Below are 54974 nucleotides of genomic sequence, written 5' to 3'. Positions count from 1 at the left end.
AATAGGCGGCATAGGCCGACAGCAGCGCCGCCGGGATGCCGAAGAATCCCGATTCCAGCGCCGATTTGCCGCCACCCTCCTGCACATAGAGCGCGACCAGTACCCAGACGCTGGTGACGCCCATGAAGTAGAGCGTCATGATCGTGATCCCGTGCAAATAGCTGCGGGTCGAGAAGATCTTGAGATCGACCATCGGGCTGAGGCCAAGGCGCAGATACCGCCGCTCCCACCAGACCCAGACCCAGACCAGCGCAAGGCCGACCGGGAGCAGCAGCCAGATCAGCGCGCTGCCGCTATTCTCGACGAACGGAAAGAGGATGGCCAGCACCGCCAGCGCCAGTAGCAGCGCACCGACCGGATCGAGCGAGCGCAGCCCGCTGCCGGTGCGCGGCAGGCGCAAGATAAGCGGGCGCGGAAACCACATCAGGCCCAGGATCAGCGCCGCGGCGCCGATGGGCACGTTGACCAAGAAGGTCAGCCGCCAGCCCAGCTCGGGCCCGCCCAGCTCGATCAGAAGGCCGCCCAGCACCGGCCCGATGGCGACCGACACGCCGACAGCCGTGCCGAAATAGCCAAAGGCCCGCCCACGCGCGTCGCCGCGAAAGTAATGCTGGATCATGCCAAGGCCTTGGGGGTTCAAGAGGCCCGAGCCGATCCCTTGCGCAAAGCGCGCGGCGTTCAGCCATTCGGCATTGGGCGCCAGTCCCGCCGCGACGGACGAGACGGTAAAGATACCCACCCCGATCAGGAACAGCCCGCCGCGCCCCATGATGTCCCCGGCGCGGCCTGCGCCCACCAGCACGACGCCGAAGGTCAGCGCATAGCCCGAGAGCACCCATTGCAGATCCGATTGCGACGCATCCAGCCCGATACGGATCGACGGCAGCGCCACGTTGACGATGCTGACACCCACGAGGGTCATGAAGATCGTTATGATCAGCACAAAGAGGATGCGCCAGCGCACCGGATCGGCTGTGGGGTCATCTTGCGGCGCGGGCGGCGGGGTCACATCGGTGTGCGAAGAATTCATTCTGACAAGCTTTCTGGTATTCCGGCGCGCGACGCTCAAAGCCGCGCGTACCGACAGCCAACGCACGGGTAGCGCGCCCGGTTCGATGGAGGTGTCTTTGCCTTCTACCGCCTCGGCGTGAGAGGGTCCACGGCGGCGGATTGGCAGAATGGTCACGCCGCTGCGGAATGGCCGACGCCGCGCATACCATGCGGCGCGCAAGGTCAGGCAGGGCCTTGGCGCGTCAGCCGCCGCGCAGCTCGATCAGCGGATAGTCGGAATTCGGCCGCAGCTTGGTCAAATCGAAGGGGTTGAAGCGAGATGTCCCGGCCTTCTCGAAGGGCATGATCTGCATCTTCAGCATCCAAGTGGGATAATCGCCATCCGCGTTGACCGACATACAGGTGTGGCTGGAATAGCCATCCATGTGGCGCCACGTCTTGGGGATGCCGCGATCGCCCATCCGCCGTGTGGCCTGATGCGCGGCGTCGGCTCACCTCTCCCAGGGCAGATCCCTGCATGTCCCAACCAGATGCTCGACCAGCAGGCGCAGCCGGGTCGACTGGAACCGGCTGGGCGGAAAGACCGCGAATATGTCGCGCTGAGGCGCCGTGGTGTATTCGGGTAGGATCGCGCGCAGGGCACCCGTTTCCAGATGTGCGGCGACATAGAAGATGGGAAGGATGGCAATCCCGACGCCGGCCAGGGCGGCGCTGCACAGCATATCGCCCGAGTCGGTGCGAAAGCTTGCGCGCAGGCTGATCTGCCCGGCACTGCCCGCCGCATCCAGATAGCGCCATTCATGCACCCCGCTATTGCCGGTGAAGGCCAAAACGTTGTGATCCGCCAGATCCTCAGGCCGCTCCGGCGTGCCATGTTCGGCCAGATATCCCGCACTCGCGCAAAGGACGAACGGACAGCCCGCCATGCGCCGCGCAATCAGCGACGTATCCGCCAGCGCGCCGATACGCACGGCCAGATCGACGCCCTCGCTGGCCATATCGACGAAGCGCTCGTTCAGGCTCACGTCCAGCTCGACCTCGGGATAGCGGGCGGCGAATTCGGCGATGGCCGTGCCGAGATACTTGATCCCGAAACTTTGCGGCAGGCTGATCCTCAGCGGCCCCTTGGGGCGCGATTTCAGCTCGTTGATCAGCTCTTCGGCCTCGCGCAGATCCTGCAGCGCCCGCGCCGCGCCGGCAAAGCCGCCCGCCTCGACCACGGCGACAAAGACCCCGATGCGTGAGATGTGATCCATGCCATTATCAACCTTATGGAAAGAATGATCTGCCGAAGTGCCGTATTATCAATACATTACCCAAGGTGCGATATGGGTGCCAGAGCGAACACATTCGGAGGCAAGACAATGACACATTCCGCAAACCTCGCTTACGGCGCCACCATCACCCGCATTTCTCTGGGCAGCGTCCTGCTGGCCTACGGGTTTCTCAAGCTGCTGGTCTTTACCGTGCCCGGCATGGTCGCCTATTTCGGCAGCCTCGGCCTGCCCGCCATCGCCGCCTATCTGACCATCTTTGCCGAACTGGCCGGCGGCACCGCCATCCTCCTCGGCCTCTACACCCGCCTCGCCGCCCTTCTGTCGCTCCCGCTGCTGCTGGGTGCGGTCTGGGCGCATGTCGGCAATGGCTGGGTCTTCAACGCCGAAGGCGGCGGCTGGGAATTCCCGCTGCTTCTGGTGGCGCTTGCCGTGGCGGTCGCCGTGCAGGGCGGTGGTGCCTATGCGCTGCGCCGCCTGCCGGTGATCGACGGCTTCGTGCCTCAGGCGCTCAGGGCCTGAGATACGGCCCCCTGCCCGCGTTCCTGAATGCGGGCAACGGGCGGCAATCGCGCTAGGCTATCTTGGCATCGACCATGAAACGCAAAGGATCAAGCGACATGACACGCATTCTGGGAATATCCGGCAGCTTGCGCGCGGCCTCGTTCAACACCGCGCTCCTGCGCACCGCGCAGGGCCTCATGTCCGAGGGTGCCACCCTTGAGGAAGGCACCATTCGGGGCATCCCCCTCTATGACGCGGACGAAGAGGCGCAGGCGGGCATCCCTCCGGCGGTCGAGCGTCTGAAAGAGCAGATGGCGTGCTGCTCTTCACGCCCGAATACAACAATTCGATCCCCGGCGTTTTCAAGAACGCGATCGACTGGACCAGCCGCCCCGCCAGCGATATCGCCCGCATCTTTGGCGGCAAAAAGGTGGCCGTGCTGGGCGCCTCGCCCGGCGGGTTCGGCACGATCCTGTCGCAGGATGCGTGGCTGAGCGTGCTGCGCACCCTCGGCACGCGGCCTTGGCATCAGGGCCGGCTGATGGTGGCGCGGGCGGGCGGTACCTTTGACGACGGCGGGCACATGACGGACCAGGCGATGCGGGATCGGCTGACGGCCTTTCTCGCCGGGTTCACCGCCTTCGTCGCCGCGCGGGACATCTGACACCACCGGAACCTTTGGCCCTACGGGCCGTATCCCCACCTCGCGGCACCTCGGCTACGTCAAGTTTCACGCCGGATGCGCCCTTGGTGGGTCCGGCTCGTCCCACGCGGCCCAAACCGTGCGGACGACACCCAAATCTCAGGAGAACACCCATGCCAACACTTTACACGATGCCCGGAACCTGCTCGCTTGCGCCCAATATCGCGGTGGCGTGGCTGGATGCGCCGGTCGAGGTCAAGACGATGGCGTATGGCGATCACAAGATGGCCGACTATCTGGCGATCAACCCCAAGGGCAAGGTGCCAAGCGTCCAGTTCGAGGATGGCGATGTGCTGACCGAGGCGGCGGCGATCCTCCAATGGCTGGGCGCCGCGTATGGCAAAAGCAACTATGGGCGCGATACCGATATCGGCCGCAAGGAGGCCGAGGCGCTGTCCTACATGACGTCCGATGTGCATGCGGCCTATGGCGGCCATTTCGGCCCGCAGAACTTCGCCGAAAGCCAGGACGGGGTCGCGGAGGTCAAGCGCAAGACCTACGAGACGCTGGGCAATCATTACAAGCGTCTCAACGATGTGCTGAACGCGAATGGCCGCGAATGGTATCTGGGCAAGCGCAGCTTTGCCGATACGTTCTTCTATGTGCTGAGCCGCTGGATCGAGCAGACGCCGCTTTCGATGGGTGACTATCCCGCGCTCAAGGAGCATCGCAGCCGGATGGAAGCCGACAAGGGCGTGCAGACCGCGCTCGAACGTCAGAACATGGAGCCGATCGGGTGATGGCCTTCGCCAAGGGAGATAACTGGCCGTCTCTGCCCTGGTCAGACTGGGCAGAGACCTGCGCCGCGCTGCATCTGTGGACGCAGATGCTGGGCAAATACCGCGTGGCGCATACGCCGTGGGTCAACCATGCTTGGCATTCGGCGCTTTATGTCACGCCGCGCGGCATGACGACCGGGCCGGTGCATGAGACGGGCGGCTGCGTCAGCCTCACGCTCGATTTCACCGATCATCGCCTGGTCGCCGAAGCCGATGGCGGCGCGCGCGACGGTTTCGCGCTGGAGCCGATGAGCGTTGCGGAGTTCCACACCCGCCTCGAACGCGCCGTCGAGGCGGTCGGCGGCACGTTTGACATTCACGGCGCGCCGAATGAGCTGCCCGATGCGGTGCCCTTCGCCAAGGACACCGAGGCGCGCCCCTATGATGCCGAGGCCGCCGCGCGGTTTCACAAGGCGCTTTTGCATATCGTGCCGGTCTTCGAGCATTTCCGCACCGGGTTTCTGGGCAAGGTCTCGCCCGTGCATTTCTTCTGGGGCTCCTTCGATCTGGCGCTTACCCGCTTTTCGGGCAGCACCGCGCCGCTGCATCCCGCCGGCATCCCCAACATGCCCGATGCCATCGCGCAGGAGGCCTATAGCCACGAGGTGTCCTCCGCCGGATTCTGGCCGGGCGGCGGCGGCGTGGATGAGACGATGTTCTATTCCTATGCGTACCCCACGCCCAAGGGCTTTGCCGACTATCCCGTCGCGCCCGAGATTGCACGCTTTGACACCGATCTGGGCGAGTTCCTGCTGCCCTATGCCGATGTCATTGCCAGCGATGACCCCGAGGGGATGCTGATGGACTTCCTGCAATCGACCTATGCGGCCGCGGCCGATACGGCGATTGGAACCGGGATGCGCTGGAGTGCGAGATCGGCAAACCCGGCAAGCCACGCCCGCTAGAGCGGCCCGCCTAGACACCCGCCATCAGAACATCGACGGCGCGGGTGATCGCATCCTCCTGCCCCGCTGCGCAGCCGACGCGCCTCAGCGCGCTGCGCCGCACGCCCGCAATCAGGCGCGTGGCAAGGATCAGGCGCCGGCCCTCATGGGTGATGTCGGGGTTGAGCAGCGTGACTGCCGGATAATCCGGCAAGAGCGGGATCACCACGACCGACGCATCGGGCGGCAGAAGATCACTCTCGATGACCACCATCAGGACGCCGCCATATTCGGCGATGTCGTAGCGCGTCAGCTCTGCCAAGATGCCGCCCCCGGCGCGGTCAGGATCTGCGCTAGCGGGTGACCGTTCTGCGCGTGCCAATCCGATTGCGCCGCAAAGGCATCTGCGTTTTCAGCCAGCCATTCACGGCGCTGCGCCTCAGCGACGGCGCGGCGCAGGGCGCTGTCGGCGATGGCCGACACGTTGATGCCCAGATCGCGCGCGCGGTCCAGCGCTTCGGCATCGAGGCTGAGCGATGTCTTGCGCCGGGCGGCATGTGCCATGGCGTCCCCCCCCTGAAATATACCGCCTTTATATACCGTACCGGCGGAGGAGGCAAGCGCCATCACGCAAGGCGGGCAGCCCCCTGCCCCGCCTAGCCCTTATCGAGTTCAGCGAAAAACGCGGCCACGGCGGCCTGCAAGCGCTGCTGGTCGTCGGTGGAGAAATCCCGGTCACAGATCAGCTCAACCCGGCCATTGCGCGCGGCGCAGCGAACCGTCCCCGCGGGGACAGTGCAGCGAAAGCTGGTCTTGGCCGCGTCCGGCGCCCCTGCCCTGCTCTGCGGCTTGGAGGGCTCGGAGGGCTTGGCGGCGGCCTGCGCACGCAGGATCTCCAGCTCGGCCTCGGGCGTGCTGGCCTGACCCGCGCCAAGCGCGGCACGGATGCGCGCGGCGGCACCGTCCTCGCCGGATATGCGCTTTTCCAGTTCCAGCCCCAGCGCGCGGGGGATCGCCTCGGGGAATTTCAGGCGGCTGCCGATGGTCTCGAGAACAGTCGCAAAATGCCTTATATAGACACGCTTTTGCCGGTTCGCCGACGCATAGAGCACCGCCACTGCCTGCTCCACATCCTCGGCCTCGGTCGCGTCATCGCGGGCATAGCGCAGCGCCAGCGCGGCCATCTCGGCAAAGGAGATATCGCGGCGCACGAGGTTTTCATCGACCATGCGGCGGTAAAGCCCCTCGATGCTCTCGCCATGGGCAAGGATGCCGGCGGGGATGCGGGCGTAGCGGTCGTCACCCGTCTCGTCATAAAGCTCGCGATAGGCAGACAGCCGGCGAAAGCCCTGCACCAGTTGCCACCCCTTGCCATCCGCCTCGACGCGGATCGGGTTGCTGAGGCCGATGGCGCGGATCGAGGCCTTGAGCTCGTCCAGCTCGGGATCGCGCGTGGCGCTCCGGTCGCGGTTCAGCTTGGTCGTGGTGATCGCGCCGATATCGATCAGATCGACGATCAACCCCTGCCCTTTCAGCCGGACAAGCTCATGCGCAAGGCGGTCATTCTCGGCGCGGATTGCCGCCTCGGCCTCTTGCCGCGTGCGCAATGCCTCGGCGTTTTCCGTTATGGCCGAGGCCATGGGACCGCGCCGTGCGGGCGGCGCATCTGGGCGGTCTGTCCCCGCGGGGACAGTGTCCTCGCCACCCGGAAAGTCGATGTCGAACCCTTTGCGCTTGCTCATGCCTCATCCTCCAGATTGTCCCAGGCGGTCAGCGCGTGGGCCTTGAATTCTTCATACGCCTGATCGAAGGAGGCCCGCGCGCGGCGCCATGTCTCGCGTGTCATATCGCGGTAATCGGTTTCGTAGATCGACGACAGAAACCTTCCGGACTGCTCGACCGCGCGGGTCATCTCGATCGGGTGCTCGGCCAACCTGTCGCCGAAGACCTTGCCAAAGGCCGAACGCATCGCGCGGTGCAAATCATTGCCCGGCTCGTACCGGGTGATCAGAAAACGGATATCCTGGAACACCTTGGGCAAGTTCATCGTCCCCGCGGGGACAACCCCGTTGAAGGCCGACAGATCCTCGAGCGCTTCGGCCAGCTGGCCGATGAAGGAGGTGGTGGAATCGTATTCCCAATAGCCCGGACCGGAGGGGATATAGAGCATATCGGCGGCAAAGACCGCATTCATGGATTGATAGCCGATGGCGGGCGGGCAATCGAAGAGGATCAGGTCATAGGCATCGGCAGGCAGCGCGTCGAGATAGCGACTGACCGCGGCGAAGAAGGACCATTCCGGGTTGAGATGGCGGTACTGCGCGCTAGCGAACTCGACAAAGGCGGCGTTGGCGCAGCTGGGGATCAGGTCGATCGTGGGCCAGCAGGTGGGCTTGACGAAATCGGCGACGCGCAGATCGGCCAGCCCCAGCTCGGTGATCGAGCTGGGCAGCGAGCGGCGGGGCAGGGCGGCGCCGGATTCCGCGCCCTGCGCGCTGGCATTCATGCGGGCGGTTTCCTGCATGAGGTCGCGCGCCATGATACCCCAGACGGTGAATTCCTCGGCCACATCGCTGAGCCCCATTGAGTGACTAAGCGTGGCCTGAGGGTCGAAATCGACGCAGAGAACGCGGTAGCCGTCGAGGGCCGCGGCATGGGCGAAATGCAGCGCCACGGTGGACTTGCCCGCGCCGCCCTTGAAATTGGCGATGGCAGCGCGCAGCGCCCGCTTGCCCGCCGGGCGGTGCGGCATCAGCGAGCGGCGATTCACCTTGATCCGGCGGCGCATCTCGTTGATCTCGTCCAGCGTATACCAGCGCTGGCGCCCGTCCTCTTCGACCTGGCCCTGCGGCAGCGACGGATCGGCAGCAAGGCGGCCGCGCAGGGTGGACTGGTTGACGCGAAAGATCAGCTCGGCCACCTCCCAGCTGGAAAAACGGCGTAGCGCCTTGTCCGCGCCGGGCGAGAAGGTCTGTTGGCGGATCCAGCCCTGCATTTTCAGCGATTGCGCCTGGAGGCGGGCGAGGTCGGAATGGGTGAACATCAGGACTCCTTCGGGTGTGTCCCCGCAGGGACAGACAAGATAAGGTGGCAACGGGACGCTAATCCCGCCTCACTTCCCGATTACGCCGAATTTGCAGAAAAAGCAAAAGGCAATATAGTGATAATCGTAAAATCGCCAAACCTGCCCCCACAAAGGGCACAGACGCCGAGGGCGAGCCGATTCGCCCCAGTGGCAGGGCAGCGGGCAGGATTAGGGGCACCTCGCCGGATAAAGGGGGACAGATCCGTACTGCCCACAAGATATTGGGGGACATTTCGCGCCTAATAGGGGACACGCAGGCTGTCCCCCTCTACCAATAATACCTTTTTTTAATCCTCTGGATTTTAGATCAGATGGCGACAGAGCGATCTGCCCTTGACAGACTCACCTCTCCGGACGCAAATTCATTTCAATCCGGGAAGTACGTTGGGTTCACTCCTTCCTTACCTTCCCTGGGTCTGACTCAGGCCACAGAAGCCTGGCAGCAAGAGGCAAATGGACGGCGCAAGATCCCGGCGGGCTTGGCGCCAAGGACGAGGGCAGTGATGCACATCAGAAAACCTGTCGGCCCCAAGGCCTCGGCGCAGAAGTATGACCTGCTGACCGCCCTCGGCGCCTTTGCCCTGTCGCGGGGCAAGGCCGAGCAGCGCATGACGCTGCGGCTGATGACACTGGTGACAGCGCGCTACAACTGGGCGCGCGACGAGCTGGAGGTGGGCCAGCGCGAGATCGCGCGGCTCTGGTCTGTGGACGAGCGCACGGTCAAGCGCGAGATGGCCCGGCTGCGCGCCTGCGGCTGGCTGCGGGTGACGCGGCAGGGCGCGCGGGGCCGGGTCACGCAATACAGTCTCGATATTGGGCGAATCCTGGAGGATACGCAGGATCAATGGGCCGCCATCGGGCCTGACTTTGTCCAGCGGCTGGGCGCTCAGCCCTCTGCCGAGCCGACGAATGTCGTGCCGCTGAGGCCGCACAGCGGCGCCGCCGTTCCCGCCCCTGACTTGACCGCCGGGACCGAATGGGCACTGGCGCAGGGCGTGCTCCATGGCGAGAACGCCGCGACTTACCAGACATGGTTTGCCAGTCTCAAGCGGTTGCGCCGCGAAGGGGCGCGGCTGATCCTGGCCGCGCCCAGCCGGTTTCATGCCAGTTATGTGCAGACGCATCTGGCGGCCACGCTGCTGGCCGCGTGCAGGTCGGTGGATGCAAGCGTCGATGAGGTGATCGTCACCGCATGAGGAGGGTCCTTGGCCCCTCCGCGATATGCGGCTCTAAACCCCGGTTTAGAGACTAGTGCCGGCCAGTTACAAATCCTGAACGCTGGCCGCGATGGCATCGACCGCGCGCAGCGAAAGCGCGGCGATTGTCAGGGTCGGGTTTGCCGTGGCCGAGGTGGGAAAGGTGCCCGAGCCCAGCATGAAGAGGTTGCGGTGATCGAAGCTGCGCAGATCCGCATCCACAACCGCGCTCTGCGCATCCGATCCCATCCGCACGGTGCCGATGATATGGCCCGCACCCTGCGCATCTGGCGAATGGTTCACGTCAGACGCATTCATGGCCGTGAAAATCTCGTCATGGGCGTCCTGCGCGGCAGCCAGGCCGGCAAGGGTGTAATCGGAGTAATCGTAATGGATGCGCGGCAGGGGCACGCCGTGTGCGTCCCGTTTGTCGGGGTCCAGCGTGACGCGGTTTTCCGCCTCTGGCGATTGCTCAACCAGCGAGCTGATGCGGATCTGGCGCGAGGTCGCGTCCTTGATCGCCGCGTCCAGCTCGGCGCCGCGCAGGCCGGACATGGCCAGATCGTTCGCCGTCGATTCGGGCGCGCCCGTGGGCCAGCTATGGCCGTCATTGGCGATCTCAATGCGGAACGCCGCACGTTCCTTGCGAAAATCGCCGTCCCGCAGGTTCTCGATACCCGAGGTCGAGAGCGGCCCGCGGAAGGGAAAGACCGGCTCGGACGTTGTGGCCCAGCTGAGCTTGGAGGGGTGGTCCATCAGGTTGCGCCCCACCTGATCCGAACTGTTGGCGATACCGTTTTCGGCGCCGTCCTGCGCGGAATTGAGCAGAAGGCGCGGGATCTCGATCGCGTGGGCGGCGAGGACGACGACCTTGCCCGATGCGGTACCGGTGCTGCCATCGGCGCGGCGGAACTCGGCGGATGCGACCTTGCCATCGTTGCCAAGGTTGAGCCGCGTGGCGGTGGTCTGGTCATGCACCGTTGCGCCCGCCTCTTCGGCAAGCTTCACATGAACGGTGGCATCGTATTTGGCCTGAATCGGGCAGACGGGAATGCACGAGGCATTGCCGCAACAGGCCGGGCGGTTGGCGTGGTAGGTCGAGTTGCGCCCCTGCGGGGTGGCGCGGATCTTGAATCGCGAGCCTTCCAGCGCGGCGCCGACATGCTTGTCGAGATAGGTGATCGGGATCTGCTCCATCGGATAATCGCCCGAGCGGGGCGAGCCGAGATCCTCGCTGCTGTCGCCGGCCACGCCAATCTCCTGCTCGGCCGCCAGATAGAAGGGCTCGAGCGCGTCATAATCGAAGGGCCAATCGACCCCATGGCCATAAAGCGAGTTCAACTTGAAATCGCCGGGCACGTTGCGCAGGGTCGTGCCCAGCCAGTGCCAGGTCGTGCCGCCGACCAGCTTGATATAGGTGGATTTGAATTTCTCCGGGCCGATCTGTTGATAGTAATCGTCCAGCTTGTGGGTCAGGGGATGCTCGGCGGATGGGTCATTGGGATAGGCGGATTCGGGCACCTTGAACTTGGCGTTCCAGAATTTCTCGACCGCATCGAAGCGCTCGATGCGCTTGCCGCTTTCCAGAAAGGCGACCTTGAGGCCCTTTTGCGCCAGTTTTGCGCCGGCCATCGCGCCTGCAACGCCAGTGCCGATGATCAGGATCTCTGCTGTAATGTCGTTGGTCATGGTGAGCTGCCTTGAATGGATGTCGGTTGAATGGGGCGAAGGGGCTGGGGTCAGGCGCCGGGTGCCCCGTTCCAATAGCCCATGACGCCGCCGCAGACGCCCTGCGGCTTGGTGAAATCCATCGCGTCCCACATCAACGCCTCGGTATAGGTGGCGACTTCGGTTTCGCCCGGGTCGGGCGAGACACCTGAATACCAGCTGGCCACAACCGCATTTGCCAGATCGCCAGCCTCGGCGCCCTCTGCCAGTCCGGCCAGATCCGCGCGGCGGTCCGTCGCGGCAAAGCCCTTGAGCAGTTCCGCGCCGATGCCCTCGGCCAGGCTGTCGCGGGCCGTCAGATCCTGTGACAGGCGCAGGAATGCATCCACGTCGAATTCTGCCGCAAAGGCGCGGGCTGGCCATTGCGCCAACGCCATGACCGGGAGGGCCGAGGCGGCCGATAAAATTCCCCGGCGCGTCATGGTGATCGGCTGGGCGGTGTCTGAACGTGACATGCGACTTTCCCCTTGTTTGCTACTGGTCTGCTTCTCGGATCCGGACGCATTGCGCCATCTGGGTAACGTGCCGCGATTGCCATTCGTTCCGCCCGCGTCGGCAGGCGGGGGCTCAGGCGGCAGGGGCCGCCGCGCCGCGCAGGACCTGCGTGCCCGCGTCCGGGGCGAAGGCCGCCGCAATACCGTCAAGCCGCTCTTGCGCGTCGCGTGCCAGGCTCTGGCGATAGGAGGCCAGCACGGACCGGTCCGTGCCGCTTCTGAGCATTGCTTCCTCCAAAAGGGGGGGCGATCTGCACCGCCTCGGCGCAAAGGCGCCGATGGCCGCGCCCGTCGTGAGAATGCGCAGCCTGAACAGTCACTGTCGATTGACGTCGGGCGCCCGCGTGCCTACATCAAAGCCATGTTGGTCCATGCAAATCATTTTCGATTTCTACTGCTGACCCGCCCGCTTCCCCGGGCGGCATAGGCGCGGGCGCGCCTTTCCTCTCCTCCCGGGGCTCTTCGACAGTCTGAAACGACGAAATGGCACAAAGCGGCCGGGTGATACCTCATGATCGACATTCATATCCCATCCTATCCAGCCTTGGCGCGCGCGCCGGGCTAACTGCTGCGCGGCCGAGGGCACGCTGGTTGGCATGAGGCGCTTTGGCGCCCACGGGATGCCGCCAGGACCTGCGAGCACCCGTGAGGGTTCATAGCGTTGCCCGCCCGGTCTGATGCCTGCCTGCCCGCCTCTTTCGACCTTTTTCAATCAGAACCAGCCACATCATGAAAGGCACGTCAAAATGCTTTCTCCTCATACGAATATCGCTCCGAAAACCCGCGCGCGCCAGCCGCGCATTGTCCTGAACGCGGACGATCTGCCCCGTATCGAGGCGCTTGCCGACGGGGCGATGGTGCGCAATCCGGCACTGGCTGACCGTCTCTTCGACGAAATCAATCGGGCGCGGATTCTGCCTGCCTCCAAGATGCCCAAGGATGTGATCGGGATCGGCAGCACCGCCACGTACCGCGACGAGACCACCGGCCAGGAAAAGGCGTTTACGCTAGTCTATCCCGAAGATGCCGACATCGCTCTGGACCGTGTCTCGGTCCTCACGCCTATCGGGGTTGCCCTGTTGGGGCTTGCCGAGGGCGCGGCCTTTCATTGGGACACACGGGCAAACCAGCGCCGGACGCTCACGGTCATACGGGTCGAGCAACGTTCGAAATCCGGCGAAAGCTAAGCTGGCGGCACGAAGCCCGCCCGGAAAACGCGGCGCTTTTGCATCAGATGCGCCGGGGATGGCAGCGCGCCGCGCCATACCAATGACTTGCATTCAATCGGAGACAGCGAAATGATCTACGGCACCGACCGCGCGATTTGCAATAATTGCGACGAAGTCCTGCCGCGTGCAGCGGCTGGCCGCTGCCCGATCTGCCGGGCGGCGGTGGGCAGAGAAGAAGAGTCCGCTCCCGCCTGCCGTCAAAGCGGCGTCGCCGGTGCGGGCAGAGGGGCAGGGGGCTGCGCAATCTGTCAGCCCGCCGGACGGGACCAGTTAGGCTCGGACCACGGAAAAAGGATCAGGTCATGAGTGCGAAGCAACATCTATACCGGCTTTTCTGGCCCGGGCTTCTGACCGCACTCTGTCTGGGGTTGATCCTCTTTCCTGCGGCCACCGCCGGCTTGCCGGCGGATGGCGCGGCCCTGTCGCGCGGCCTGATGGCTACGGCCTATTTTGCGTCCGCCTGGCTGATCAGCCGGATTGCTGCGCTTGCGCTTGACCGGGCGCCGGGGCGGCGGCGGCCCTATCCGCGCCTTTTGACTGATATGATCACGGCGCTGCTGTTTACCGTCGCGCTCGTCGCGACGATCTCGCTTTTCATGGGGCAGGGCGCATTCGGCACGCTTGCGGGATCGGGCCTCGTGCTGGCGCTCTTGGGTTTCGCCATCCGCAACGTCGTCGCGGACATTTTGTCGGGAGTCGCGCTGGGGGTCGAAGGCCCGTTCCGCATCGGGGACTGGGTGGATATCGACACGCTGGCGCGCGGCAAGGTGATCGAGATCGGCTGGCGCACCACGCGGCTTCTGACCCGCGACGGCACTTATACCATCCTGCCCAACAGCCAAATCGCCCGGCAAAGCATCACCAACTATTCCGCGCCGCGGCCCGAATACCGCGCGCAGATCAGCATCACGCTGGATCACGGGATGCCCATTGCCAAGGCACGGCAGGTCATGCTGGACGCGCTCAAGACGGCCAAGCTTATCCAGCAGGAGCCGGGACCGGACGTGCGCGTGACCTCCTACGAGGAAGGCGGCATCACTTATGCACTGCGCTACTGGCTCTCGCGCTTCGATCGCGATATCGACTGCCGTGACGAGGTTTTCTCGCTTGTCGACGAAGCATTGCGCCAGGCTGGAAGCATCGCGCCTTATCGCCGGATCGAGGTTGTTCCGGCGGCGGCTCCTAAAAACGGGTGAGCACATTGAGAATGAGCCGGTCATGCGGCCCATGTGAAAGCAGCTGCATGTGATAGAACCGATATGCGGACGCATCCTTGCAAGATTGAAATGAAAGGCGTTTGAAATGAAAGTCGTTGTCATGGGGGCTGGCGTTATCGGCGTCACCACCGCCTATTACCTGGCCAAGCAGGGCGCCGAGGTCGTGGTCATTGACCGCCAGACCGGGCCGGGCCTCGAGACCAGCTACGCCAATGCGGGCCAGCTGAGCTATGGCATGTCCTCGCCCTGGGCCGCGCCCGGCATTCCGGTGAAGGCGGTCAAGTGGATGTTCATGAAGCGCCGCCCGCTCTTCATCTGGCCGCTCATCAGTCCGACCATGTGGAAATGGTGCGTGCAGATGTTGGGCAATTGTAATGAGGAGAGCTACCGGCGCAACAAGGGGCGCATGGTGCGCGTGTCGAGCTATTCGCGCGACGTCATGCCCGACCTGATCGCCGAGACCGGCATAGATTACGACGGGCGCGCGCAGGGCACGCTGCAGCTTTTCCGCACGGAAAAGCAGGTCAAGGCGTCCAAGGCGGATCAGGAGGTGCTGGCCGAATACGGCTCGCCCTACGAGGTGCTGGACCGGGACGAATGCATCAAGGCCGAGCCGGCCTTGGCCGAGGTGCGCGAGAAGTTCGTGGGTGGTCTGCGCCTGACGGCCGACCGCACCGGCGATTGCCGCATGTTCACCATCGCGCTGACCGAGAAATGCGCCGAGATGGGCGTCGAGTTTCACTATGGCCAGACGATCAAGGCGATCGCCGTCGAGAATGGCCGCATCGCCGGGGTCGATACCGAGATCGCCGGGCGCATCATCGGAGATGCCTATGTCTGCGCCATGGGCAGCTATGCGACCGCCGTGCTGACTCCCATCGGGGTCAAGCTGCCGGTTTATCCGGTCAAGGGCTACTCGGTCACGCTGCCGGTGACGGATGACGCCTTCGCGCCGCAATCCACGGTGATGGACGAGACGCACAAGGTGGCCATCACGCGCCTTGGCGACCGCATCCGCGTGGCGGGGCAGGCGGAGATCGCGGGCTATTCCGACCGGCTCGGGCCGCATGCCACCGACACCGTCAAGCATGTCATCGGCGATCTTTTTCCCAAGGGCGGCGATGTCAGCCGCGCCGAGGGCTGGACCGGCCTTCGCCCCATGACGCCCGATGGAACGCCCGTTCTGGGGCCGACGCAGTATGACAACCTCTTCCTCAATACCGGCCATGGCACGCTGGGATGGACGATGGCCTGCGGGTCGGGCCGCGCGGTTGCCGATGTCGTCCTGGGCAAGACGCCCGAGATCTCTTTCGATGGACTGACAGCGGCGCGCTATTCGAAGTGACAGCGCAGGCTCGAATTGTTTGCCCCCGCTTCGATCGCTTGAAGGGTGGGGGCAAACTCAACCATCCGGCAACAAACCCGCCGGAGCCGGGACCACTTCAGTGGCAGGACATGCAGCCGAGATGTTTACGCCGCCAAGGCCCGCAGCATCCAGGCGGATTTCTCATGGAAGTCGGCGCGTGTGGTCGCAAGGTCTGCTGTCACGGGATCGCCCGCGGTTTCCGCAATATCGACAAGCGCGCGCATCTGCGCTGACAACCGTTCATGGTCGAGAGCAAGATCCTCGAGCATGGCCTGCGCCGACAGATCTGCATCCGCATTCTGCCCGCCCGGTCCGGCGGCCAGGTCTGCGGGTTGGATCAGCGCGGGTTTGCCAAGCGCCCGAAGACGCTCGGCCAGAACATCGACGGCCGCGAACATGTCGGTATAGTGCGCCTCGGTCATGTCGTGAACCGAGACGAAGAGCGCGCCGGTGACGTTCCAATGATAGATTTGGGATTTCAGAACAAGGCGGTAGGTTGCCGCCACTGCGCCGGACAGCGCTTCTGTCAAAGATGCGACATTCGAAATCTCGGCCTTGGCGTCACGAGCCGCAGGGTTCTGTTTTGCTGCGGTGGTCATCGATGTCTCCTGTTCAAGAAGGTGAAAGATGCTGAAGTTTCCGTATCCAACGTCAGCCTGCCCCGCGTTGCGCAGGGCAGGGGAGGGGCTGCGTGGCGGCCCGCTTGCCGCTCCGGTCAGGCGGAGGCGATGCCTTGCCCGGCCATGCTTGCGCCTTGCGGCGCCTGATGTTCCGGACTGGCCATTGCGACGGGCCTTGTCCCATCGGCGGGGCGGCCCCGCGGGTGCCTGACGGCGCGGCGGATCTCGCTACGGCGGATACCGATATCCCAAAGCATCCGGTCATCCAGCGCCTCCAGCGCGGCAATCGCGCGGCGCTGGCGCCACAGGCGGCTCAAATGACGGATGACGGGGCCGAAAACACTCTGATTTTCGCCGGTTTTGTGCTCGTAAGCCGCGCGCTGAACCATTTCGCGTGTGATGTAGACTGACATTCCATACTCCAATTCAGAGACTGATACTGCCGAGACGTCAGACACCCTTCGGTTGCGGTGAGCGCAATAGCTCACTCACCCCGGGCCGGGTTCAAACGTCGCTTCATATGTGAGGTGAGATCGAAAATCCCCGAGGCGTGGAAAAGCCAACGGCCTTCCCGCCCGGGGCTACAGGCGGTTCAGTAGCTGTCCTGCGCGCTGCGCGGACCTCTTATGGAGGCTGTACATCGTCATGCTCTTTAGATGGCCATGGGGCAGGTCGCTTTCAAGCGATCCCGCCAGACGTTTGCGCGCTGTGACCTTTATGGCACCACGCGCCGCAGCATCATATCAAAGGGTCTTCCTGCAACTGGACGAGGGCCATCTTGATCTGCCTCAGCAGCTCGGCACGATCAACGCCTTCCATGCCTTCGTCCGTGGCGCGCATGTAGTCCTTCTTGTCGTCGCGCCACTGCTCCAGCATCCTTATCTTGCGGTCACGGCTGAGACTGTCGTCGCGCAGCAGATCTGCGGGTGTCTCGTATTTGCCGAAATATGCCATGTCGGGTCTCCTCTCGATCGACCTGCCGCCAGTCTGCGCGCGCGACCGGCTATTGTCCAACGCGGCAATGCCCGGCGGGTTTCGCGCGAGGGCCAATATCCGGCCATCATAATGCGCAGGTCTCTTTCACATGCTGCTCGAAAAAGTCCGAGAATGCGGCGACGCGCAGGGGCAGCTGGTTGTAGGGCGGATAGTAGAGCGTCAGCCAGATCTCGGAGATCTCCCACTCGGGCAGCACCTGCACCAGCCGCCCCGCCTCCAGATCGCGCGCGACGATGAAGCGCGGCAAAAGGGCGATGCCCTCGCCGTTCAGCGCCAGCTGGGCCAGCAGATCGCCATTATTGGCGCTGAGCGTGCCCGTGACCTTGTGCCGGGCCTCCACCGCGTTTCTCGACAGCTCCCAAACCTCTTCGCGCGCATCCGACTGGTAGCAGAGGCAGGAAAACTCCGTCAGCTCCTCGGGGCTTTTGGGCTGGCCGTTGGCCCCGATGTAGTCGGCCGAGGCGACCAGAACGCGCGGCACCTTGCAGATCTTGCGCCAGATGGTCGAGCTGTCGCTGGGCGGTCCCGAGACGCGGATGGCGAGATCGAAATCCTCCTCGACGATATCCACGAAACTGTCCGACAGATGCACGGCGACATGCGTTTGCGGGTGCAGCGTGGCGAATTGCGACAGTACGGCGGGCAACACTTCGATGCCCAGCGACAGCGGGGCGCTGATGCGGATGCGCCCGGTCGTCATGCCCTGCGCCTCGCGCGTCTCAATCATGGCCTGCGCCAGCCCCTCGGCCAGCGGCGCCACGCGCGCGGCATAAAGCGCGCCGGCGGAGGTCAGCGACACCTGCCGCGTCGTGCGGACCAGAAGTTGCAGATCCAGTTTCTCCTCCAGCGCCGCGACGGTCCGCGTGACGGAGGCGGGCGTCATGCCCAGACGGCGGGCCGCCCCGGCAAAGCTTTCCAACTCGGCCACGGTAAGGAAGACGCGGATGGATTCAAGCTCGCCCATGCGGTCATCATTACGCTCATTGCAATGGTGAATGCAAGATTATGCCCGTTCTCAGTAATTCCGGTAGCCCTTAAGTTCTGGCTCAAGCAAGATCACTCAATCAAGGAGCCAGCCATGCTCACCCAGATCAAAGGATTGCACCACGTCACATCGATGGCGGCGGATGCGCAGGAGAATAACGCGTTCTTTACCAAGCTGCTCGGGATGCGCCGGGTCAAGAAGACCGTCAATTTCGACGCGCCCGATGTCTATCATCTCTATTACGGCGACGAGACCGGCACGCCCGGCTCGGTCATGACGTATTTCCCGTTTCCGCATATCGCACCGGGCCGCCATGGCACCGGCGAGGTGTCGGAGACCGCCTTCGCCGTGCCCGTGGGCGCGCTGGACTACTGGCGCGAGCGTCTGTCGGCGGCCGGTGTGGAGGGCCTTGAAACAGCTGAGCAATTCGGCGAGGCGCGCCTGCGCTTTCACGGGCCGGACGGCGACGGCTTTGCGCTGGTCGAGGTGCTTGGCGACACGCGCGCGCCGTTTGATGGCGGCCCGGTGCCCGCAGACAAGGGCATTCGCGGCTTTCGCGGCGTGACCATGCGGTTGCGCGATGCGGATTCCACGGCGCAGCTCCTGACCTTCATGGGCTACCGCGAGATTGCCCGCGAGGGCGCGCTGATCCGCATGGGGATCGAGGGCGGCAATGGCGCCGATGTCATCGACCTCGAGGCGCTGCCGGATGAGGGCCGCGCCCGCGAAGGCGCCGGATCGGTCCATCACGTCGCCTTTGCGGTCGAAAACCGCGAGGCGCAGGCCGAGGTGCGCCGCGCGCTGCTTGATGCTGGCGCGCATGTCACGCCGGTCATCGACCGCGATTACTTCTGGGCGATCTACTTCCGCACCCCCGGCGGGGTGCTGTTCGAGATCGCCACGAACGAGCCCGGTTTTGACCGGGACGAAGACCCCGCCCATCTGGGCGAGGCCCTGAAACTGCCGGAGCAGCACGCGCATCTGCGCACCCGCCTTGAGGGAACATTGCCACCTCTGGCGGATTGAGCCTTCGAGATCTGGCAAACACGCAACCAAAGGAGACTGAAAGTGTCCGTCAAACTCGCAATCCTCTACTATTCCACCTACGGCACCAACCACCAGATGGCCGAAATCGCCGCCGAGACCGCCCGCGAGGCGGGCGCCGAGGTCCGCCTGCTGAAGGCGCCCGAGACCGCGCCCCAATCGGTGGTCAACGGCCAGGACGCCTGGAAGGCGCAGGCCGAGAAAACCGCCGACATCCCCGAGGCCACGGTCGAGGACATGGAATGGGCCAACGCCTATCTCATCTCGGCGCCGACCCGCTTTGGCGTGGTGGCCAGCCAGATGCGCGCCTTCATCGACACGCTGGGCGGCATCTGGTCGAAGGGCGGGCTGGCGAACAAGCCGGTCACGGCCATGACCTCGGCCCAGAGCGTGCATGGCGGGCAGGAAACGACGCTGCAATCGCTCTACACCACCGTGATGCATTGGGGCGGCTTCGTGGTGGCGCCAGGCTATACCGATGAGATCCTCTTCAAGACCGGCGGCAACCCCTATGGCTACAGCCACACCGCGGGCGAGGATTTCTCGGACGATGCCCGCGCCGCCATCGCGCACCAGACCCGCCGCCTCGTCGAGGTCGCGGCCAAGCTGGCGTAACGGCGACCCGGCCCTGCCAAACGCCCTGCCTGCGCCACGCTCGGGCAGGGCCCCCTTATCGCCGTTGAAATGCTGCCCGCTGAATGGCGCCGACCTGTCTGGCCAAGCGGCCATACCTTGCCTCATAACGGAGGGTGACATGCCTCAAGTCTCGACGTTTCAAACCGGCCTTGCCAACCCGCCCCCATAGCAGGCCCGCGAGGCGCAGCGCTTTGGCACGCGGGTGCATGTCGGTGACGGCACGCGCGCGGGGGTGCTGGATGCGGCAGGCGCCGCAACCGCCCGGGCCATCGTCGTGGCCACGGACGATCCTGAGACGACTCTGCGCATCGCGCGGATGGTGCAGGTGCGCTATGCGGGGGCTGCGCTGATGGTGCGCGCCCATGATCGCATTCAGGCCGTCCGGCTGGCCGGCGCCGGGATACCCGCGGGCGCCATCACCCGCGAGACGGTGCTGTCTGCGCTGGCACTGGGCGAGGTGACGCTGCAAAGCCTCGGCTATTCGATGGATGACGCGCGCGGTATCGTGGCCCGTGTGCAGGAGCGCGTTGCCGCCCGCCTTGCCGATCAGGTCGTCGCCGGGCGCGACGCGGCCGCGCGCGATGCCATCGTCGCCGCCATCGCGCCCGAGCCGCTGTCGAGCGGCGCTGAAAAATAGAGCGCGCTGGGGGTGTGGGCGGGGCAGGGGACTAAAGCCCGGCGGCCTTGGTCAGATTGACCCGGAACCTATCCCTGCGCCGCTGGTATCGGCGGGTCATCTCGGTGGATGCGTGGCCAAGGTGTTTTTGAACATAGCGCTCATCCACCTCGGCAGAGCTGGCTAGACCCGCACGCAAGCTGTGGCCGGAATAGAGCGCAAGACGCTCCTTTTCCGGCAGCTCCGTCCGGATGCCGGCGGCCAGCACGCACCGCTTGATCAGCCGCGCGACATGCTTGTCACTCAGGCGCGTCTCAAGGGCCTTTGAGCCGTCGCGCGAACTGCGCGTGAAGACGGGGCCGAAATCGATCCGGGCGAAGTGCAGCCATTGCTCCAGCGCATGAACGGGGCAGGTCTGCGCGCTTAAGCCGCGGCCGATCTCGACCTCGCGCCAGCCGGTCTTTGCATTCAGCGTCAGCAAGGCACCCTGCGGCATGATCTCGATCCAGCCGCCGCTGTCTGGCGTGTCGTCCTTGCCCATATCGAGGCTGACGATCTCGGCGCGGCGCAGGCCGCCCGCATAGCCAAGCAGCAGGATCGCCCGATCGCGCAGCCCCCGCAAATCAAAAGGCAGCGTGGCGACCATAGCGAGGATATCCTCGCGCAAGATCGCCTCTTTTTGCACCGGCGGCTTGCCATGCTTGCGCTTGATCCCCGCAAGGATTGCCGCGATGTGTCGGTTCTTGCGATCAAGAGCGAACCCCCGCTGCGCATAGTTCCACCCAAGGCCCGACAGGCGGCGCTCTATGGTCGAGACCGAAAGGGCAGGGGCCCGCCCCTGCGGCGCGGCCAGATCTGCAAGATAGAGACCGATCAATTCGGGCGAGGGCGGCAGGGGGTCCGTCCCTTTCATCCGGCACCAGCGCGCATAATGCGCCCAATCCTTGGCATAGGCTTTCAAGGTGTTCTCGGACGCCGCCGCGCGCGCATAGTCCCGCGCCGTGCCGACAAGGCAGTCAAGCGTGCCGGACCCTGCCAGATGCGCGGGCAGGGCGATGCCATCGCCCGTCTCGTGACCTCTCTCGCCGCCGCCTGCATCCTCAGACGGGGCGGCGAGCGATGATGTCGATGTCTCGTCTCTTGCGGTCATCTTTCCCCCCGAAAATTCCCGAATTTTGAGCCTGCTTGCGATCTATCTCATAGTGTCCGATAATGCAAACTTATCGGACGTAAAATAGACCAATAAGTTGGGGCGGTTATCGAACTAAATGGTAGGCAAAAGCGCCGTTGTCAGATAGACTCTGAACATGAAATCCGAGCGCATCATCCACGGTCCGAGCCTCAATACTTTACCTCTTATGCCGGCCTGGGTCACTTCTGCACGTGGCGAAACCCTTGAAGATGTGGCGTTCTTGTCGGGTGCGGCGCTAAGTCATCTGCATCTTGTGTTGGGGGGAGACGATGCCCCCCAGGCCTTGTTGCGGGAGCGGCTGGCACTGCGTGCTGCAGAGACCTGTGTCGCGCATTCGGGTCGGGTCGAAAGGGCAGGGGAGCTGCGCGACGCATTAGCGTTTCTCCAGCCCGGCGACCAACCCGGCCCGGCGGGCGGCACTTACCTCTCTTGGCGGCGCGCGGTCGAGCGGCCGGTGTCTGTGAAGGCGCTGCACCGAGCGTTGCCGAATCTAGAGCCGGACCAGATTGCGACTTGGCTCAACGGGTGCGACCCGCGTGACGGGTGCGGCCGGCGCGGGGCGGGACAAGGGACGCCCGTTTTTCGCGCGGCGTTCGTCCTAAAGGCTGTTCTCGACGACAATCCACGGGCGCACACGACAGCGATGATCTTCGCCGATGCTGCGCTCGCCCAATCCCTTGGCTGGTCACATATCTTACCGTTCCTAACGCTTGGTCTCAAACGCCGCGATCTACATTCGCCGGGTGAAGAACTTCGGATGGCCTGTCATCGGGCTATTGTAAGCGCAGCGAGCGAGGTGGACCGCGAGGTGGTCGACTTGGCGCGCCGCGCCGCGCGGCTGCAAGATGTCACTTCAAAATTGCGAGCCAAGGGGGCCGAGGAAGCGGTGAAGATGTTCCTGACCCGCGACACTGTTGCGCCGACGTCGCTGACCTCACTGCGGTCTGACCGCGCGGCCCGCCGGTTCTGCGACCGGCTTGTGGAACTGGGCGCCGTGCGCGAGTTGACCGGGCGCGAAACCTTCCGACTCTACGGGGTGTGAGCATGGCCAAGGATCGACCTGAGCCGGACCTCGACCCTGAGCTTGCCGGCCTGTCGCCCGAGCTGCGTTGGCGGGAATGGATGCGCCGGATCGAGGCGGTGCTCTTCGCCTCTGCCTCTCCGGTGCCGCGGGAAGACCTTGCGCGCGTCGTGGGCCAGGGGGTATCGGTCGACCTGTTGATCGAGGATCTGACCGCCGATCTTGAGGGCCGGGCGTTCGAAGTCGCTAAGGTCGCCGGCGGCTGGATGTTCCGGACGCGACCCGCCTACGCGCCCGCGATTCGGGTCGCGGCGGACGTCAGTGAACAAGTGCTGGGCCTGAACGAATTCGATGTCGCGGTGCTGGCCGCCATCGCCTGGCACCAGCCGATCACCCGAGACGGGCTGAAGGATATCTTCGGCAACGAGATCAGCCGCGATCTGATCGGAAGGCTGCGTACGCGGGGATTGATCGGAACAGGCCCGCGCTCCCCTCGGCACGGAGCGCCCTACACCTACGTGACGACAGAGCAGTTCCTCGTAGTCTTCGATCTGGAGACGCTACAGGAGCTTCCGAATTGCGAGCAGCTCGAGGACGCGGGTATGAGTTGCTGACGCGGCGCTCTCAACTTGTTGCTCTGACAGCACAACGCTCTCGATCTTCTCGGTTCGTGGCGCTAGGCTAGCTGTGCAGGACTGCCTGTCTGGGAGATGTGCGCATGGCCAGAGAACGACTGGACGAAGCCGAACGAATACTTGCGGCCTATACTCAGAAATATGGGCTGAGTGATGAAGCAAGGGAATACTTCGCGAAATGGTGTGACCCGAAGGATGGTGGAATAATATCCTCAGAGTCAAAAGCTGCACATCCATCCACTAGAAATAGTAGCCAATAGTGCACTGAATTGATGTGATGAACCGCCCCGGTTTTTCCGGAGGCTGATTACTCCGTTTCACGCGACTTTATCGAACTCGTTACGGTGTTCATAGAACTTCTCCTCGGCCTCAACGGGCGGGATGTTTTCGATGGGTTGCAGCAGGCGGCGATTGTTGAACCAGTCGACTCATTTCCGGGTTTCCCACTCGACCGCATCCGCGGTTTTCCACGGCCCCAACCGATGAATGACCTCCGCCTTGAACAGCCCGATGATCGTCTCGGCCAGGGCGTTGTCATAGCTGTCACCCGCACTTCCGACCGAGGGTTCGATCCCGGCTTCCGCCAGGCGCTCGGTATAGCGGATCGACACGTACTGGCCGGTCCCGATCAGCCCCTGCGCATTCAGCCGTCCGATCAGGTCGCGGGGGATTTCGCGCCCGAAGATCTCTTTCAGCCCGGCGCGCGTGATCGGCTGGTGCCAGGCGATGGCGGCCAGAACGGCGGCGTCGAATTCGCGCAGGTCGAGATCCTGCGCACCGAGGTCCGCCGCCGCCCGGATCACCGGGGCATAGGCGGGTCGGGTGCGCAGCATCCAGCCATCCATCGGGGGTGATTTCAAAGGGGCGCCCCTTCAGGTCCGCCGCCAGATCCTTGAGCAGCAAGTCGGCCGATTCCCCGTGCCCCATGATCCACGCCAGGTCTTCGCGCGGCACCGGTGCGGCAGAGGCAAACAGCACCGCCTCGATCCTGTGCATCCACTCGCGCCAGCGCAGGTCGGGCGGCAGACCGGCCAGCTCACGGTCGAGATCGGTCAAAACGGATCGATGATGCGCGCGCCGGTCGGGGCAAAGTCAGTGCCATTGCCGGTCACCACCGTCGCATCTCTGGATAATGCCTGCGCCGCAATCATCAGATCCGCCCCGGCATGGCCGATCAGGGCCGACAATTCGCCCCAGACCAGCGCATCCGGCGCCGTGAAGTCGAGCACCCGGTCGCCGAACACCGCCACCGTCCGCTCCAGCCAGTGACGCAGATCCTGCGCAAAATCCGGATCGCGCCCTTCCTGCCGGCGGATGCCGCGCTCGATCTCGCCCAGGGTGATGACACTCAGGAACAGATCGGCCTCGGATTTCCCAGCCAGCCAGGCCGCCACTTTCGGCGCGCGCCCAGCCCGCCGGACGGCCGAAATCACGTTGGTGTCGAGGATGTAAATCAAAACGCGACATCCCGCGGCGCTGCTTCGGCCCGCTCGACCTCACCCCCCGGAAAGGCCAGAAGATGCTCGGTGAAACTCTCGCGGCGAGCCTGTGCCGCCTTGACCAGCCGATGATACTCCTCGGCCGAGACCACCACCACCGCCGGTTTACCCCGGCGCGAGACCTCCTGCGGTCGGCCGGCCAGGGCGGCTTCGACCACCGCGCTGAACCGGTTCTTGGCGTCGTGCAGGGTTAACATGTCATTCTCCTATCTAGCTATCTATCTAGATAATGCTTCCTGGGTTCAAAAGCAATGCTCACACCCCGTACAGTCGGAACGTGGCGCGCCCGGTCAACTCGCGCACCGCCCCGAGATCGACCAACCGGTCACACAGACGCCGCGCCGCGCGATTCGACAGCGGCAACGCAGCCGCCGCCACCGCGTCGCGACGCAGGAACAGCTCCACCGCCTCGCCTGCCGCTTTCGCGCGCAGCTTCGGCGCGACGGCGTTAAGCCGGGCGGCCCGGCTGGTGTGATCCCCGGCCATACGGACGCCATCGACGGCGGAGGCGATGACCGCACGACAACAGGCCAGACGCAGGCCGTCGCCGCGCTTGCGCAGACCGGCCCGCTTCAGGCCCGCCGCCAGAAGCGGGATTAGGTGATTCCAACCCAAGGCCCGCGCCAGCGCGGCGGCGGCCAGGATCAGCCCCACGGGCATTGTCATGTTGTTGTCGCGCGACGTGACCAAGACCTATTTTCCCCTCATGCGGTCACTTCGGCGTCATAGTCGTTCCACAGGCTGAGCGCATCAGCCCGGGCGCGGCGGTAAGATACTGTAGAAAGACGATGGCGTTTGGGACGAAAGATGGTGGTGGTTTGGTCATGGACCGATAGAAAACGCTGCGCCTGACGTGGGGATTTGAAACCTCCCAGGATCTTTTCTCGTCGTCGTGTGTGCCGATCCGATGCCTCGGAACGGTTATTCAACCCTTTGTGCGAGCGGTGATCGACGCCAGAACAAAGGTCTCGGACGGCGACGCCGTAGCTCCGCAGCTTGTCGGTCACGAGGACACGTTGCATGCCCCATCGCTTCATCAGTCTCTTCAGAAAGCGCTTGGCAGAACGGGTGTTTCTGCGGCTCTGCACCAGAATTTCCAGCACATCACCATTCGCATCGACTGCACGCCAAAGCCAGTGCTTCTTCCCTCGTATTGGGATCACGACCTCGTCAAGATGCCATTTGTCAGCTGGTGTCGGCCGGTCGCGACGGATCTTGGCGGCGATCTGCGTTCCAAACCTTTGGCACCACACACGAATGCTTTCATACGAGACGATCACGCCCGCTCGGCCAACACATCCTCGACATCGCGCAGGCTCAGAGCAAACCGATGGTACGCCCAGACGGCATAGGAGATGATGGACCGAGGGAACCGGAAGCCCTTTGGGCGAGGCTGTAAAACTTGGCTGATCATATGCAAGCGCTATGCATGCAGCCGGGTCACGTCAATAACCTGACATTGCCGTTTTCATGGATCATGACTACCTAGCGTAGCTCAAGGGATCAAGTTCGGAAACGGCGTCGAGGTGACAGACGCCACAGAAACCAGCGCCGCCTGATCAGGCCGCGTCACCCAGATTTAACCATAGCACTTCTTCTCAGCCTCAGGACCTATTCTTGCCTTATCAACTCGCCTACGTAAGCTACTCTCGATCACCGCTCGATCAGGCGACTTTGTCTGACATCCTAGAGATCTCAGAGCGCAACAACGCGAGAGACCAGATTACCGGTGTTCTCATGTATCATGATCAACTTTTTTTCCAGATTTTGGAGGGAGAGCAAACCGCAGTCGAAGATTGCTATTACAAGAGGATTCATCACGATCACCGTCACACCGGCTTGTCTCTCACTTGGTGCGATGCAGTCGATAGCCGAACATTTTCGGACTGGTTGATGAGGTATGCTGGGCCTGACGAAATTGGCCAGTATACCAAAGGGACGTTTCACTCCTTGGAGCAGTTGAAGAGCGACAACGGCTTGAACGAGCCTGGCAAACATTTGGCCTTGGAGCTTGCTCTTTCAGTATTCAAAAACGTTAGATCTTACATACCCGCGAGTTAGTATCAGACTCGCTGCCACAAGCGAATACCCCCGCCTACATAGTGGAGCTGGGGGTAAGCTTTGGAGAGTCGTAGGTAGATGGGGTGGTTGCCGCCCTCCCCCAGACGGCATCGTAATGTGCCAAGAAGGTGGTCTGAGTGAAATGAAGCTATAGGTCTCCGGTGAACCCGACGCGGTTCAAAGAGTGGAGAAGCGAACGGTCGATCATCGTTTCTTTAATCTACTAAAAAGGTTTAGAGGTTCCTCGTTGATCCGTGGCAGGAACCAAGTCAGCAGTCCCGCCAGCGGCAGGAAAGAGCAGATTCGATAGACGGCCTCGACGCCATAGCTGTCAGCCAGCACACCAAGAAACGCCGCCGCGACACCAGCAAGTCCAAAGTTCAACCCGTAGAACAAGCCGCCGATCAGGCCAATCCGATTGGGCAGAAGGTCCATCGCATAGATCAAGATCGAGGCAAAGGCGCTGGCCATGATCAGATTGATCATGATCGTCAGTACGCCTGTCCAGAACAGATCGGCATAGGGCAGGATAAGCGTCAAAGGCAGCGGGCCGAGCACCGAGATCCAGATGATCCTATATCTGCCAATCCGATCGCCGACGATCCCGCCGATCAGAACACCCACCGCTGCCGCCAGCAGGAATACGAATAGCATCAGCTGCGACGAGGGGATGGAAAGATCAAACCTCTCGATGAGGTAGAAGGTATAGAATGATCGGAAGCTCTCGTTGTAGGTATTCTTGGTGAACATCAGAAAGGTTAACACGGCCAGGCCGATTCCAACGGTCAGCGGCGCGTGCGTGACCGTCTCGCCGCCGGTGTTTCTGCGGGCCCGCAGCGCTGCGAAGTCGGCGCTCAGCTGTCGCTGTTTGCTGCCGATCCATGTCAACAGCATCATGGCCAAAAGGGCGGTGACGGCAAAGCAGGCAAGGCTCGGCTGCCCCCATGGCACGACGATCAGCGCCGCAAAAACCGGCCCGAGGGCCCCGCCTGCCTGCCCGCCGACCTGGAAGATACCTTGAGCCAATCCCTGCCTTCCGCCGGCAGCATAGCGGGCGGTGCGGGTTGCCTCCGGGTGGAAGATCGACGAGCCGATGCCGATCAATGCCACCGAGACCAATATCATCCCATAGCCGTGTGCAAACGCCAGGCTGACCAATCCCGACAGGGTGAACATCATCCCCACCACCGGCGAATAAGGGGCAGGATGGCGGTCGGTCGCCATGCCGACTACGGGCTGCAGCAAGGCTCCGGCGATCTGGAATGTCAGTGTGATCATACCGATCTGAACGAAGTTCAGTGCATACGCCTCCTTGAGAATTGGATAAGCCGCCGGGATAAGTGATTGCATCATGTCGTTCAGAAGATGTGTCACCCCCAGTACTGCCAGCACGGCCAAATGGGTTCCGGAGCGGGTCGCGGTCGTCATGTCAGGAGTCTTTCTCGTTCAGGGCGCCGACGGAGTTGTAGTCAATTGCTCATACCCTGCTGATGGTCGCAAGAGGTCAGGCCCGCACGATTGTTTGTTGCCGTGGAAGAGGTCGTCGCGCGGCCGCGCTGAGGGCCTCATGTGCTAAGCACACGTTCCGACGACAATGGAGTGACGGACGGATACCATCGCTTCACTGAGCGCAGCGCCGAGACGTCTGAAGCGCGCAGGTCCCAATGCATTTAGAGCCTTGCTGATGCGGCAATCAATCTAAAACGGGGGCTTCCCCGAGGCATTTCAATCCAAGCCTAAGAGTTGCATTTGCTCTGGTGCTGCCTGTCTAATCGTAGCAGCGGCACTCTGTCGTCGACTCTCCTCCTGCTCGGAATCGATAGACTTCCACCACCAACGCCAGGGCGGCAGTGAATTCGAAAACGCACCGCCCCGTCTGTCGAGCTTGCCATCAATTCAATGCCGCCACAGAGACGCCGGCTCATCCATTTTTCAAACTGCGGCGCGGTTCTTACGCATCTTTCCAATAGTCGTTTGCCGCTGCAACAGTTGCGAAATGAGTTGCCACAACCTGGCTTGACGCGATCAGGGCGGCGAAATCTTCGGCATATTCGGGGCGCAGTCTGTCGCGGATTTCGGCGTCTGGCTGGGTCATCTTGACCGCGACGCGCGCCATCTTCACCGCCAGCTCATAGCCCTCTTCGGGCGTTGCCGTTTTCAGGGTCGGTAGCCATGTCGTCATCTTCATCTCCTTTGGTTTCAAGTGGGGGATCGGGTATCAGAACGCGTTCAGCATTGCCAATGGGATCCTCGAATTGATCGTGGCGCAGCGCCCATGCGAATGCGGCAAGGCCGATCAGGCCCATGGTGATCGACATCGGGATGAGGACGAGCCAGCTCATTCATCAAGCCGCCGGATCGCCTTGTAGGCGTGCCATGTGCCATGGCCCAGAACCGGGAACACCACCGCCAGCCCCAGAAGGCCGGTCAGCGCGCTCAGCGTCAGACCGCCCGCGACGATGGCGGCCCATGTCAGCGCGGGCTTCAGGTTGTGCGTCGTCATGGCGAAGCTGAGGCCAAGGGCGGTCAATGCGTCGCGCCGCTCGGCCATGATCATGGGAATTGAAAAGAGGCTCAGCGCGAAGGCGAAGGCGGCAAAAAGTCCCCCAATCGCGGTCCCAACCACGATCAGAATCCAGCCCCTGGTTGTGGTCAGGACGTTGACGAACGCATCTTCGGCGCCCGGAAAGGGCGCAAGGCCGAAGAAAAGCGCATAGAGCAGATCGGCAATCCGGATCCAGAACAGCACCAGCATTCCCAGCATCAGCCCCGCAAAGGCCAGCTGCCCCAGCGGTACGCCCCTGACCAAGAGCATGCGCATCAGGCCGATGCGTGCGCCTTCCTCGCGGGCGCGGCTTTTCTCGTAGAGACCAATGGCAAAGAAAGGTCCGACGATCAGGAACCCCGAAATCATCGGAAGCGCGAGATAGAGAAGCCCCACCGAGGCAAGTGTCCAGAGGATCGCGTAGGACAAAAGCACCACAAAGATGCCATAGATCAGACTTTGCGAGAGGCCCGCGCGAAAATCGCTCCACCCGGCGCCGAGCCAGGCGAAGGCCGCAGTCGCAGGCAGGGACCGGGCCAGTGCCGAAGCTGGCCTGTCAGGGGCGCGAAGTGTCGGAAGAGGTTCCAGCATGTCTGACCTTTCAGCAGGCGGGTTTGGCGGCGGCAGCGCGCTCGGACAATGTGCAATCGGGCTGCGAGTCCATGGCGACAGCAATCAGATGCGCGTTGGCCGCGATGAAGAGGCCGATCGCCAGAAACGCGCCGCTGATGGCTAATCTGCGCTGCTGGGCCCCGGTCATTCCTGCGCCTCCGGAATCTCATCGGCGAGGGTCGAGACATACAGCGCGAGCAGGTTGATTTCGGCATCGGACAATCGGCCCGACCATGCAGGCATCACGCCCTGCCGGCCGTTGCGCAGCGTGTTCAGCACGCTGGCGCGATCCTGGCCGTAGATGACGGCATCGTCGATCAAAGATGGTGCTCCGATCATCAGCCCACCTTCGCCGTTTTCGGCGTGGCAGGAGCTGCAATTATCCGCAAATAGCGCAGCATCGGGACTCTCGGGATCCGCGCCTCCGCCGGGAAGCGACGTGACGTAGTCGGCTAGCGCGCTGATCTCGCCCCGCTCCATCCAGTCAAAGGACGGCATCTGCGCGAACCGCGCATCATCGCCAGTGCCGTTGATGCCGACATGTAGCGTTTCCGCAATTGTCGCCGGATCGCCCCCCCAGAGCCAATGCCCATCGTTCAGCACTGGAAAGCCGGGGCCGCCGCCGCCATCGGCGCCATGGCAGGCGGCGCAGTTGTCCTGATAGAGCCGGTCCGCTGCCGCCATAGCGGGCGGCATCAAGCTCTCGTCGGACTTGAGCGCCGCGAAATCCCCCTCTTTGAAACGGGCTAGCCAGTCGTCACGCTCGGCGCTAATGGCGCGGTACCGCTCGACCGCCATGTCGCCCTGATCCAGCCCCAGAAGGCCACGGGTGTAATCCTGCCCCAAGGGCCAGGCCGGCAGCAGCACCCAGGCGATGACGGAATAGACAAATGTCAGGACCAGTGCCCAGATTGCGATCTTTGGAAAGGGTGTGTTCAGCTCGCGGATGCCATTCCAGTCATGGCCGGTGGTGTCGTATCCGGTGACGGGGTCGACCTCGCGATGCCCGGTATGCGGATCAACCTCATTGCTGCCTTCGGCATTGAGGCGCGGATCGTCGCTCATCTCGCGTCCTCCCCTGCTTGGTCGGGCAGGATGGAGCGGGCCGCCCTTTCGTGGTCCGCGCGGCGCTTGGGATTATAGGTGCGGATCAAGACGATGATGAAAAAGCCCATCATCCAGATCGGGCCGAATGTCTTGGCGATCAGAACGAGCGTGTCGTGACTCATTGCGTCTCTCCTGCCAGCAATTCGTAGGGCGCATCGGTCAGCGTGCCGAGCGATTGCAGATAGGCCACGACCGCATCCATTTCCGTCAGGCGGGCCGGATCACCGTCGAAGGCGCGCACTGCGACACCCTCGCCATAGCGCTCGCGCACGGCGTCACCTGCCTCCGTATCTGGCTGGCTTTGCCCCCTCGCATCGGCAAGGGCGGCCTCGACCATCCCCCAATCATAGGGCACGCCCAGCGTCGCCAGCGTGGCCAGTTGGTCGCCTAGCAGGTCTGTATCCAGATCCCGGCTCAGCCACGGATAGGCAGGCATGATCGATGCGGGCACGACGCTGCGCGGGTCGATCAGATGCGCGCTGTGCCAGGCGTCGGAATACTTCTCGCCCAGGCGCGCCAGGTCGGGGCCGGTCCGTTTCGACCCCCAGAGCATGGGGTGGTCATAGGCGCTCTCGGCGGCCAGCGAATAGGGGCCATAGCGATCGAGCTCGTCCGCGAGGCTGCGCACCATCTGGCTGTGACAGGCGTAGCATCCCTCGCGGATATAGATCTCGCGTCCCGCCAGTTCCAGCGGGGTATGCGGGCGCATGTCGTCCGGTATCTCAACCGTCTCGTCGATAGTGAACAGTGGCGCGATCTCGACTATCCCGCCGATGGATGCGGCCACGATGATGCCGGCCACCAGACCCATCGACATCTTTTCAAGGTTGTAGTGAAGTTTGAGCATAGCCTACTCCGCCGGTTGCGGTTTGAGGGGCACATCGCGCGGCTCGGCCATATAGGGCGCGCTGCGGAAGGTGGCGAGGCAGTTCAGCGCGCAGACGACGGCCCCTGTCAGGAACAAGCCCCCGCCTATGGTGCGGATCAGGTAGTAGGGCGCCATCGCCTCGACCGATTGCACAAAGCTGTAGGACAGCGCGCCATTGTTGTCATAGGCGCGCCACATCAGCCCTTGGGTGATGCCCGCATTCCACATCGCCACGACGTAGACCAGCGTGCCCCCCACGGCGAGCCAGAAGTGCCACTCGATCGCGCGGGGCCATGCCATCGTCTCGCGGCCTGAAAGTTGCGGGACCATCGTGTAGATCGCGCCGAAAATGATCATCGCCACCCAGCCCAGCGTGCCGGAATGGACGTGGCCGACGGTCCAGTCTGTATAGTGGCTGAGCGAGTTGACGGGGCGGATCGCCAGGAACGACCCCTCGAAGGTCGAAAGGCCATAGAACACGGCGGCGACGAACATGAATCGCAGCGTCGCGTCGTCGCGCACCTTGTGCCAGGCGCCGTTCAGCGTCGCTATGGCGTTGCCCGCCGAGGCCCAGGACGGCACCAGCAGCATCACCGAGAACGTCATGCCAAGCGTTTGCACCCAATAGGGCAGGGCGGTGTAATGCAGGTGGTGCGAGCCGACCCAGATATAGAAGAACACGATCCCCCAGAAGCTAAGGATCGACAGCCGGTAGGACCAGATCGGACGCCCCGACCTTACCGGCAAATAGTAGTAGAGCATCCCCAGAAATCCCGAGGTCAGGAAGAACGCGACCGCGTTATGCCCATACCACCACTGGATCATTGCGTCCTGCACACCCGCCCAGATCGTAAAGCTGTCGGCGGCGTTCCAGCGCACGGGAAGGGCCAGGTTGTTGACGATATGCAGCATCGCGACGATCAGGATGAAGGCCATGTAATACCAGTTCGCCACATAGATATGTGGCTCGTGTCGCCGTGCGAGAGTGCGGATATAAACGGTGAAATAGACAACCCAGACGATCACCAGCCAAATGTCGGCATACCACTCCGCCTCGGCGTATTCCTTGGACTGCGTGCTGCCCATCAGGTAGCCGCTGACCGCCCAGAGGCAGAAGAGATTGAACCCGATCAGCACGAACCAGGGGCTGATCGCATCGGCCAATCGCGTCCGCGCAGTGCGTTGCAGCACATAAAACGAGGTCGCAATCAGGGCGTTGCCACCAAATCCGAAGATGATGCCTGTGGTGTGCACGGGCCGCAGCCGTCCAAAGCTGGTCCATGGAAGGGCGGGTGTGCCTTCGGGCCAGTAAAGTAGCGCGGAAACCCACACGCCAACCGCCATCGCGACGATGGCCCAGATCAGCGTCATAATGACGCCAAAGCGTGTCGGCCCGTCGAAATAGCGGTCATGCCGCTCGGGTCCGGGCGCGTCATCATAAAGTGCGCCGCCTGTGCGGAAGATCAGGAACAGCCCGAGTGCCAGCGCCATGGCGCCATGGATGGCCATGACGCCTTTTCCGGCAGCAGCGGCCATGATGAATCCCATCACTGCCAATGCGATCGACAAGGCGAAAGCAATCTGGCGTTCAAAGCTGCTGAGCGTTCCGGCTGGTGTCATTTCAGTGCTCCTTCAAGGTCAGCCGGCCGCGCGAGCGCGATATCCGCCAGACTTGCACGATCAAGATCCTCAAAAAACGCTGCCTCGGCAGAGCGAAGCCGCGCCTTTAGCTTGCAACGGTCGTCAATGACGCACTCGCCTCCCCCCGGCGTAAAACACTCGACCAGCGGCTGCCCGTCCTCGAGAAGACGGATAACTTGTCCCAGACGGCTATCGCCCGCGCCGCGCGCCACCATACCGCCGCCGCTGCCGCCACGCCTGGTCACGACGATGCCGCCGGGAGACACCCGCTGCATGATCTTGGACAGGTGATGCCGCGAAATGCCGAATTCGGTTGCAAGGTCAGAGGTCGAAAACCCGCGCTCTGGTGCGCTGGCCATTCGCGTCAGCATCCGCAAGCCATAGTCCGTGAACGAGGTAAGACGCATCTGGAAATTCTCTATTAAATCAGTATTTCAAATACTGATTAACATGAATGCCGCTATTTGCAAACCTCAACCCTGGTGACGTGCTCGTTTATCGTTCGTCACATCATCGACGGCGAGAGCCTACGCTAAAAATCGAGGACGGCGCGGTTGCGAGCGTTGTGGCGCACGTCCTCATGAGTTTGGCGCCATAGGCAAAGGCTGAACGTGTCGGGTAGTTTGGACAGCCTCGGTGTTCAGCTGCGCCTTGTTTGCCAGATGGCTCATGATGATCCAGTCTGCCGGCGACTTATGTCTATGCTTGGGGTAGGCGCGGTGGTCGCGCTAACCTACCGATCAGCTGTCGATGATCCGTCCTGATTCACAACCGCCTGATCGCGCCGACAGCGGGCGAGGTGCTAGTCGACGGTGAAAACATCCTGGACTATGACGAGAAGAAGCTGCGAGACCTGCGCCAGCATCGCATGTCGATGGTGTTTCAGAAATTCGCGCTGCTGCCGCACCGCACCGTTCTGGAGAATGCCGGCCTTGCGCCCGCGGTGGACGGCAAGACAAGAAGAAATACGCCGAGGAAGCCACCAAGTGGCTGGACCGTGTCGGGCTGTAAGCGCAGGGAAACCAGTATCCCGCCCAGCTGTCGGGTGGCATGCAGCAGCGCGTCGGCATCACCCGCGCGCTGACCTCGAACAGCGACATCATGCTGATGGACGAGGCGTTCTCAGCGCTCGATCCGCTGATCCGCACGGACATGCAGAATCTGCTGATCGATTTGCAGCGCGAGCTGCAAAAGACCGTTGTATTTATCACCCACGACCTCGACGAGGCGCTGAAGCTGGGCGACCACCTGGTCATCCTCAAGGACGGTTTCGTCGTCCAGCAGGGCGAGCCGCAAGACATCCTGCTGAACCCGAACGACCCCTACATTGAGGATTTCGTCGCAGACATCAATCGCGCCCGTGTGCTGCGCGTTCGCTCGGTCATGGAGGAGCGAGCCGACGCGCGGGACGATGTGGCCGGCGACGTGGACCATGACGACACCCTGGAATCCGTAATCGCCGCATCGGGCGGCGACACCACCCTGCGCTACCGCGTGACGCAGGACGGCCGCCAGGTGGGTGTGCTGAACATGCGCGCCCTAGTGCGGGCGCTGGTGTCCTCGGGCGGCTCCGAAGGGATCGCGGCACGGGCAAACGAAGAGGCGTGAAGCAAGCGCGTTCCGGCATGGTGCCGAAATGCCTTCCGGGCCGCGTCAAAGCACGAGCGGGCCGAAGCCGATGATCAGGTAGACCACGGTCAGGATCGCCACGTAAGGCAGCACGGCGCGGGTGATCCGTTTGATCGGCAGGCCCGCGGTGGTCGAGGCGACGAAGAGGTTGCTCATCATGATGACCAAGAGCAATGTTCGCCAAATGGGCCTTCGCCACTGCCAAGCGCGTTTTCCATGACGAATTCGCCGTGCGGCCAACCTGCCGCCAATGAACCGTCATCGCTGCCGGGTGCCGGGTCCACACAGTCATTTGCCAAATCACGGTGTGGCCTGGTCCGATTGAAGAGAGTCCCGTTGATCCATATCAAGGACGGGGTAGGGTCAGGCCGTAAGATTTAAGCCTTTCCAGAGGCGAGATGAGGGTTGCAGTGTCAGTTTTGCGAAGAGGCCTGATCACATTCACCGTGGCGATGATGTGTGTTCAATCCGCGTTCGCGGCCCCCTTCGTCGTCGTATCCGAAGGTGAGGGGCCGACCGAAAGGGTCGTGGAATATCGCCTCGCCCCGGATGCCGGTGACGAGATGCTGCCGGACAACAGCGTTGAATCGGTTCTGGGCGCGATGCAGACGGAGCGCGCCTCCGCGATCATGGACTCTTCGCTGAATGTCGGATTCGGGCTGTTCGGCGATGGGCTCGGAGCGGCGGCCAGTGTGGCGACGATCGCCGAACATGCGGTGATGATTCCCTCCCTGAGCACGACGAACAACATTCTGGCCTATGCGGGGCTTGTCATCACCGTGCTGCAGGTCTCAAGCGATCTGCGCGCGGGCGAGCACAAGAGCGCAGGGGTCAATGCCTACAAGGGTACGCTGAGCTTCGTGGTCGGCAAATTCGGCTGGGGCGCGTTGCAAATCGGCGGGGTGTCGCTTTTCGTTGTCGATGTCATCCTGCGCGAGGTCGAATCTGGGGCGCGCGACATCTATCTCGATCGCTGGCGCCCGGTCTTCGCGCGATTTCTGCGCGAGTCCCCCGAGGCGCGGCGCAGCATCAATGACTGGAAAAGGATTGTCTGGAACCTCTACCTCGAGGCGGAAAGCTATGCCGGCGACGACAGCGAAGAGCGCCGGGACTATTTCCGCGAGGCACTGAGCTATGAGATCGCCAGCTATCTGGCCAAGGCGGATATGGCCAGCATCAGCCTTTATGCCGATTTCGACCGGACCGGAGGCGGGACCAGCGGGCTGAATGACCAGATCATGAAGGATCTCAGGGAATCGTTCACCTTCCGGCTTGAGGCCATGCTAGTGCGCGATGTGCTGCCCGAGATCACGGAGCGCGCGGAAGAGCGTCAGCTTAGGTTGATCCTCGAGCGCATGAACCGCGACCTGCGGCCCGAGATGAACAAGCCGGTGCGTCTGGACGTGACCGCATGGGGTGTGCCATCGGGGCAGGTTCGCATCCCCCTTGCAGAGGGCGAATGGGGCGGGCCGCTGGAGCCGAACGGCACCTTCAGCATGGAGTTCACCAATTTCGCGTGGATCAAGGCCGGCTTGCCGCAGAGGATCATTCTGGACGGGCCGGATGGCCGGCAGGAAGCGCCGCTGCAAGTGCAGGGGGATCGGGCCGTCGCCATCTTCGGTCAGCCAAAGGCATCGCTGATCGCGCGATCCGTCCTGACAGAGGGACGGCGGTATTGCTCGCTGACGCGCTACACACTCGACCGGAGCTTCATCGACAGCGAGAGGCGCGAGGATCGCGACCGCGCGCCGGTCACTCTCGATACCGCGATAATGCCGGGGGATCTGGTGATCGTCGGCCGCTATGACAGCGACACCGGGCAATGGACGCAGGCCTCACCGGGGGTTTGGCGCTATGGCGATCAGCTTCATCTCGGGGAGCCGCGCATCGATGGTCTGAGCATCCTCGAGAACTGCCGGATATCGCTGATGACGCCAGAGGGAGAGGTGGCGCAAAGCCAATGCCGCCTTGTGCGCCAGCGCGAATGGATTCGGAACGGAGAGTTGCGCAGCCTGCGGTGCGGAAGCGATGCCGAGGTCGATCTTCAGGGAGTGTTCACGGATATCGGCGAGGGTATGAAGTATTACGCGCTCGACGGGGAAGTCGGAAAGATGCTGACACAGGTTTTGCGCCGCTCGATCAGTGAGGGGGTCGAAGGCATGTCGCCCGACATGTTGCAGGGATTGAGCGGCGGCTTGCCGGGGGGAAATTGAGATGAAGCGGATCGGATATCGCCGGGGTTTTCGCGCCGTCATGGTTGCGGCCTCCTGTCTTGCGGCGTCTGCGCCCTTTGGCCAAACGCTGGAGACGCTGGCCGATGAAGCCTATGAGGTGATGCCGCAGCAGGATCCCCTGCCGCTTGGGCAGCTTGTCGATACCGATGCCCCGCTCCCCAATCTTGCGGATCTGGACTTTGATGCGCCGGTGGCAAAGACGGGTTCGGCAATCACGCCGGAGCTTTGGGCCGAGGCGGGTCTGCCGGATGCCGTGCCCGTGGACGAGGGTGCGGCGCGTGTGGACGCGGTGCGCGAGGCCGGGGCCGACACCGCGATCGCGCCGACGGAGCCACCCGCGAGCTGGGCCCGGCACGATTTTCAGGGTACGCAATTTGCCGTGCCGGGCGACTGGGTCATAATGGAAGAGGGCGATCTGGAACTGGGCGTCTTTTCCGGCGATCTTTCTCCGCCGACGGGACACATCCTGATGATCAGCATCACCGACAGGGATGGTCACGACATTGATGAGGTGCTCGCCAGCGCCGGGGAGGAAGCCGGGGCCGTCAGAGACAGGGGCGAGGTCCTCCTTTCGGGCGGGGAGGTGCTCGATTGGGCCGATCTGGACATGACACTGGGCGGTGCCCCGATGCGCGTGCGCATGTATGTGTCGCGGTCCATGTTCACCGAAGACCGCGCGCCGCTCCTGCTCATGGTGGGGGCGGTCGGCGCCGCGGAGCCCTTCGATCCGGCGGTGCGCGATGCGTTTCTGTCAAGCTTTCGCTTCGCCGCGCCGGCCCCCTTGCCCGAAGAGACGCCGCAGGAGGATGGAGAGGATACCGGGCGGATGGCGCTTCTGGGTGGGCGGTTCACGCTCACGCCGCCGGCAGGTTGGATGGTGATCGAATATCCCGATGAGGCGGCGCTAACGTCGCCCGAGGGCACCGTGTCGGTGCGCTTTCTTCGGGCCGTCGAGGTTCGCCAGCGGCTGGACCGCTTGCCGGACGGGGCGGACCACGAGGCGGGCACGCTGGCCGGAAACCCGGTGCATGCCTTCGGCACCGAAGAAGGCACGCTCAACGTCTGGACGCAGTGCCCGGGCCCGGATGCGCCGCTCGCGGCCCTGGTTTCCGGCGGGCCCGAGTTCCGCAGCTCGGACGCCTTCGGAGCGATCTTCGACGAGCTGGTGATAGATGGCATGACAGGGGCGCCTGACTGTTCATTCGTGACAGGCCGGACCGGGGCGGCCTCACCGGAGGGCGCGACGCAGAAAGCGCCGCAGGCGGCGGAGGATCAGCCAAATCCCGACTGGGTCCGGCACGAATGGCAGGGGGTTCGCTTTGCCGTGCCGGATGGCTGGACCCTGCACGAAAAGACGAATGAAAGCTTCGTTGTCACGCGCTGGACCACCTCCCCGGGGGAGGGGCATGTCCTGAAGATCTCTCTCGATAAGTTGAGCGGCTCGGAACTCGAGGCCGCGATGCGGTTTTCCGATGATCTGGGGATCACCGTTCAGGATCAGGGCGACCGGACGATCGGCGGCGCCGAGCCGTTCCGCTGGGTCACTTTCGACGACAGGGAAGATGCCATTAGCACGACGCTCTTTGCCGCGAATGAGCCCTTTGGCGAGACCGGCAAATACCTCAATATCGCTATAGCCAGCAACGGCTCGGTGCCGCAACTGGACGCGGATATCCGCCATATTTTCCTGGGCAGCTTTCAATTCGGTCCGTCGCAGGCCGGCGGGACGACACAAAGCGGTCCGGAAGAGCTGGAGCCGGGGCCTGTGGCCGAAGATGAGGGCGCGGGTCCGGATCCGGACAGTTTCGAGCAGATCGGCGGCGGCTATACGACCTATCGCAATGCGCGCTACGGCACGAACCTGTCCTATCCCGGTTCCTACTTCATCGCGCAGCCCGCGCCGGGCAGCGGTGACGGGCGCCGTTTCGAGTCGGTTGACGGTCAGGCGCATTTTATCATGTTCACCCAGTATGACGCGCTCGAGCGCGGTCTCGATGGGATGCGGGCCGATATCCGGGCGGATCTGGACGACGTGCAGGAGGAAACCTCAGATCCCGGAGTATTCGAGATCACCGGGACCGAGGGACAAACAAGGCGGTTCTTCAAGGTGATCCGCAATGCCGACGGCCTCACGCGCAGGCTTGAGATCGCTTATCCGGTGGCGCGCGAGGCTGAGTTTCAGGCCGTCGTCACCTACATGGCGAAGAGTTTCGGCCCCCCCCCGGAACTGAGCGTTGCGGTGCCGCAGCCGCCCGGTCAGGTCATGGTCCCGCAGCCGCCCTACACGCAGGATGCGCCATCGCCTCTGCAAGAGCAGGGCCCGCGCGTCACCGATTTCTCAAACGGCAGAGTGAATGGCTGGATGGGACTGCTGACCGAGTTGCAGCCGCAGGTGACGGGCGGCCCGGAGGGGCGCGGTTATCTTGAAAGCGTATCCCCCGGCGACGGCAATGATGGATACTACGTCGCGCCGCCGGAGTTTCACGGCGACTGGCGCGGCCTCGATACGATCGAGGTTCAGCTTCGCGGCAATACCGGGGATTACTACGGCGATCCGGGCCGGGCAGGGGTCGATATCATCATTGAAAGCGACCATGGTACTGCCCTGACGGGATTTGATCGGCAGGTTGGCCCTGCCTGGATGACCCAGCGGGTCCGGCTTGACGATCCGGACCGCTGGATGCTGACAGGGGGCGCAAGCCGTCTTGAGGACGTTCTGACGAATGTGACCGGCTTCCGGATCAGGGCGGAGTATATTCTCGGGGATACATCGGGCGGACTTGCGCGTGTGGCGGTTGCCCGGACTGGCGCGGATGAGCGTCAGAGCGCCGATCCCGCGCGGCCATCGGGCGGGCCGGCCCCGGTCATTCCCGGTGACATATTCACGCCGGAACGCGGCAGCGCGACGCGCGGGGCGGTGATAGATGCCGCCCGCGGCCCGATCGAGGACGAGATCGAGCTGCCGATCCTCTTCGTTATCGATGTTCTCAATACCGACGGCACCTGGGCCTATTTGCAGGCCACACCGGTCAACCGGGACGGCACGCCGCTGGACTGGCAACAGACACGTTTCGCGCGCGAGATGGCGGGCGGTTTCATGAGCGACGTGGTGATGGTGCTGTTGCGCAAGGATTTCGGGGGCTGGGGCGTGCTAGACTATGTACTGGGTCCGACCGATGTGGCCTGGTACAATTGGGTTGATCAGCATGGCCTGCCGGAACGGTTTTTCATGAAGTGACACAGCGACGGTAAAGTTCCGTCCGCGGGCGGATCGCCCCGGTCAGCCGACGTTTTGAATCTCCACGCGAGCACGCAGTTCCTCGGGCTTTGTCAGGTTTTTCTATCGCGACGTGACCAACACCGGCGGCACCATCATGCGGTTATGTCAGCAGCATAATCGTTCCACAGGCTGAAGGCATCAGCCCGGGCGTGTCGATAGGATATGGCGGAAAAGCGGTGGCGTTTCGGACGGAAGGTGGTGGTAGTCTGGTCATGGACGGACAGAAATTGCTGCGCCTGACGCAGGGATTTGAAGCAGCCCATGATTTTTTCTTGCCGCTTCGTGTGTCGATGCGGCGCCTTGGAACGGTTGTTCAACCTCTTATGCGAACAGTAGTCCACGCTCGGGCAAAGATCCAGAATGGCTGCACCGTAGCTGCGCACGGCCCCAGACAATGGCAGGTTTGGTGACTATAGTTGCATTGCAGAACATTCAACGCTGCGCGCAAGAATGTTGACGCGATCCTCGGGTGTCGATTGCATGAGCGTCCAGCTACCCACATCCTGATAGCCAACCTTCACGCCGTCCTGCCAATAGACGCCATGCGGCGAGGGGGCCATGCGCCATTTGGGCGTGCCATCCTCGCTCATCACGGGCAGATCGGGTGTCACGGTCGCCGCGGCAAAGGGCTGTGTACCAGAACATCTGCTGCGCGATCGAGCCCTGACCGGGGAAGGGGCCAGCCTCGCCGAAGATCATGCCGGCAGCGGCGGGGGGTGAGTATTTCTGCAGCCACTCGATCGCCTTGTCGACGGCATAGACCGCCGTGGGCGAGTTGGTCGCGCCGCTGCAATCTCAAGAATACTTTCGCCCGCCACGCTCGCGGCGGCGATGCCGGTGCGGCCGGATGATGTGGCCGCTTCAAGTGCGCGGTCTATGGCGCCCTGCAACGCCCTGGCTTCCGTCGGTGTCAGGCGAGGATCCGAGATTTGTGTGCTCACTTTGTGTCGTTTTTCAACTTTAATACCTTCGTGTGATCGCCTCACCGCCGAGGTCTAGCTGCCCACCAGATCGCCGCCATTTGGATGCAGGACCTGGCCCGTGACGTATGATCCATCATCGCAGGCCAGAAACAGGTACGAGGGGGCGACCTCATTTGGCTGGCCGGGCCTGCCCAAGGGCGATGATTTGCCAAAATCGGCGACCTTGTCTGGCGGAAAAGACGCGGGAATGAGCGGCGTCCAGATCGGACCGGGCGCAACCCCGTTGACGCGGATGCCTTCGGGCGCAAGCTTGGACGCCAGCGCGCGCATCATCGACAGGACCGCGCCCTTGCTAGAGGCATAATCGATCAGAAGGTCTTGCCCCCGATAGGCCGTGACAGACGTGGTGCAGATGATCGAAGCGCCGCGTGACAGGTGCGGTAGCGCTTCTTGGATCATGAAGAACTGACCGCCCAGATTGGTGCGGAAGGTGCGAAAGAGCTGCTCTTGCGAAATATCGGTGACGTTTTCGCGGGCATGCTGCTCGGCTGCGTTGGTGACGACAATGTCGACGCCGCCAAATTCCTCGACGGTCTTACGAACCATTTCAGCGCAGAACTCCCTTTGCCCGACATCTCCGGCCAGCAGCAACGCCTTGCCGCCTTCTTCCTCGACCTTTTCGCGCGTCAGTTCGGCATCGCGATCTTCTTCCAGATAGGCGATCGCCACATTGGCCCCTTCGCGTGCGAATAGGATCGCCGTGGCCCGCCCGATGCCGGAATCGCCGCCCGTGATGATGGCGGTCTTGCCATTCAGACGCCCCGAGCCGGGGTGTCTGGGCATGTAGTCCGGTTCGGGGTCCATCCGGTGTTCGCGGCCCGGCTGGGGGTCGGTGTTCATCCTGTCCAGATCGCTGCTGCCCATGGCAAACTCCTCCTTGGCGTGATGTGGGGCGAACGTGCGGTCAGCCCCGAGGGTTCCCAGCCGCGCCGGCGCCCGTTCACGTTCTCTCGGACCAGTCCTGAAGCGCCTCGATCACCCCGTCGGTCAGCGATTGCAGGTCGTCCTGTAGTGCCAATGCAGGGCAGTCAGCCTGCAGCCGCGCCTTCATGTCGCCCATCCGGAAAGAGGCGGGGCTCTCCAGTGTTTCCAGCTCGCCCCACGTCACCGGCACAGCAACGGGCGCGCCGGGGCGGGCACGCAGGGAATAGGGCGCAATCGCGGTCGCGCCCCGTTCGTTGCGCAGCCAGTCGATGAAGATGCGGCCCTTGCGCCGGGCCTTTGACATGGTTGCAGTATAATTGTTGGGCTGCTGCGCGGCCATGACATGCGCGACGGTCTTGGCAAAAAGCTTGACCGTGTCCCAGCCCCGCGTGCGCCGGAGGGGCAGCCACACATGCACGCCCTTGCCGCCCGTCACCAATGCGCCCGACTTGAGCCCCAGCGCGTCGAGCGCGTCCCGCACCTCGACCGCCGCCGCGCGAACCTTCGGCCAGTCCAGACCCTCATCGGGGTCGAGATCGAAGATCAGACGGTCGGGCCGCTCCAGCCGGTCGGTCCGCGCGCCCCAGCTGTGGAACTCGATCGTGCCCATCTGCGCCGCCGAGATCAGGCTTTCGGGCCGGGTTGCATATAGATAGCCGGCTGTGTCGCCGGCGCTCTCTTTGAGGTCGATCCGGCTCAGGGCATCGGGCATCCCGCCGCTGTCATGCTTCTGGAAAAAACACTGCCCCTCAAGCCCCTGCGGGCAACGGAAGAGCGACAGGGGCCGGTGCCCGACAAGCTTGATCATCCGGGCGCCGATCCGGTTGTAGTGGCGGGCGATATCGCCCTTGGTGCAGCCCGCATCAGGGAAAACACGCCGGTCTGCGCTACTGATCCTGACGCCGCCGACAAGGGCCTCCGAAGCGGAGTCCCCGGTCTTGCGGTCTTTGTTTTCGGTCTCTTCATCCGGCATTTCCAATCGAACCTCCGCTGCCGTCTTGTCCTCGCGCAGCCCCAGAAAGCTGCCGTGGCGGACATATCCCTCATCGGTGAATTCGGTGAAGGACACCTCCGCCACCAATTTTGGCTGCACCCAATCCGCATCTTTGGCGATCTCGCGCGGGACATCCTTCACGGGAGGCGTCTTGCGTGCGGTCAAGGCCTTTGCGATCCGGTCCATCGCGTCTTCGGTAAAGCCGGTCCCGACACGGCCCTTGTATCGCAGCACGCCGCCTTCATGCGTCGCAAGCAAAAGGGAGGCGAAGGCGCGGCCTTTCTTGTCGGACCGGGTCGCGCCGATGATGACGAATTCCTGCCGCCGCGTGCATTTCACCTTAAGCCAGCTCTTGCTGCGGGTGCCGCGATAGGGCGAATCGATGCGCTTGCTGATGATCCCTTCACCGCCGGATTTGCAGGCTTCGGCAAAAATCTCGGGGCCGCGGCCAATGATGTGATCGCTCATCCGCAGCGGGCTGCCCTGCGGCGCGGCGGTTAAGAGCTCGGCCAGCTTTTCACGCCGCTCCAGCTCGGGCGTCTTCTTCAGGGTCGCCCCGTCCAGCGACAGCAGATCGAAGGCGTAAAAGACCAGCGCCCCGCCTTCCTTCAGCGCCTTTTGCAGCGATGAGAAGGGCGAGCCGTTGATCTGCGCCGCCATCACCTCGCCGTCGATCAGGGCAGCGTCGCAGGGCAGCGGGGCGAAGGCCCCTGCCAGCCCCTCGAACTTCTGGGTCCAGTCCTTGCCCGACCGCGTGAAAAGCCGCGTGCCGCCCTTGCCGAGCGCGGCGAGGCAGCGATAGCCGTCGAATTTCGTCTCGTGCAGCCAATCATCGCCCTCGGGCGGCGCATGGACCAGCGTGGCGAGCTGCAAAGGCTCGAAGGCGGGGCGTTTGCCGCCGTGACCCGCGGCTGCGGCGACAGGCTTGGCCTTGGCGTCCTTCGCGATTTCGTCCATCGTACGACCCGTCGTGACCGACAGAGCCTCGCCGGTGGTGAAGGCATCGGGCTCAGCGCGGGCGTGATCGTCGCGCTCCTTGATCAGCAGCCAGTTCTCGCGCTTGCCCTTGCCGCGCATCCGCACCAGCGCCCAGCCGCCAAGTAGGTGATGGCCGCGCAACGTGAACTTCAGCTTGCCGTTCTTGAGGCCTGCCTCGACATCCCCCTCGGGCGTCCAGGTGCCCCGGTCCCACAGCATCACGGTGCCGCCTCCATATTGGCCCTTGGGGATCGTGCCTTCAAAGCCGCCGTAATCCAGTGGGTGATCCTCTGTGCGCACCGCCAGCCGCTTTTCCGTGGGATCGGGCGAGGGGCCCTTGGTCACGGCCCAGCTCAGCAGCACGCCGCCCCATTCCAGCCGGAAATCGTAATGCAGGCGCGTCGCCGCATGTTTCTGCACGACAAAGCGATGCGCGGCAGGGCCTGCGCCCGCTATTCCCTGCGGCTCGGAAGTTTGGCCGAAATCGCGTTTTCGCTTGTATTCTGCCAGCTTGTCGGGCGTGTCGGACATTTACGAGGCTTTCTTCCCACGGCCCTTCTTCTTGGGGGCCTCGGTCTTCTTGAGGCTTTCCTTGAGCGCGCTCATCAGATCCACGACATTCTCGCCGCGCTCGGCCTTGTCACCTTCCGCCTGCACGCGTGGCGTCTTCTTGTCCTTCCGCTTGGCCTCCAAAAGGTCCCTCAGCGTCTCGGCGTATTTGTCGGAATAGTGGCTTGCATCGAAGGGCGCCGTCTTGCGGTCTATCAGCGAAGTCGCCACCTCAAGCAATTCCTCGTCAGCTTTATCGTCAGCAATATCGGTAAACATCTCATCCGCCTCGCGCAGCTCATCGGCGTAATGCAACGTCTCCATCAGCAGGCCGTCCCCGCAAGGCTTGACCGCAGCGAGGTATTCCTTGCCGCGCATCGTCATCTGCCCGATCCCGACCTTGCCGGCCTGCCGCAGCGCATCGCGTACGACGCGATAGGCGTCCTGGGCCAATTCGTCCGAAGCGGTAATGTAGTAGGGCTTGTCGAAGTAAAGCGGCGGGATCTCGCAGGCCTCGACGAACTGGACCAGCTCGAAAGTTTTCTTGGTCTCCAGCTTGATCTCGTCCAACTCGTCGGGGTCGATCAGAATGTATTCGTCCTCGCCCACCTCGTAGCCCTTGACGATATCCTCGCGTTGCACCGGCCCGATGCCATCCACGGATTTCTCATAGCGCACGCGCTTGCCCGAGGGTTTGTGGATCTGACGGAAGGACACGCGCGCCCCGGTTTTCGTGGCCGAATAGATCTCAACGGGTATCGACACAAGTGACAGGCGAAGCTGGCCTTTCCAGAGTGCGCGCGGTGCCATTTACCCCCCCTTTTTGAGATGTCGCCGGCCGGAAACAAGCCGCAAGGGGTCTGGCTGAACCCCCAGCCCACATATTGCGGCGGTGTCTCTCAGATTTCGATGTAAACCTCCGAATGCGCCCTGTGGTTCCCCAGAAGCCTTCATTGAGGCGCACAGGGACGTTAGAGCGATTTCAGCATATGGATGCTCTCGCGTGGGCAATAGCGACGCCTGACTATGCGCCTTGACGCCCGGAACGATCCACGCACGCTGCGCGTTTTCGAGTTTAAATGTGGCCGGGCCGATCCGGGCTTGGGTTTGATAGTGGAGAATCCCGTATGTTTTTTGAGCCGCCCCTTCTGGATGCTGTGGCAAAAGGCGCTGTTCTTAGCACGGTAGGCATCGGCTGGATCATCCTGCTGGTCCGTATTGTAGGTTTGCGGTCTTTTTCAAAGATGACGAATTTTGACTTTGTCATGACGGTCGCGATGGGATCGCTTCTGGCTGGCGCGTCGCAGTCGAGTGATTGGCCACCCCTCTTGCAGACGTTTGCCGCGATGGCCGCTCTGTTCGCGGTGCAATACGGCGTTTCGCGATTGAGATATGCGTCGCCCCGGTTCGACGAGGTTGTGCAGAACACGCCCGTGCTTTTGATGAGGGATGGGGTGATTTTGCAAGACGTATTGCGCAATACGCGCGTTACCGAGGACGACCTTATCGCCAAGCTGCGCGAAGCCAATGCGGCTGATTTCTCGGCCATTCGGGCAGCAGTGCTGGAAACGACGGGAGACATTTCCGTCATCCACGGCGTACAAATGGACGACGTTGTCTTGCAGGGTGTGCATGATCCGAATTGCCGCACTTGCACTGATTAGGAAACCTGTCCGCAACTGATTTTTCGCGGGTTCAGCCAGCTGCGACGCAGCCTGCGTTGGGAAAGGCCCAATTGTTATCTTCGCTTCATGGAACCGACAAATTCTGATGTCCTGCTTCGAATGGTAACGACCACGTCGGCTGAGAGTTTCTCAACGTCACCCGGATGGAGGAGATGGGTCAGCCGCGCCCCCTCGGCTTTGCGGCACTCCTAATGCGGTTTCATTTTCAGCTTCCTGTCCTTATCGTTGGCCTGCAAGTTGATGAGGAAGCACAAGCCTTCCTGATCTGATCGTCGTCCGGTGTGAATTATGCGACGTAAAGGCGCTCTTTGGTCTGGACTGTATCCTGCACGAAGTTTTGCTCAATCTGGGCGGCGAGTTTCGTACCCAGCGGCTTGCCACGCCTTCCAGCTGCCAGGGACGTTGCGCACCTTGTCAAAGCCGTTCTTCTTCAGCAGGCTTGCCGCGATCGATGCGCGGAAGCCGCTGGCGCAATCATGCGCAGTTTCTAGCGGCATTCGAAGTCAGTTTTCAGCTTTGATACGATGTCAGCGGTGCTGGATGACTATCTTGGCGACTTGGAAAGCGGCGATGCGCGGTTGCAACTGCGGTTCTCTTACCCGCTCACGGTGCCGTCACTGCGGTCGGGCCTGGAAGGATGCCAATACTACGAAATCGCCATGGAACTCTCGGAGGTGAACGCTCTGCGGCAGCGATTCCTGCATCTCGACTACGCCTATTCCGCGACCTGCCCATGTTCTCTGGAACTCAGTGAACACGCGAGGCGGGCGCGCGGGCAGTTGGCAACGCCACATTCGCAGCGCTCGGTGGCGCGTATTTCGGTCGAGGCCTTGGGCGAGAAGCCGTTGTGGTTCGAGGACCTTATCGACATGGCCCGGGCGGCCGTTCCGACCGAAACCCAGGTCACGGTCAAGCCTGAGGATGAACAGGCATTCGCCGAACTGAATGCAGCCAATCCGATCTTCGTCGAGGATGCAGCCCGGTTGTTCTGCGAGCAGTTGCAGAAGGATGTGAGGATCGGCGATTTTCGGATCATCGCCAGTCACCAGGAGAGCCTGCACAGACACGATGCGGTTAGTGTTCTCACTGTCGGTGACAGTTTTGTCTCCAACAGCATGGACCCCAATCTGCTGGCATCGGTCGCACGGCAAGGTTGATTGAGTTCATTGTCAAAGGTGCTTTATTTTATCGCTGGACAGCCGATGGAGTGCCTCCACTGGAGTGGTCTGCCAACTGGGATAGGATTATCCCATTTCAGAAGGATCAGAGATGGCTGGAAAGAAAGACCAACCCGAAGACATCGTGCTGAAGCTGCGACAGGTCGAAGTGCTGCAACGGCAAGGCAGCTCAATTGCTGATGCCGTGCGCCAGATTGGTGTGACGCAGCAGACCTAGTATCGAGGGCGCAAAGAGTATGGTGACCTGAACGTATCAGCAAAGTGGCCCAAGCCGAGGTTCCGTGGAGGTGCCAAACCATTATACGAGTTACAATAAACGCTTTTGTTAAATTAAGATGGCATGGCACCTCGCCCAGCAAAGGTATCGACAGATACTTCACCTATCTACAGGTCATCACGAAAAAGTCTGTAGCAAAAACGGCAACATCGTGGCTGACCAAGCGTCGCGTTGGCGGCGAAATATGGCGTGGCCGGTGCGCGATGCAGGGGAGTGACCGGCTGCTTCAAACTACTGCTCGGACCATCGCCGCACGTGGTGCGACCGGCGACCTTGGGCCGACACGACCCAATAGCACATTGACCTTGGACAGGCTTTTCACGATTTTATAAATGCCAAAACCGAAACCGCTTAGTTGTCCGGTTAAACAGAGGCCGGGTCACGCTCAAAAAAGGGCCAAATTGTGGCCCTAAAAACCCTCTTAGACAAACTAATTCAGCAAAAAAGACGTTTTGCCAATGCCTTATGGGAATCCGCTGGTTGTATGAAATGTGTTGCGATAGTCCCGAAATAGCCATCTTCGGCACATATCCGCCTAAAGGGTGGAAGCATCTCCGCCATTAAAGCGTGGAATGTCCGCCGTCAATTTGGAGGCAGCCGATGCGCATTCTTTTGGTCGACGATGACCCAATCATACGGGACTTGCTTTCTGCCAGTCTTGTCCGAGAAGGGTTCACTGACCTCACGCTTGCACAGTCTGGCGTGCAGGCGTTGCAGCTGGTCACTGACCAAGAAATACCATTCGACTGCTATCTTCTGGACATTGCAATGGAGCAGATGGACGGTATCGAACTGTGTAACGCTCTCAGACAGCGACCCGAGTGCAGATCTACCCCTATTATCATGATCACCTCAGGCCAGGCGAGCGACCTCATGGAGCGCGCCTTCGGCGCTGGCGCCACGGACTTCCTGAGAAAGCCATTGGATCATATCGAGGTCGTAGGCCGCTTAAAGACTGCCATGCTTCTCGTTGAAGCCACAAAGAAGGACCAGAGAGCCCGGCAGGCGCTATGCACCCTCATGTCTCATGCAGAAGAATTGGACCTGATCGACCCATCTGCTCCCTGCCGCTTTCCTGACGTAAGGGGGATGATAGACTATTTAGAACTGGAGAACCGGCTTCTACGCTTGGAGGACGGACAATACCAGATGAGCCTGTGCAGAGTGCAGATCTCCTCGCTTTCGTATCTTGCCGAAGTGGCTGGCACGACTACCGTGGTACAACTACTTTACTCATTAAGTTGGAAGATCAGCGAAACTATCTCGAATGAACGGCATTGGTTTTCATACATCGGTGCAGGCAGGTTCGTATGCTGTGCTATGGGCAAACCCTCTCCGGTGTCATCTTCCCTTCAGGGCCGCCTTGAGGATGCTGCATTTACGGCGCTGGATAGCCTAAAAGGTGCTGCACGTCCAGAAATAAAGGCCAAAATTCAACCTCTTACAGGAAAACGTATGATTTCAAAGCATGAGGGCCTGAAGCTGATTCGAAGAGAGATCAACCATGTGTCCGCTTCTGCCGTTTCCAAGCTGCCAGAAGTCGATTCAATTGAGGAAAGAATCTTTGCCAAGGCCGACAAGGTCCGCAATCGACAATGATGATCGATTGAGAGCAGCCTGTAACGTCATTGAAGTGTGTACTCAGATCCATTTTTCGGGTCGACTACGTTCATCAGGGCGGCTTGGGTCCTATCTCCGTCAATCACCATGGCTGGCCCGATTGCTGTTGCGCTCATGCCGATACGCTTCATCCATCGACTGAAAACAGCAGGGACGATGCCGATAATCGCCCGCGCACCCAACTCACGAGCTGACGCGGCCATCTGCTCCAGAAGGATTGTCTGAATGATCAGGCGCCTTTTAGAAGAGACATCAACCGCAACGAAAAGACGCGTCGCCTCCCAAACATCCTGGCGTACAGGGGCTTCAAAAAAAAGTACATCATTCGGGATGTCTTCAAGAAGGCCGCGCTGCGCATCGCGCAGCATGTAAGAATATTGCCCGCACTGCGCCGTGGTCGGCGTCAAGCGCATCCCTGCTAGGATCCGACCGTACTCATGTATCACGACCCACCTGCATTCTGGAGTGTCGTATTGATCAAACTCCATCCCGTCAACCTGCGGGAGATCCCATCCTTTCTGGTCAATGAAAACTTTGTGCCGCGCACGCAGGTAGTTGACGCATAGCCGCCCATGACGATGCATGTTGCCGAACGACAGGGTGGTTCCCTGAACCTCAGCAGTCAGTTCGGGCGCGATGCGGAAGAACTGATTTTCCTTGTGCTCAAGCCCAGTTGACGTAGCGTCACTCGCTATCGGCATTTGAGGAACAATTTCTGGAAAAACTTCTCTCGGCGCGCGCAAACGCCAGTTAGCCCTAAAGGCACCCATTTTAGTCTGCTCTCAAAATTCCACTCAACCCTAAATAATCACAATCTATGCGCGAGCGCCATACTTTGAACACATTTTTGTCAGACTGCCCCATTGAAATACAAAAATGACCGAAAAATCGCCATTCTTCCGCTTCTGTTCACTCATAAGGTGTAAGAAGGGTCGGTTTCGCCGCCGTTCACAGCGCAGGTTGATACCCCCCCCAGACAGCAACCGCGTTGGGCGACAGATGCCATTCAAATCCTTCCATCGGATGAATCATACCGACCCGAAGAACTTGTTTTTGCTCCACGCACAAATAAGTGACTATGCGCGTGCAGGGCTCGGGTTGCTCGCGCAACGTGTACTGATCTATGGTGCAGCCCTCCTTCTTGAAGGGTTCTACTATAGTTGGAAGCTTGCATTGCTCTCCCTCTCGGTGCTGATCGTATCCGAACTTTTTGATCTTCACACATTCAAGAAGATACTGAGGCTCGAAGCGGGGGACATCGCAGCCACTAGGGCCTGCCTAAAACTATTGAAATGGGGCACCGTTCTGAGTGCTTTGAACATCGCTGGCTTTGCCGTTTCAATTGCCATTCTCCAAGGCCACACCACGCATTTCATGCCACTCTTTTTTCTGTTGGCTGCTGCGCTTTTTGCCACTCTGAATAATAGTCAAATCACGTCTATTCTCTATCTCCGGCTGTCCATTTACCTTATCGCATTCCTTTTCATTCCTATATACGACATTATCATGGTGCGCGCTTCGTTGGACTCAGAGCTCTGGGTGCAGTTTTTCACATGCGTTTTTGTGATGTTCTTTATCGCCGACTGCTCTCGTGTGACTAGCCAACTCTACAAGAAGACGCTCCTTCAGATGGAGGCCCTTAGGCAAGAGCACCAAAAAACAAAAGCTGCGTATATCGCCAAATCTAACTTTCTTTCGACAGTTAGCCACGAATTACGGACGCCTCTCACGTCCATTAAAGGCTCAATCGATCTGATAGCCTTCGGAGCATTTGGTAAACTGCCAGAGAAGATGGAGAAGGCAATTCTGATCGCTCAGCGAAACTCAGTGAGCCTGCACACTCTGATAAACGACCTTTTAGATCTTCAAAAAATGGAATCTGGAAAAATGGATTTTCATTTCGAAACGGTACATCTCGCATCATTCCTGGAGCACGCCGTCGCCACAAACGAGCCATTCGTAACCAAGATGAACAGCCGTATTTACCTTGAGCACGTCGAGGACAATCTTTACGTTAACGCCGACCCATCTAGACTTGGTCAGGTTTTGTCAAACATCCTATCGAATGCTGCCAAGTTTTCAGAGGCCGGGGAAACAGTAAGGGTCAGGGCAAAATGCAACGGTAGCACAGTCAGAATTTCCATTCAGGATAGCGGGTTCGGCCTAAAAGAGAGCGACCGCCAGAAGGTCTTCGATGAATTCAGTCAGCTAGACTCCTCGGATCAGAGAAAGGTCGGCGGTACGGGGCTGGGAATGAACATCTCCAAGCGGATCGTAGAGGCTCACCAAGGTACGCTCGACTACTATAAAAACAAAGATAAAGGTACGACATTCTATATAGATCTGGCGCTGGTCACCCAACATAACAGTTCAAGCTCCCCAGCATATTTCACCGACATGCCGCCCCTAAAATTGAGAGCCTGATCTATACCTTCATTCTGGAAAAAAGTATACCGATCCTGGCTGATCGGCTCCACTGAGATTATTGTACTACTGGGGGGCGTCATCAGAGTTGTCGCGCGGCCAATAAATGTGCTCGTTTAGATCCTCGCCGATGCCGTAATCCTCCCTAGAGCAACCGAGGGAAATCGTGTTTCACAGCTTATTTTTTAAACATACTCGGCTGGTAGTCCTGCGTTTTATCGTAATGGGGATAATTCCTGCAGACTATGCGTTAACTCTGCAACGCTGCAGAACAAATCATCCGCGCGACCACTATTTCACTTCGAATTGCAAAGCTTTCGATGCAACTTGTGGCTGAAACATTTGGAGGTATTAAGTTGAAATTCATCTGCTTTTCTTTGGGCGCCAGCTTGTCACTCATCGCAACCGCAGTGACGGCTGGGAACCTTGATCGAACAAGGACACCAATCGATATCATTTTTGAGGAAGGCAATTATGTTGAGTTGTCTTTCGGCTATCTCGAACCCAGCGTTACCGGTCGGGATGCTGCAGGCAACGCGACTGGTGGCGTCTCAAATGATTTTCAGGTGACATCAGTCTCAGGCAAATTACAGTTCACCAACGATATTTCAGTTTCAGCTATTTACGATCAACCGTACGGGACTGATAACGTGTATGGTGGAGACCCAGTCACGACACTTCTCGGTGGGACCATTGCCCAAGCTGAAACCGAAGCATTGACGTTGTTACTGGCTTATGATGCCACGGATTCGATTACCGTGTTCGGCGGCCCACGTATTGCCGGCGCACAGGGAAGAATTGCTCTTTCGGGTCTCGCTTACGGTCCTCTCAATGGGTACAGTGTTCGGTTTGCAAACGATCAAGGTACAGGCTATGTGATAGGTGCAGCTTATCAAATTCCTGAGATAGCTTTTAGAACAGCGGTGACCTATCACTCCGGGATTGACGTTGACATGCGGGCAACAGAAACTTTTCCAGGAGGCGTTCCTGTAGTGACTGGGTCCACGAGAACCACACTGCCACAATCCTTGAAACTGCAAATCCAATCAGGGATAGCTGCAAACACTATTGCGTTTGGTAGCATCCGCTGGTCCGATTGGAGCGTTTTCTCACTCGAACCCCCCAGCCCCGCACCGGAACTAGCAGATATCGATGATGCTTGGACCTACGAGCTCGGCGTTGGGTATCGTTTTACTGATAAGTTTTCCGCAAGCGTCACGTATGTCTACGAGCAAGAAGAAGGAGATAACTTGGTTACTCCGCTGGCGCCCACCAGAGGATACCAAAGTGTCTCCCTGGGTGGAAAATATCAACTATCGGATGCGGTAAGCTTTTCAAGTGGCATTCAGTATATATGGATCGACAATGCCTTACTAGAAACTTTTCCTCCAAACGTCGTTCGTGGAAATTTCAGAGACAACGATGCAGTTGCGATCGGATTTAAGCTTGGCGTGAGTTTCTGATTTTAACGTATCGGTGAAATCGTAATCCATACGGAGTAACCTTTTTAAACAAGCCGCGCCGCTGCTAAGGTTGGAATCCAATTATTTTCTCGAGCCGTCATATCGCACGCTTCGAAGATTGGGCCGTTACATGCCCGATCTTTACTGACTGAGCGACGGGCAAATGGCTCGTCTTGAGCCGGACATTATGAAGCTTCATGGCTTTGTTGATGGCATAGATGCTCCTTCCTACTGTGATGGCTTCAACACTCACCACAATGGCACGTTGCGATGCCGTCGAGAGGGGCATCCACGCCATCAACAAAGCCAATGGTCATGGATACTTCCTTCAGCTTGAAGAAGAATCTACCAACACCAATTTAAAATGAGATTTAAACTAAACCCTCATTATAGCTCTGAGCAGATAGTTTCAAAAATATTAACATCCTTGCCTGACGGGGTTGCATCACATTTAAGCTCGTACATCTACGATTTCGTTCAACCACGGAAGGGAATAGTGCTGACATCAACTTCAAATAAAAATCAGCATGAGGCAGTGGTAAAAGAAAAATTCGATGAGATGGCTTCTCTGACTGCGACAGCTCGATTTGAAATGTATTCGATCACAAGCGCCAACGACGATGCTGATATAGATGACATTATCGATAAGGCTTTCGACAAATTGCGGCGCGCAAGTGTGCTGTCAAACCAAATCCGAGATTTTCTTTGTACTGTCGATTCTGGTAAAACTGACTCTGAGATTATGGAACATTTTCTGTATCCGAGCCTGGATGGTGACGATTTGGGTGAAATCTTGGGTGAAATTGAAACGGGTGGAGAAGTGTACTCAGGAAAAACGATAGTCGGGAACTTGCTCATTGAGTTTACAGCCAAAGCGAGCGAAGACTCCCGCAGGTTGGGTCAAACTGGGTCAGGCTAAGCCCAGCTATCGACACTTTCCGCTCAGGCTTCCGAACCAAGCAGAGGATATGCCATCGCCGGGACCATCAGTGGCTTACCTGCTCACCTGCGGCGCTCATTGACCTGGGACCAGGGCGCTGAGATGGCCCAGCACGCGCAACTTAGGATCGACACCGGTCTCGAGATCTATTTCTGCAATCCTTAGAGCCCGTGGCAGCGCGGCAGCAACGATGTCAATCAGCATTCAAAATTGACCCCTTATCGGCGTCCAATACTGACCCCCTCTGGTTCTGAGCTGGCCCGCCGCT

Annotated in this window: 50 protein-coding genes and 14 pseudogenes (1 of these 64 running past the window's edge); 25 read left to right on the top strand and 39 right to left on the bottom strand. The window is 61.4% G+C overall.

Annotated features, from left to right (window positions below):
• The 3 genes and pseudogenes from ACEWPM_RS16490 to ACEWPM_RS16480 form a co-directional block, all read right to left on the bottom strand.
• Positions 1–1030, bottom strand: the 5' portion of a protein-coding gene (locus ACEWPM_RS16490; protein ID WP_393963492.1) for an MFS transporter. 455 nt of this gene lie to the left of the window's left edge; the window shows 1030 of its 1485 coding nt (coding positions 1–1030); its start codon is at positions 1028–1030; the stop codon falls past the left edge of the window.
• A 223-nt stretch (positions 1031–1253) separates the two neighbouring features.
• A pseudogene (locus ACEWPM_RS16485) lies at positions 1254–1487 on the bottom strand (catalase); the annotation flags it as partial.
• A 15-nt stretch (positions 1488–1502) separates the two neighbouring features.
• Positions 1503–2267 carry a substrate binding domain-containing protein gene (locus tag ACEWPM_RS16480; RefSeq protein WP_393963493.1) on the bottom strand — a complete coding sequence of 255 codons (765 nt, stop codon included), beginning with the start codon at positions 2265–2267 and terminating at the stop codon, positions 1503–1505.
• A gap of 108 nt (positions 2268–2375) precedes the next feature.
• On the opposite strand from ACEWPM_RS16480, the gene ACEWPM_RS16475 reads away from it, so the two are divergent.
• The 4 genes and pseudogenes from ACEWPM_RS16475 to ACEWPM_RS16460 all read left to right on the top strand — a co-directional run bounded on the left by ACEWPM_RS16475 (position 2376) and on the right by ACEWPM_RS16460 (position 5176).
• Entirely contained in the window at positions 2376–2807 is a 432-nt protein-coding gene (locus ACEWPM_RS16475) for a DoxX family protein (protein WP_393963494.1), read from the top strand.
• A 128-nt stretch (positions 2808–2935) separates the two neighbouring features.
• Positions 2936–3453, top strand: a pseudogene (locus ACEWPM_RS16470) (NADPH-dependent FMN reductase).
• A gap of 152 nt (positions 3454–3605) precedes the next feature.
• The gene (locus ACEWPM_RS16465; protein WP_393963495.1) at positions 3606–4232 is read left to right on the top strand and encodes a glutathione S-transferase family protein; all 627 of its coding nucleotides are present in this window, start codon (positions 3606–3608) and stop codon (positions 4230–4232) included.
• Positions 4232–5176: a DUF5996 family protein gene (locus ACEWPM_RS16460; RefSeq protein WP_393963541.1), complete on the top strand. Its 945-nt coding sequence runs from the start codon at positions 4232–4234 to the stop codon at positions 5174–5176. Before ACEWPM_RS16465 ends, ACEWPM_RS16460 begins: the two co-directional genes overlap by 1 nt.
• A gap of 10 nt (positions 5177–5186) precedes the next feature.
• Here the strand turns inward: ACEWPM_RS16460 and ACEWPM_RS16455 are convergent, their stop codons facing one another.
• The 4 genes from ACEWPM_RS16455 to ACEWPM_RS16440 all read right to left on the bottom strand — a co-directional run bounded on the left by ACEWPM_RS16455 (position 5187) and on the right by ACEWPM_RS16440 (position 8198).
• On the bottom strand, positions 5187–5477 hold the full coding sequence (locus ACEWPM_RS16455; RefSeq protein ID WP_393963496.1) for a CcdB family protein: 291 nt from the start codon (positions 5475–5477) through the stop codon (positions 5187–5189).
• The gene (locus ACEWPM_RS16450) at positions 5465–5719 is read right to left on the bottom strand and encodes a type II toxin-antitoxin system CcdA family antitoxin (protein ID WP_393963497.1); all 255 of its coding nucleotides are present in this window, start codon (positions 5717–5719) and stop codon (positions 5465–5467) included. The genes ACEWPM_RS16455 and ACEWPM_RS16450 overlap by 13 nt, the downstream gene beginning before the upstream one ends.
• Before the next feature lie 92 nt (positions 5720–5811).
• Entirely contained in the window at positions 5812–6897 is a 1086-nt protein-coding gene (locus ACEWPM_RS16445; RefSeq protein ID WP_393963498.1) for a ParB N-terminal domain-containing protein, read from the bottom strand.
• Positions 6894–8198, bottom strand: coding sequence for an AAA family ATPase (locus tag ACEWPM_RS16440; RefSeq protein WP_393963499.1), 1305 nt, complete (start codon positions 8196–8198; stop codon positions 6894–6896). Before ACEWPM_RS16440 ends, ACEWPM_RS16445 begins: the two co-directional genes overlap by 4 nt.
• Positions 8199–8743: 545 nt before the next feature.
• On the opposite strand from ACEWPM_RS16440, the gene ACEWPM_RS16435 reads away from it, so the two are divergent.
• Positions 8744–9436: a DnaA N-terminal domain-containing protein gene (locus ACEWPM_RS16435; RefSeq protein WP_393963500.1), complete on the top strand. Its 693-nt coding sequence runs from the start codon at positions 8744–8746 to the stop codon at positions 9434–9436.
• 66 nt (positions 9437–9502) lie between these two features.
• Here ACEWPM_RS16435 and ACEWPM_RS16430 read toward each other — a convergent pair whose 3' ends face one another.
• The 3 genes from ACEWPM_RS16430 to ACEWPM_RS16420 all read right to left on the bottom strand — a co-directional run bounded on the left by ACEWPM_RS16430 (position 9503) and on the right by ACEWPM_RS16420 (position 11884).
• Complete coding sequence (locus ACEWPM_RS16430; RefSeq protein WP_393963501.1) at positions 9503–11125, bottom strand: GMC family oxidoreductase; 1623 nt, start codon at positions 11123–11125, stop codon at positions 9503–9505.
• Positions 11126–11175: 50 nt separating this feature from the next.
• Entirely contained in the window at positions 11176–11619 is a 444-nt protein-coding gene (locus ACEWPM_RS16425; RefSeq protein WP_393963502.1) for a sugar dehydrogenase complex small subunit, read from the bottom strand.
• A 112-nt stretch (positions 11620–11731) separates the two neighbouring features.
• Complete coding sequence (locus ACEWPM_RS16420; protein ID WP_393963503.1) at positions 11732–11884, bottom strand: hypothetical protein; 153 nt, start codon at positions 11882–11884, stop codon at positions 11732–11734.
• A gap of 520 nt (positions 11885–12404) precedes the next feature.
• Between ACEWPM_RS16420 and rnk the strand changes: the two genes are divergently transcribed.
• The 3 genes from rnk to ACEWPM_RS16405 all read left to right on the top strand — a co-directional run bounded on the left by rnk (position 12405) and on the right by ACEWPM_RS16405 (position 15449).
• Complete coding sequence (rnk, locus tag ACEWPM_RS16415; RefSeq protein ID WP_393963504.1) at positions 12405–12845, top strand: nucleoside diphosphate kinase regulator; 441 nt, start codon at positions 12405–12407, stop codon at positions 12843–12845.
• Between the two features lie 344 nt (positions 12846–13189).
• Positions 13190–14083 (top strand): mechanosensitive ion channel family protein, encoded by an 894-nt coding sequence (locus ACEWPM_RS16410; RefSeq protein WP_393963505.1) that lies wholly within the window; start codon positions 13190–13192, stop codon positions 14081–14083.
• Positions 14084–14189: 106 nt separating this feature from the next.
• A complete protein-coding gene (locus tag ACEWPM_RS16405) occupies positions 14190–15449 on the top strand; it encodes a D-amino acid dehydrogenase (protein WP_393963506.1) in 1260 nt (419 codons plus the stop codon).
• A gap of 125 nt (positions 15450–15574) precedes the next feature.
• Here ACEWPM_RS16405 and ACEWPM_RS16400 read toward each other — a convergent pair whose 3' ends face one another.
• The 4 genes from ACEWPM_RS16400 to ACEWPM_RS16385 all read right to left on the bottom strand — a co-directional run bounded on the left by ACEWPM_RS16400 (position 15575) and on the right by ACEWPM_RS16385 (position 18050).
• Positions 15575–16069, bottom strand: a complete 495-nt coding sequence (locus tag ACEWPM_RS16400) for a Dps family protein (RefSeq protein ID WP_393963507.1) — start codon at positions 16067–16069, stop codon at positions 15575–15577.
• A 116-nt stretch (positions 16070–16185) separates the two neighbouring features.
• A complete protein-coding gene (locus tag ACEWPM_RS16395) occupies positions 16186–16503 on the bottom strand; it encodes a DUF1127 domain-containing protein (protein WP_393963508.1) in 318 nt (105 codons plus the stop codon).
• A 325-nt stretch (positions 16504–16828) separates the two neighbouring features.
• Positions 16829–17044: a hypothetical protein gene (locus ACEWPM_RS16390; protein WP_393963509.1), complete on the bottom strand. Its 216-nt coding sequence runs from the start codon at positions 17042–17044 to the stop codon at positions 16829–16831.
• Between the two features lie 106 nt (positions 17045–17150).
• Positions 17151–18050: a LysR family transcriptional regulator gene (locus tag ACEWPM_RS16385; protein ID WP_393963510.1), complete on the bottom strand. Its 900-nt coding sequence runs from the start codon at positions 18048–18050 to the stop codon at positions 17151–17153.
• A 114-nt stretch (positions 18051–18164) separates the two neighbouring features.
• Here ACEWPM_RS16385 and ACEWPM_RS16380 point away from each other — a divergent pair, with 114 nt between their 5' ends.
• The 3 genes and pseudogenes from ACEWPM_RS16380 to ACEWPM_RS16370 all read left to right on the top strand — a co-directional run.
• The gene (locus tag ACEWPM_RS16380) at positions 18165–19097 is read left to right on the top strand and encodes a ring-cleaving dioxygenase (RefSeq protein ID WP_393963511.1); all 933 of its coding nucleotides are present in this window, start codon (positions 18165–18167) and stop codon (positions 19095–19097) included.
• A 42-nt stretch (positions 19098–19139) separates the two neighbouring features.
• Complete coding sequence (gene wrbA / locus ACEWPM_RS16375; RefSeq protein ID WP_393963512.1) at positions 19140–19730, top strand: NAD(P)H:quinone oxidoreductase; 591 nt, start codon at positions 19140–19142, stop codon at positions 19728–19730.
• 205 nt (positions 19731–19935) lie between these two features.
• Positions 19936–20388 (top strand): annotated as a pseudogene (locus ACEWPM_RS16370) (NAD-binding protein); the annotation flags it as partial.
• Between the two features lie 31 nt (positions 20389–20419).
• Here ACEWPM_RS16370 and ACEWPM_RS16365 read toward each other — a convergent pair.
• On the bottom strand, positions 20420–21517 hold the full coding sequence (locus ACEWPM_RS16365) for a tyrosine-type recombinase/integrase (protein WP_393963513.1): 1098 nt from the start codon (positions 21515–21517) through the stop codon (positions 20420–20422).
• A 157-nt stretch (positions 21518–21674) separates the two neighbouring features.
• Between ACEWPM_RS16365 and ACEWPM_RS16360 the strand changes: the two genes are divergently transcribed.
• Positions 21675–22601, top strand: a complete 927-nt coding sequence (locus tag ACEWPM_RS16360) for a DUF1403 family protein (RefSeq protein WP_393963514.1) — start codon at positions 21675–21677, stop codon at positions 22599–22601.
• 2 nt (positions 22602–22603) lie between these two features.
• The gene (scpB, locus tag ACEWPM_RS16355) at positions 22604–23194 is read left to right on the top strand and encodes an SMC-Scp complex subunit ScpB (protein ID WP_393963515.1); all 591 of its coding nucleotides are present in this window, start codon (positions 22604–22606) and stop codon (positions 23192–23194) included.
• A 338-nt stretch (positions 23195–23532) separates the two neighbouring features.
• Here the strand turns inward: scpB (ACEWPM_RS16355) and ACEWPM_RS16350 are convergent.
• From ACEWPM_RS16350 to ACEWPM_RS16325, 6 genes and pseudogenes are all read right to left on the bottom strand, one after another.
• Positions 23533–23832 (bottom strand): annotated as a pseudogene (locus ACEWPM_RS16350) (integrase core domain-containing protein); the annotation flags it as partial.
• A pseudogene (gene scpB / locus ACEWPM_RS16345) lies at positions 23833–24211 on the bottom strand (SMC-Scp complex subunit ScpB); the annotation flags it as partial. It abuts the pseudogene before it with no gap.
• Between the two features lie 56 nt (positions 24212–24267).
• A complete protein-coding gene (locus tag ACEWPM_RS16340) occupies positions 24268–24672 on the bottom strand; it encodes a type II toxin-antitoxin system VapC family toxin (protein WP_393963516.1) in 405 nt (134 codons plus the stop codon).
• Entirely contained in the window at positions 24669–24911 is a 243-nt protein-coding gene (locus tag ACEWPM_RS16335; protein ID WP_393963517.1) for a type II toxin-antitoxin system Phd/YefM family antitoxin, read from the bottom strand. The genes ACEWPM_RS16340 and ACEWPM_RS16335 overlap by 4 nt, the downstream gene beginning before the upstream one ends.
• Before the next feature lie 58 nt (positions 24912–24969).
• Positions 24970–25362 (bottom strand): annotated as a pseudogene (locus ACEWPM_RS16330) (DUF1403 family protein); the annotation flags it as partial.
• Between the two features lie 56 nt (positions 25363–25418).
• Positions 25419–26128 (bottom strand): annotated as a pseudogene (locus ACEWPM_RS16325) (IS6 family transposase).
• Positions 26129–26331: 203 nt separating this feature from the next.
• Between ACEWPM_RS16325 and ACEWPM_RS16320 the strand changes: the two are divergent.
• Positions 26332–26775: a BLUF domain-containing protein gene (locus ACEWPM_RS16320; RefSeq protein ID WP_393963518.1), complete on the top strand. Its 444-nt coding sequence runs from the start codon at positions 26332–26334 to the stop codon at positions 26773–26775.
• Positions 26776–26979: 204 nt separating this feature from the next.
• Here ACEWPM_RS16320 and ACEWPM_RS16315 read toward each other — a convergent pair whose 3' ends face one another.
• From ACEWPM_RS16315 to ACEWPM_RS16270, 10 genes are all read right to left on the bottom strand, one after another.
• Complete coding sequence (locus ACEWPM_RS16315; RefSeq protein WP_393963519.1) at positions 26980–28203, bottom strand: MFS transporter; 1224 nt, start codon at positions 28201–28203, stop codon at positions 26980–26982.
• A 523-nt stretch (positions 28204–28726) separates the two neighbouring features.
• Positions 28727–28957, bottom strand: coding sequence for a hexameric tyrosine-coordinated heme protein (locus ACEWPM_RS16310; RefSeq protein WP_393963520.1), 231 nt, complete (start codon positions 28955–28957; stop codon positions 28727–28729).
• Entirely contained in the window at positions 28905–29117 is a 213-nt protein-coding gene (gene ccoS / locus ACEWPM_RS16305; protein ID WP_393963521.1) for a cbb3-type cytochrome oxidase assembly protein CcoS, read from the bottom strand. The genes ACEWPM_RS16310 and ccoS overlap by 53 nt, the downstream gene beginning before the upstream one ends.
• Positions 29114–29911 (bottom strand): DUF2189 domain-containing protein, encoded by a 798-nt coding sequence (locus ACEWPM_RS16300; protein ID WP_393963522.1) that lies wholly within the window; start codon positions 29909–29911, stop codon positions 29114–29116. Before ACEWPM_RS16300 ends, ccoS begins: the two co-directional genes overlap by 4 nt.
• A 10-nt stretch (positions 29912–29921) precedes the next feature.
• The gene (locus tag ACEWPM_RS16295) at positions 29922–30080 is read right to left on the bottom strand and encodes a hypothetical protein (RefSeq protein WP_393963523.1); all 159 of its coding nucleotides are present in this window, start codon (positions 30078–30080) and stop codon (positions 29922–29924) included.
• Complete coding sequence (gene ccoP / locus ACEWPM_RS16290; RefSeq protein WP_393963524.1) at positions 30077–30997, bottom strand: cytochrome-c oxidase, cbb3-type subunit III; 921 nt, start codon at positions 30995–30997, stop codon at positions 30077–30079. The genes ACEWPM_RS16295 and ccoP overlap by 4 nt, the downstream gene beginning before the upstream one ends.
• Positions 30994–31161: a cbb3-type cytochrome oxidase subunit 3 gene (locus ACEWPM_RS16285; protein WP_393963525.1), complete on the bottom strand. Its 168-nt coding sequence runs from the start codon at positions 31159–31161 to the stop codon at positions 30994–30996. Before ACEWPM_RS16285 ends, ccoP begins: the two co-directional genes overlap by 4 nt.
• A complete protein-coding gene (ccoO, locus tag ACEWPM_RS16280; RefSeq protein WP_393963526.1) occupies positions 31158–31886 on the bottom strand; it encodes a cytochrome-c oxidase, cbb3-type subunit II in 729 nt (242 codons plus the stop codon). Before ccoO ends, ACEWPM_RS16285 begins: the two co-directional genes overlap by 4 nt.
• Positions 31887–31889: 3 nt before the next feature.
• Positions 31890–33527 carry a cytochrome-c oxidase, cbb3-type subunit I gene (ccoN, locus tag ACEWPM_RS16275; protein ID WP_393963527.1) on the bottom strand — a complete coding sequence of 546 codons (1638 nt, stop codon included), beginning with the start codon at positions 33525–33527 and terminating at the stop codon, positions 31890–31892.
• Positions 33524–33955 carry an RrF2 family transcriptional regulator gene (locus ACEWPM_RS16270; protein ID WP_393963528.1) on the bottom strand — a complete coding sequence of 144 codons (432 nt, stop codon included), beginning with the start codon at positions 33953–33955 and terminating at the stop codon, positions 33524–33526. The genes ccoN and ACEWPM_RS16270 overlap by 4 nt, the downstream gene beginning before the upstream one ends.
• Before the next feature lie 362 nt (positions 33956–34317).
• Between ACEWPM_RS16270 and ACEWPM_RS16265 the strand changes: the two are divergent.
• Positions 34318–35156, top strand: a pseudogene (locus ACEWPM_RS16265) (ATP-binding cassette domain-containing protein); the annotation flags it as partial.
• Positions 35157–35201: 45 nt separating this feature from the next.
• Here ACEWPM_RS16265 and ACEWPM_RS16260 read toward each other — a convergent pair.
• A complete protein-coding gene (locus tag ACEWPM_RS16260; protein ID WP_420768031.1) occupies positions 35202–35333 on the bottom strand; it encodes a hypothetical protein in 132 nt (43 codons plus the stop codon).
• Between the two features lie 254 nt (positions 35334–35587).
• On the opposite strand from ACEWPM_RS16260, the gene ACEWPM_RS16255 reads away from it, so the two are divergent.
• The gene (locus ACEWPM_RS16255; RefSeq protein WP_393963530.1) at positions 35588–37390 is read left to right on the top strand and encodes a hypothetical protein; all 1803 of its coding nucleotides are present in this window, start codon (positions 35588–35590) and stop codon (positions 37388–37390) included.
• Between the two features lies 1 nt (position 37391).
• The gene (locus ACEWPM_RS16250) at positions 37392–40649 is read left to right on the top strand and encodes a hypothetical protein (protein ID WP_393963531.1); all 3258 of its coding nucleotides are present in this window, start codon (positions 37392–37394) and stop codon (positions 40647–40649) included.
• Between the two features lie 134 nt (positions 40650–40783).
• Here the strand turns inward: ACEWPM_RS16250 and ACEWPM_RS16245 are convergent.
• The 5 genes and pseudogenes from ACEWPM_RS16245 to ku form a co-directional block, all read right to left on the bottom strand.
• Positions 40784–41074, bottom strand: a pseudogene (locus ACEWPM_RS16245) (IS6 family transposase); the annotation flags it as partial.
• A 75-nt stretch (positions 41075–41149) separates the two neighbouring features.
• A pseudogene (locus tag ACEWPM_RS16240) lies at positions 41150–41477 on the bottom strand (carbohydrate ABC transporter substrate-binding protein); the annotation flags it as partial.
• Between the two features lie 209 nt (positions 41478–41686).
• Positions 41687–42538 carry an SDR family oxidoreductase gene (locus tag ACEWPM_RS16235; protein WP_393963532.1) on the bottom strand — a complete coding sequence of 284 codons (852 nt, stop codon included), beginning with the start codon at positions 42536–42538 and terminating at the stop codon, positions 41687–41689.
• A gap of 76 nt (positions 42539–42614) precedes the next feature.
• Complete coding sequence (gene ligD / locus ACEWPM_RS16230; RefSeq protein WP_393963533.1) at positions 42615–45101, bottom strand: DNA ligase D; 2487 nt, start codon at positions 45099–45101, stop codon at positions 42615–42617.
• Entirely contained in the window at positions 45102–45929 is an 828-nt protein-coding gene (gene ku, locus ACEWPM_RS16225) for a non-homologous end joining protein Ku (RefSeq protein ID WP_393963534.1), read from the bottom strand.
• Positions 45930–46246: 317 nt separating this feature from the next.
• Here ku and ACEWPM_RS16220 point away from each other — a divergent pair, with 317 nt between their 5' ends.
• Complete coding sequence (locus tag ACEWPM_RS16220) at positions 46247–46783, top strand: DUF421 domain-containing protein (RefSeq protein WP_393963535.1); 537 nt, start codon at positions 46247–46249, stop codon at positions 46781–46783.
• A gap of 362 nt (positions 46784–47145) precedes the next feature.
• On the opposite strand, the pseudogene ACEWPM_RS16215 reads toward ACEWPM_RS16220, so the two are convergent.
• Positions 47146–47265: pseudogene (locus ACEWPM_RS16215) on the bottom strand (rhodanese-like domain-containing protein); the annotation flags it as partial.
• Positions 47266–47277: 12 nt separating this feature from the next.
• On the opposite strand from ACEWPM_RS16215, the pseudogene ACEWPM_RS16210 reads away from it, so the two are divergent.
• The 3 genes and pseudogenes from ACEWPM_RS16210 to ACEWPM_RS16200 all read left to right on the top strand — a co-directional run.
• Positions 47278–47961 (top strand): annotated as a pseudogene (locus ACEWPM_RS16210) (GTP cyclohydrolase, FolE2/MptA family); the annotation flags it as partial.
• A gap of 112 nt (positions 47962–48073) precedes the next feature.
• Positions 48074–48196: pseudogene (locus ACEWPM_RS16205) on the top strand (IS3 family transposase); the annotation flags it as partial.
• Positions 48197–48859: 663 nt separating this feature from the next.
• Entirely contained in the window at positions 48860–49858 is a 999-nt protein-coding gene (locus ACEWPM_RS16200; RefSeq protein WP_393963536.1) for a response regulator, read from the top strand.
• A 26-nt stretch (positions 49859–49884) separates the two neighbouring features.
• Here the strand turns inward: ACEWPM_RS16200 and ACEWPM_RS16195 are convergent, their stop codons facing one another.
• The gene (locus ACEWPM_RS16195) at positions 49885–50649 is read right to left on the bottom strand and encodes an acyl-homoserine-lactone synthase (RefSeq protein ID WP_393963537.1); all 765 of its coding nucleotides are present in this window, start codon (positions 50647–50649) and stop codon (positions 49885–49887) included.
• A 229-nt stretch (positions 50650–50878) separates the two neighbouring features.
• Between ACEWPM_RS16195 and ACEWPM_RS16190 the strand changes: the two genes are divergently transcribed.
• From ACEWPM_RS16190 to ACEWPM_RS16175, 4 genes and pseudogenes are all read left to right on the top strand, one after another.
• Positions 50879–52303, top strand: coding sequence for a sensor histidine kinase (locus tag ACEWPM_RS16190; protein ID WP_393963538.1), 1425 nt, complete (start codon positions 50879–50881; stop codon positions 52301–52303).
• A 356-nt stretch (positions 52304–52659) separates the two neighbouring features.
• The gene (locus ACEWPM_RS16185; protein WP_393963539.1) at positions 52660–53766 is read left to right on the top strand and encodes an OmpP1/FadL family transporter; all 1107 of its coding nucleotides are present in this window, start codon (positions 52660–52662) and stop codon (positions 53764–53766) included.
• 496 nt (positions 53767–54262) lie between these two features.
• On the top strand, positions 54263–54685 hold the full coding sequence (locus ACEWPM_RS16180) for a hypothetical protein (protein WP_393963540.1): 423 nt from the start codon (positions 54263–54265) through the stop codon (positions 54683–54685).
• Between the two features lie 51 nt (positions 54686–54736).
• Positions 54737–54974, top strand: a pseudogene (locus ACEWPM_RS16175) (IS30 family transposase); the annotation flags it as partial.

The sequence above is a fragment of the Roseovarius maritimus genome (genome assembly GCF_043355895.2).
GTDB lineage: Bacteria > Pseudomonadota > Alphaproteobacteria > Rhodobacterales > Rhodobacteraceae > Roseovarius > Roseovarius maritimus.
Note: the sequence above shows the minus strand (reverse complement) of the source record. Positions and strands in the feature narration are given on the sequence as shown.

Excerpts from the sequence above, each read along its gene's own strand:
- ACEWPM_RS16380 (WP_393963511.1), top strand. The coding sequence starts at position 18,165 with ATGCTCACCCAGATCAAAGGATTGCACCACGTCACATCGATGGCGGCG.
- ACEWPM_RS16285 (WP_393963525.1), bottom strand. The coding sequence starts at position 31,161 with ATGAGTCACGACACGCTCGTTCTGATCGCCAAGACATTCGGCCCGATC.
- ACEWPM_RS16360 (WP_393963514.1), top strand. The coding sequence starts at position 21,675 with ATGAAATCCGAGCGCATCATCCACGGTCCGAGCCTCAATACTTTACCT.
- ACEWPM_RS16400 (WP_393963507.1), bottom strand. The coding sequence starts at position 16,069 with ATGACCACCGCAGCAAAACAGAACCCTGCGGCTCGTGACGCCAAGGCC.
- scpB (WP_393963515.1), top strand. The coding sequence starts at position 22,604 with ATGGCCAAGGATCGACCTGAGCCGGACCTCGACCCTGAGCTTGCCGGC.
- ccoO (WP_393963526.1), bottom strand. The coding sequence starts at position 31,886 with ATGCTCAAACTTCACTACAACCTTGAAAAGATGTCGATGGGTCTGGTG.
- ACEWPM_RS16270 (WP_393963528.1), bottom strand. The coding sequence starts at position 33,955 with ATGCGTCTTACCTCGTTCACGGACTATGGCTTGCGGATGCTGACGCGA.
- ACEWPM_RS16425 (WP_393963502.1), bottom strand. The coding sequence starts at position 11,619 with ATGTCACGTTCAGACACCGCCCAGCCGATCACCATGACGCGCCGGGGA.
- ACEWPM_RS16195 (WP_393963537.1), bottom strand. The coding sequence starts at position 50,649 with ATGGGTGCCTTTAGGGCTAACTGGCGTTTGCGCGCGCCGAGAGAAGTT.
- ACEWPM_RS16440 (WP_393963499.1), bottom strand. The coding sequence starts at position 8,198 with ATGTTCACCCATTCCGACCTCGCCCGCCTCCAGGCGCAATCGCTGAAA.
- ACEWPM_RS16260 (WP_420768031.1), bottom strand. The coding sequence starts at position 35,333 with ATGAGCAACCTCTTCGTCGCCTCGACCACCGCGGGCCTGCCGATCAAA.
- ACEWPM_RS16410 (WP_393963505.1), top strand. The coding sequence starts at position 13,190 with ATGAGTGCGAAGCAACATCTATACCGGCTTTTCTGGCCCGGGCTTCTG.
- ACEWPM_RS16420 (WP_393963503.1), bottom strand. The coding sequence starts at position 11,884 with ATGCTCAGAAGCGGCACGGACCGGTCCGTGCTGGCCTCCTATCGCCAG.
- ACEWPM_RS16405 (WP_393963506.1), top strand. The coding sequence starts at position 14,190 with ATGAAAGTCGTTGTCATGGGGGCTGGCGTTATCGGCGTCACCACCGCC.
- ACEWPM_RS16295 (WP_393963523.1), bottom strand. The coding sequence starts at position 30,080 with ATGACCGGGGCCCAGCAGCGCAGATTAGCCATCAGCGGCGCGTTTCTG.
- ccoP (WP_393963524.1), bottom strand. The coding sequence starts at position 30,997 with ATGAGCGACGATCCGCGCCTCAATGCCGAAGGCAGCAATGAGGTTGAT.
- ku (WP_393963534.1), bottom strand. The coding sequence starts at position 45,929 with ATGGCACCGCGCGCACTCTGGAAAGGCCAGCTTCGCCTGTCACTTGTG.
- ACEWPM_RS16190 (WP_393963538.1), top strand. The coding sequence starts at position 50,879 with ATGCCATTCAAATCCTTCCATCGGATGAATCATACCGACCCGAAGAAC.
- ACEWPM_RS16435 (WP_393963500.1), top strand. The coding sequence starts at position 8,744 with ATGCACATCAGAAAACCTGTCGGCCCCAAGGCCTCGGCGCAGAAGTAT.
- ACEWPM_RS16365 (WP_393963513.1), bottom strand. The coding sequence starts at position 21,517 with ATGACCGCAAGAGACGAGACATCGACATCATCGCTCGCCGCCCCGTCT.
- ACEWPM_RS16465 (WP_393963495.1), top strand. The coding sequence starts at position 3,606 with ATGCCAACACTTTACACGATGCCCGGAACCTGCTCGCTTGCGCCCAAT.
- ACEWPM_RS16315 (WP_393963519.1), bottom strand. The coding sequence starts at position 28,203 with ATGACGACCGCGACCCGCTCCGGAACCCATTTGGCCGTGCTGGCAGTA.
- ACEWPM_RS16250 (WP_393963531.1), top strand. The coding sequence starts at position 37,392 with ATGAAGCGGATCGGATATCGCCGGGGTTTTCGCGCCGTCATGGTTGCG.
- ACEWPM_RS16390 (WP_393963509.1), bottom strand. The coding sequence starts at position 17,044 with ATGGCATATTTCGGCAAATACGAGACACCCGCAGATCTGCTGCGCGAC.
- ACEWPM_RS16475 (WP_393963494.1), top strand. The coding sequence starts at position 2,376 with ATGACACATTCCGCAAACCTCGCTTACGGCGCCACCATCACCCGCATT.
- ACEWPM_RS16450 (WP_393963497.1), bottom strand. The coding sequence starts at position 5,719 with ATGGCACATGCCGCCCGGCGCAAGACATCGCTCAGCCTCGATGCCGAA.
- ACEWPM_RS16220 (WP_393963535.1), top strand. The coding sequence starts at position 46,247 with ATGTTTTTTGAGCCGCCCCTTCTGGATGCTGTGGCAAAAGGCGCTGTT.
- ACEWPM_RS16385 (WP_393963510.1), bottom strand. The coding sequence starts at position 18,050 with ATGGGCGAGCTTGAATCCATCCGCGTCTTCCTTACCGTGGCCGAGTTG.
- ACEWPM_RS16480 (WP_393963493.1), bottom strand. The coding sequence starts at position 2,267 with ATGGATCACATCTCACGCATCGGGGTCTTTGTCGCCGTGGTCGAGGCG.
- ACEWPM_RS16460 (WP_393963541.1), top strand. The coding sequence starts at position 4,232 with ATGGCCTTCGCCAAGGGAGATAACTGGCCGTCTCTGCCCTGGTCAGAC.
- ACEWPM_RS16430 (WP_393963501.1), bottom strand. The coding sequence starts at position 11,125 with ATGACCAACGACATTACAGCAGAGATCCTGATCATCGGCACTGGCGTT.
- ACEWPM_RS16395 (WP_393963508.1), bottom strand. The coding sequence starts at position 16,503 with ATGTCAGTCTACATCACACGCGAAATGGTTCAGCGCGCGGCTTACGAG.
- ACEWPM_RS16310 (WP_393963520.1), bottom strand. The coding sequence starts at position 28,957 with ATGACGACATGGCTACCGACCCTGAAAACGGCAACGCCCGAAGAGGGC.
- ligD (WP_393963533.1), bottom strand. The coding sequence starts at position 45,101 with ATGTCCGACACGCCCGACAAGCTGGCAGAATACAAGCGAAAACGCGAT.
- ACEWPM_RS16335 (WP_393963517.1), bottom strand. The coding sequence starts at position 24,911 with ATGTTAACCCTGCACGACGCCAAGAACCGGTTCAGCGCGGTGGTCGAA.
- ACEWPM_RS16300 (WP_393963522.1), bottom strand. The coding sequence starts at position 29,911 with ATGCTGGAACCTCTTCCGACACTTCGCGCCCCTGACAGGCCAGCTTCG.
- ACEWPM_RS16445 (WP_393963498.1), bottom strand. The coding sequence starts at position 6,897 with ATGAGCAAGCGCAAAGGGTTCGACATCGACTTTCCGGGTGGCGAGGAC.
- ACEWPM_RS16200 (WP_393963536.1), top strand. The coding sequence starts at position 48,860 with ATGCGCATTCTTTTGGTCGACGATGACCCAATCATACGGGACTTGCTT.
- rnk (WP_393963504.1), top strand. The coding sequence starts at position 12,405 with ATGCTTTCTCCTCATACGAATATCGCTCCGAAAACCCGCGCGCGCCAG.
- ccoS (WP_393963521.1), bottom strand. The coding sequence starts at position 29,117 with ATGAGCTGGCTCGTCCTCATCCCGATGTCGATCACCATGGGCCTGATC.
- ACEWPM_RS16235 (WP_393963532.1), bottom strand. The coding sequence starts at position 42,538 with ATGGGCAGCAGCGATCTGGACAGGATGAACACCGACCCCCAGCCGGGC.
- ccoN (WP_393963527.1), bottom strand. The coding sequence starts at position 33,527 with ATGACACCAGCCGGAACGCTCAGCAGCTTTGAACGCCAGATTGCTTTC.